The sequence below is a fragment of the Enterobacter sp. 198 genome (assembly GCF_009025585.1).
In the GTDB taxonomy this organism is placed as follows: Bacteria; Pseudomonadota; Gammaproteobacteria; order Enterobacterales; family Enterobacteriaceae; genus Enterobacter; species Enterobacter ludwigii.
In genome coordinates this window covers 801133-844297 of sequence record NZ_WCIM01000030.1, presented here as the reverse complement: position 1 = coordinate 844297, position 43165 = coordinate 801133, and the positions used below count along the sequence as shown (strand labels likewise).

Here is a 43165-nt window from a genome sequence, read left to right as displayed (position 1 = left end):
CCGGTGATAATCGGACGGTCCGGGTCACCGTTGATAAAGTCCACCACCACCTCATCGCCGACCCGCGGAATTTGCACCCCGCCGTACCCCTGACCCGCCCAGGCGCTCGACACGCGCACCCAGCAGGAGCTGGTGTCATCCCCCTTCGCCAGACGGTCCCAGTGGAATTTCACCTTCACGCGGCCATATTTGTCCGTCCAGATACTCTCCCCATTTGGCCCCACAACCTTTGCCGTCTGCGGGCCGTAGGTGCGCGGCCACGCCGTGCTCTGCGCCGGACGGTATGACACCGACGCCGGGATGACGCTGAAATCAGTGCGGTGGATGGTTTCCCCCTCGCCGCTCGCGTAGCGGTTCTCCTCGAAATGGTAACCCGCCGCCGTGACCAGATAGTCACCGTTATCACTGAAGAACGGGGCGCTGGTCAGGGTGAAGGTGTGTCCCGGTGCAATACCCGCGGCCGTGGCCGTCGCCTGAATCTGCTGGTGCTCCACCTGCCAGCGCTCCTGACGGATACGGGCGTAGAACTCCGCATGCCCGGTCTCAACAAACCGTCCCGGCCAGTCGTACACGTCGATACTGCCCGGTTTCGGTGACGCCGGGTTCTGCTGCGCCTGGAACAGCCACGCGTTCGGCTTGCGGAAGTCGTAGTCATCGAGGCTGTAAATCCCCGGGGTGACGCTGTCCTCCAGCGCCCACTGGCTGATACCCTCTTCATCCGTACTGCCGCCTGACGGCGTCTGGTGGTAAGGAATGACTTCGTAGCCGCTGAATGGCTGATGCTGCGTCGCGGCGTCGGTGAGCACCAGGGTGTGCTTGTCCGCCTCGTGGCTGAAGTGGTATGCAATCCCCTCCAGCTCCATCAGACGGCTGATGAAGTCCAGGCTCGACTCCTGATACTGCACGCAGTAGTCCCACACCCGGTAGCTCCCGGTGAGCTTATCCTCCACGTTGACCTGATGTTCAGCCAGCAGGGTTTTCACAATCTGCGGCACCGTCTGGCCCTGGAAGATACGCAGGTTACGGTCGCGCTTCATCGGCCACAGGTCCGGCTCCACCGTCAGCTGGTACACCGCATAGCGGGTGCCCGTCAGCTCGACGGCACTCACCGCCACGCGGGTGATTTTTCCATTGATATAGCGGGGCGTCAGCAGGCTCTGCGTCGGGATGGTCACCGTGACCGGCTGACCCAGCAGTTTGCTGCGGTCAATGCGCGCATCCGTGCCAAGCAAGGTCAGCGTCAGGGCGAACGACTCGGACATCGCCTCGCGACCTGTGAGTTTCCAGAACAGAAGCCCCTCCACCGGGAGCTGAACGGTAATTCGGTTGAGCATAACTTTATTCCATATGGCTTATGCGATGCAAAGACTCACGGCACTAAATGTGTCATGGTAATACTATGCAGTGTCAGATTGGTTATTTAGCGCGAACTGTTTTGATTATATATATGAGAGAGCCAATCTTTAATATTTCCGATAATATAAATAAAGCAATATTAATGGAAATAACGCTCAATCCTAAACCAGCGATCGCCATAGGGAAAAGTGTCACTGAGCAACTGAAGATGATAACGCGCAGCACTTCTTGTATAAGAGCAAAACCGACCGCATATCGATGTTTTGTGAAAAAAAACCAGGCAGAAAAAAGCAAGGAAACTGGCATGAGGAGATAAACAAGGTAAAAAGCACCTGTCACTATTCCGTTTACGCCACCTGCTATCAGCATAAAGATAATTACACCCGGATTTCCTCCGGTGGAAACCCACCATGACTCAAGTAAATGGTATGGACCAATCGAATAAAACACAATCCCGATGACATCCATAACACCCCAGAAATAGAAAATTTTATTTTTCGCGGTCATGTTCGCCCTAACCTTTACTTGACTGGTGCTGGCGGCCATTTACCACCATGTTGAATAAGCGTCTCTTTGATTTCAGTTAGTTTTTTATATTCTTCACTGCCTTCTTCTGTTCTGTTCAGATAACGTTGAAGTTGATTGCCCATCGTCCAGCCATTGATAGTCCTAATTTCAGGGTCAGTACCGCGTTTCAGCAAAAGGAGCACGTGATCGTAAGCGTGGTAATCCAGCGCGGCTACTAACAATGTACTACCCAGTGAGTCGGTAATATTAATATCCGCTCCGCCGTCAAGCATCGCCTTGAGTGTCTCGGTATTTTTCGCTTCGATACTTTCGAATATTATAGGCTCACCAAACGTTTTGTCTTTTGCATCTGGAGATAATCCGCCGTCCAGCATCGCCTTTATCCACACGTCGCTGTCCGCTTTTAATACTAATTCTGCAGGCGAACTTTTTCCCTGCGGCCTCGGCTGCAGCGGATCTGCGCCAGCCTTAATCAGAGTAGTGATAATTTTTAAATGTTCAGGCGTTTTTTTATCGTTAAGTGAATTCATCACCGCCCAAAACAACAGGGTCATGTCCTCTTTACCAGGTTTGTTTAAATCAGTTTTCGAAGCTAACTTTTTCACCTCATCGCCGTCACCATTCTCAATTGCGCGCGCTAATGTGAGCTGGTCACCATTAAAGTAATTATCTGGTTGTAAATCCATATTTTGCTTGCACCCCTGAACCATAAACATTAAACAAAGCGCTACCCAGCCAAAAATTAGTGATTTCACGCGCGGCTCCTGATAATAGAGATATCCTCATCCTTCTGTTGTTCAATACAGTTTATCGCTTGATCTATTCCATGTCGGTCAAATGCACTCCCCATTCCACCAGGAAGGTCGTGAGCTATTCCGGCAGCATTGGGCATAATGGCAGAAATCTCTTCTTTCGCTATAAGTGCTGGCACGTGCCCTTTTACCATTTTAAAATCTTCCCAAACATTTACTTCCTGAGTCCTGGTCAGCAGTTCACCCTCGACGCGGTAAGCCTGAATGTTATCCGTGCTGCCCAATATGCTTCCGCCATATTTCTCGACGGTACCGGAATTTAGGCCAGAAGCATTAAACGTCCATCCCGCCATACCACTTGCCATAGAGGTGGCTGATGCTAAACCTCCCCCAAGAGAGTGCCCCGCAATGTCTATTTTTTGACCTGATTTGGCGAGCTGCTCGCCCATACTTACGGCTCTTCGGTAATAATCCGACTCCAACCCAAGCCCCTGCGCACCGTTATTTTTCCAGTCAGTCATGTTCTTCATGGGGAAAAACTCTGGTTGCCTCGACCCTCTGAACACCAGCGTAGGGTTCATATCGCCACCAAAAACGTCAGGGTCAGGCTGATAGACGCGTGCCAGAAAATCAGGATCCTCACTCTTGTCATAAAGTGTTTTACTTTTAAGACCTAACTTCTTTAGCACCGATGCATCGTTGCTTATATCCTTCCAGCCCTCTGGCACCCCCGGCGTTGTCTCCAGCGGATTCACTGTCTTATAAACATTCTCAGCAAGCTTCGCTTTCTCCACCGCAATATTATTCGCCGCCAGTCGTTTAGCGGCGATCTGCGCATCCGGGTAAAGGCTGTTGCTGCCCTTCGCGATCAGATCCTTACGCGCCTGCCAGCGTTCCGCCTTGGTCATCTGCTGTAGCTGCGAAGCATAGGTTTTACCGTCTTTACCCGGCGTGGCCTCATCCGGCACCTGTGCCGCTTTGGATTTCACCACCTGCTTCGGCAGTACCGTCGGCGCAGGACGGGCACCGTAGGCTCGCACCATGGTTTCGTAGCGATCGACAATTGTGCTTACCGGATACCAGCCCAGACCGGTAAGCGAGGCCGCCTGCAGTCGGCCATCGGCATTGATATAAAATATCTCCGTTACCGATGACCAGTTACGGAAACTCTCGTCGATGGCAACGATCCTGCCGATATCGAGATCCTGCACGATCAACTTACGGGTATCGCGTCCTGACTGATAGGGATTCGCCCCGGTGATGGAATGCAGCAAATCGTAACGCGTAAACAGCGAGCGCAGCGAATTGTCGGGAACTGACATTATCCACTGCCCGGCTACGGACGGGCGGATAATTTTCGCGAAAAGCGCTGGCGAGACATTCTCGCTGAAAAGATAGACAAACTTGAGGTTATACATTCGCTCCGTCCTGTTACCAGTCCCTGCTTACTTTACTTACGGATTCACCAGCCAGGTGCCAGGCTTCGCAATATCCAGCGTCTGGGTACGCGTTTTCCCGTTGCCCTGCAGTTCAATTCTGGCCTCGCCCGCAGGTAGCTTGAGCGATGCATAACCGTTATTCGCCGGACGCAGTGTTTTTGGCTCACCGTTCACTTTCAGGGTCTCACCGTCAAGAATACGGATATAGACCAGTGCCACCGGGCTGGTATCCACCGGCGGGGTGGCCGGTTGCGCTGTCGCAGTCGGTGCAGTCTGTTCACTGGCTTTCGCCGTTTCCGGTTTCACTTCCGGCGCGTTCGATGCGGTTTCAACGGGGCGCGTCTCAGCGGGGGCCTGCGCCGCCTGCTCTGGCGCATCATGGTCGCCACCGCTAAACAGCATCGCTCCGGCGACGACGCCAACCAGCACGCCCGCAGCAACCATTGCCGGGATTTTATACCGGTGCCAGTCCAGTGCAGAAGCCGGTGCTTCTTCCTCTACCGGTACCAGCATCGTGCCCGGTTTTTTCGCGCTCAGTACATCGTCGATACCCGCTACCGGCATCTCAATCAGCGCCGCGAATTCATCGATGGATTGCGGTCGGTCTTCCATGTGCAACGCCAGCGCCCGGTCGATGGCCTGCAGCAGCGAGAGGGAATAGCCCTGTGGCTGCAGTTCCACCAGCGGTTTGCAGGTGTCCTGGATTGAGCGCACCACGCTGACCGGCGGCGGTGAGCCGACAATCAGGGTACGCAGTACGGCGCCGAGGGCATAAATATCCGTCCACGGGCCCTGCTCGCTTTCGTTGTCGTCAGTGTACTGCTCGATCGGCGCAAAGCCCGGGCGCAGCATGGTTTCCGTCTCATCAGAGAGATTACCAATGGTGCGGCGCGCAGAGCCGAAATCGAGCAGAACCGGCAGGCCGTTGTCCTGAATCTGGATGTTATCCAGAGAGATGTCGCGGTGCAGATAGCCTTCGTCATGGATTGTCTTAATGGCACCGAACAGCATGGGCAGCATACGACGGATCCAGGCTTCGTTAATCAGCTCCGGTTTTTGTTCGCGCAGGCGGGAAAGCGTGGTACCGCTATAGAACAGCGTTCCCATATAGGCCGTATCGTTTTGCACCCAGAAACGCAGCACGTGAAGCAGGTTCGGGTGGTTGAAGCGCGCCAGCAGGCGGGCTTCCTGAATGAAGCTGTTCAGGCCGGCGGAAAACGCTTTGCCAAAACGTTCACTGCGCAGTACCAGCGTCATATCGTCGCCGCGCACGGCGAGCGAGGCAGGCATGAATTCTTTGATAGCGATAGTGCGTTCGAGCTGATGATCCCACGCGCGATAGACGATGCCGAACCCGCCGCCGCCGATCACCTCTTTAATTTCAAACTCGTTGAAGCGATACCCGACCGGGAGCGCGTTTGGGACAGTCCGATTGTTATCATTATCCGTCATCTTTTACAGTTCTCTTGATGATTATTACGCGGCAAACTGACAGTGAAACTCGCCCTGCTCACAGGTGACGTGCAGACGTCGGTACTGCTCATCGCTGCGGCTGGCGGTAAGTAATATCTGGCTCATCTGAGGCAGCAAGGTGTTTGTCAGAATAGCGTCCACCATGCGGCCGCCAGACTCCACCTCGGTACAGCGCTGAACAATTTGTTCCACCACGCTGTCATCAAACTCGGAAATAATATTGTGATTCTCTTGCAGACGACGCTGAATGCGTTTGAGCTGCAGGCGGACAATCTGCCCCAGCATCTCGTCGCTCAGTGGATAATACGGCACCACCAGCAGACGGCCCAGCAGCGCTGGCGGGAAGACCTCCAGCAGCGGCTGACGCAACGCGCCGCTTAACGCCTCAGGCTCAGGCATCAGTTCCGGATCGGCACACATGGCGCTGATCAGATCGGTGCCGACGTTGGACGTCAGAATAATGATGGTGTTACGGAAATCAATATGGCGGCCCTCGCCATCTTCCATCCAGCCTTTATCGAAGACCTGGAAGAAGATTTCATGTACATCCGGGTGCGCTTTTTCAATTTCGTCCAGCAAGACCACGCTGTACGGGCGACGGCGAACGGCCTCGGTTAACACCCCGCCTTCACCATAACCCACGTATCCCGGAGGCGCACCTTTTAAGGTGGAAACGGTGTGGGCTTCCTGGAATTCACTCATGTTGATGGTGATAACGTTCTGCTCACCACCATAAAGCGACTCCGCCAGCGCCAGTGCAGTTTCCGTTTTCCCCACGCCGGACGGGCCACAGAGCATAAATACGCCAACAGGTTTGTTCGGATCATCGAGTTTTGCCCGCGAGGTTTTCACGCGACGGGCAATCAGATCCAGGCCGTGACGCTGGCCGATGACGCGCTGGTTGAGGGTATCAGCCAGGTTGAGCACCGCATCAATCTCGTTTTTCACCATCCGGCCCAGCGGGATACCGGTCCAGTCAGAGACCACCGCCGCCACCACATTTTCATCCACCGCCGCAAACAGCAGCGGCTCGTCGCCCTGTAAAGCGTTGAGCGCCTGCTGCTGCGCGTTAAGCGCGCTGCGCAGTTCGCCGGTCTCGTCATCACCCGCGGCAAAAAGCGCGGCACGCAGGCGGATGATTTCAGTCACAAGAGCACGTTCCTCTTCCCAGCGCTGGGTCAGGGCTTCGCGCTTTGTTTCGTATGTATCGCGCTCGGCGGTCAAGGCTGCGACGCGCTCCGGATCGCCGGCACCCACGCGCGCTTCGCGTCCGGCAATCTCGATCTCCACATCCAGGGCCGCGAGATGGCGCAGGCAATCTTCCAGCTGTGCCGGTGGCGCGCTCTGGCTGACCGCCACGCGGGCACAGGCAGTATCAAGCAGCGCAACGGCTTTATCCGGCAACTGGCGTGCCGGAATATAACGATGTGAAAGCTTGACCGCCGCGCTGACCGCTTCGTCGAGAAGCAGTACCTGGTGATGCGTCTCCAGCGGTGACACCGTGCTGCGCAGCATCAGAATGGCTTTGGCTTCGTCCGGCTCGTGAACCTGTACCGTCTGGAAACGACGGGTCAGCGCCGGGTCTTTCTCGATGTATTTTTTGTATTCCGCCCACGTGGTGGCCCCGATGGTGCGCAGTTGCCCGCGCGCCAGAGCCGGCTTTAACAGGTTAGCGGCATCACCGGTACCCTGCTGGCCGCCTGCGCCAATCAGGGTGTGGATCTCATCGATAAACAGAATGACTGGCGTAGAGCTGGACTGCACTTCATTAATCAGGGCCTGTAGACGCGCTTCGAACTCGCCTTTCATGCCTGCGCCGGCCTGCAGCATGCCGATATCCAGCAGCCAAAGCTGAATATTCTGCAGCGGTGCCGGCACGTCGCCTTCGGCGATACGCAGCGCCAGCCCTTCCACCACCGCCGTTTTGCCAACGCCAGCTTCCCCGGTCAGCAGCGGGTTATTCTGGCGACGGCGCATCAGAATATCGACCATCTGGCGGATCTCTTCATCGCGCCCGACAACCGGGTCAATCTTCCCTTCGCGGGCGCGCGCGGTCAGGTCCTGACCATACTGGGCCAGCGTCCCCTGTGCGGCAGGCACCGTACCGGCTGGCGTATCCGCGGCAGCGGCCGCCTGCTGCGTCTCTTTGCTCTGAGCGCAAATCGCATCAAACTGCTCGATCAGCACGTCGACGTTAAGGCGGGTGAACTGCGCCGAGATGCTTTTCAGCACGTTAGCCAGATTCCAGGTTTTCAGGATGCCAATCAGTAAATGTCCGCCGCGAATACGGCTGACGCCATACTTCAGCGAGCCAAACACCCACGCGCGCTCCACGGCGCTGTCGATATGTTCTGACAGATCGGAAACAGAACTCGCGCCACGTGGCAGCGCATCCAGTGCGGCCACGATATCGCGCGTCAGCTGCTGTTCATCGAGAGCAAAATGACGTATCACCTGTTGCAGATCGCCATCCTGCTGCTGCATCAGCTGATGCAGCCAGTGCACCAGCTCAACATAGGGGTTGCCGCGCAGCTTGCAGAACGCGGTGGCGCTTTCCAGTGAGGTAAATAACAGCGTATCCAGTTTGCCGAAAAGCACGGCACGGCTGATTTCTGACATGTTCGGTTCCGTTGATAACAATGCGTTAGAAAAATTATCGCTCTGCGCGATACACCAGATCGCCACGTGGGACAGGCTGAGGCTGAAGGCCCAGCCAGGTGTTGTAACCTAACCGCCCGGCGCTACCAAGCGAGGCACCCTGCACCGCGTCGGCGCGCAGAATAACCCGAGTTTCCCATTCAAATTCCACCCCTGCGTACTGGCGTACCCAGTCGCGCAGTTCAGTGACCCACGCTTCGCCTGGCAGGAAGCGGTTGTACTCTTCCGCGCTCAGTGGGCCGATTTCGATACGAAACTTGTGCTGCACGTCGCGCACCGCAACGCCGAGAAAAGCGGATTCTCCCATCCGCGGCAGTCGACGCCCTTCACCCAACTGCGCCTGCTCCCGCGGCGAAAGCGGCATCCACTGCGCCACGTTCGTGACCAGTTTTACCGGGGCGTGAAAATAGTTGCGCAGGATCTTCTCCAGCCCTTCCGGATCCCGGGCGTGACGTGTCAGGTGTCCGGCGTGAGTAAAACGGGCATGTGCGCTCAGGCTGCCTTTGGTCATCTGCCCCGGCTGGCCCATGCCGATCAAGGATGCCAGGTACCCCTCAAAGCGTTTGTTGTCCGCGCGGTCAAGAGAGACGGCGGGCTGCGCATCAGCCCAGGCACGGTAAAACAACAGCGTCAGGCGATGATGGAACAGATCGGCAAACGCGCTCAGGCTGGTGTCCTGATGATGATGTATACGCTCGCGGGCGTACTCTGTCATATGGACGGGCAGCGGGCCATTTGGACCAAACAGACCGAAGCTGAGGATAGACACCTCGTGCAGCCCGTTCTCTTCACGCTGGCGCACCTGCGCGAGGGTCGACGGCGCAAAGCTCATCGATGGCTGCTGACCGATACGTAACGGCTCAAATTTCGGCAGCGGCGCGCGCCCCAGCGGATAACGTTCACCGCCCTGGGCATCAATGCGTCTTAATAGCTGGAACAGATCGTAGCGCCACGGCGTCTCGCGAACGCCGCGCCAGAAAGCGTCCGGCAACGGCGTCAGGCGATGGACACGCAGCGACGCGGAGGCGACTTCGCTCATAGTAGTGCCCTTTTCCCCATACGCGGTGCCCAGTAGCCAATCTCACCGCGCTGCTGACTCTTCAGCGTGAATTCAGTAAAGCTGTTGATGGACACCAGGCGGGCAAACAGGCGTTCCAGCACGCTGCCGAAAAGCCAGGGGCTGGCGCCGGAAAACGCACGCTCATCCACCGTCAGAGTAATGCCGATCCCACGCGCAAAGACCACCGGACCCGGCTCCGGGACGCGACGGTGAACCGGCTCCAGCACGCAGTGGCGAACGCCCTCAACCTGACGCGCAACCGGCGTCTCCGCCAGGTTAGCATACAGCCCTAACAGCTGACGCAGGGCGGCGGCACCCTCTTCGTTTTCGCTGTCCATCAGGCTGAGATAGTTCATCTGCAGTTGGCTGATCAATCGCCAGGTGCTAAACCCTTCGGCCAGAGCCGGGCGTGGCGGCGTTGGGCCTTTTCGCAGGGTCAGGGATTTCACCGGCATGGAATCGGCCATGATGAACTGTCCGAGTTCCTGCTGAAGCATCAGCGGCAGGTCGCGGCTGGTGCACAATACTTCCGCGGAGATATAGCGCAGATTTTCCTGCCAGGGTGCATGCTGTTCATCCACCAGCGAAACAAAGACTTCGGAGCCGATATAACCGGTGCGGGTGCCGTAGCGCAGGGCATGTTCAGAGAGCACTCGCTGCTCGCGGCGCAGGGAAAAATAGGCGCCATAGTTGCCCGCATCACCGCTCCAGGTGCTCCAGAAAGGACGAAACGTCTGGTCGTCACGCTGGCCGTCGGCACTGCCGAAGATTTTGTTTACCGCATAAATTTCATAATCCAGGGGACGGATGTTATCCACCACCAGATGATATTCATGCTGGCTCTCACTCAGCTTCTGCCGCGCCGCCACTTTCGGGAAAAGGTTGATCACCGGCGTGCAATGCATCGCCAGATGGCTGGCATCAACCACCCGCTCCAGCTGCTCATCGCTTTTATCCAGCAGGATGAAAATATCGAACGCTTTTTCATTTTCACAGTGCTGGATAAGCTTGCCCAGACCGCTGAGGCTGATAAAGCGGAACCGTGCCGGAAACGCAAAGTATTCCTGCAGCAGACGATAGCCGTCAAAGTTGCGCAGGTCGTCCGGAAGCAGCGCCTGGTCCGGCTCAAACCCTTCCTGTCGCAAGGCATCCGCAGAGAGCAGCTGTCGCTGCGGGTGCTTGCTGACGGTCTGGCAGACAATCCCGGCGTGGTGCTCCATGACCAGCTCAAGCAGCTTGAGCGCTTCAATATCCAGGCCGCTAAGGAAAAACTCCAGACGGTCAAAATCCAGATGCCCAAGATGCTGCGGGCCATCGCAGGCAATGCGGATCCGTAACGCGCTGTTGATCCCCCGCTGGCTCAGGCCCAGCTGCGCCAGCGGCAGATCGGCAGGCACACCGCCCAGCTCGACCTTATCGATTTTCAGCGGCAGCAGATTAACTTCATGCGCCGTGGTGTAGCTGCAGGTGACCCCGGTCTTTTTCAGCGCCAGGCTGTCCATCATGGTGCCGCGCGGCACCTTAAAACCGTTGCTCAGATCGCCACGCGTGCTGTCGGGCTGGATTTCAGCAATTGCCATTGAGGGGGTTGGCGCGAGATAGTTTGGCGCAATCATTTCCAGCAAACGCTGGGAGAAGCGCGGGAACTCCGCATCCATTTTCATTTGCACGCGGGAGGTCAGGAACGCGAACCCCTCCATCAGGCGTTCTGTATACGGATCCGCCACTTCGATGCCGCGCATGCCCAGTCGACCCGCAACTTTGGGATAGCGCTCGGCAAATTCAGCGCCCATTTCACGCAGATAGGCCAGTTCACGGTTGTAATATTCGAGCAGTTTACTTTCCATGATCACCCCGCATCTTTCAGTTCAAAATGGCCGTTTTCCAGATCGACATCGGTGCGAAACAGAAACTCCAGCGGGTACGGCACACACCACAGACGCCCTTTTATCTCAATGGACAACACGTTGTGCAGATCCAGTGACGAGGTGTCTGACACGCAGCGGACCTGCAGTCCCTGCGGCAAAATACGCGGTTCAAAGTTAATGATGGCCTCGGTAAGCTTGCGCTGAATGTCGTGCCATTCAATGTCTGACATTCTTTTCCCGGCCAGCGGCGCGACGCCAAAATTAACCACCGAGCGGTTCACATGCGGCAACGCGCTCAGGTCGCCGGATGCGTCATGGTTGATGGTGTTAAACAACCACTGCAGATCCCGCAGCACGTTGCGGCGCAGGGCGGCGTGGGTAATCAGATTACTGTTGGCGGACTCGCGTTTTTTTTCCGGATCGTTATCGGTGAGGCGATCCAGCAGCGAGGGCTGCATTTTATCGCGCGCCCCCACCTTCTCCTGCTTGCTGCGGGCTTGCCAGCCGCTGCGCAGCAGATCGCCTTCGCCAGCGGGATTACTCATGGGCTCCATCCGCAGCAAACGTCACCAGGTTCAACGACAGCAATGGGCTTTCGCTTTGCTCGCTAAGCCAGGCTTTCTGCCCCATGCCTTCATACAGCGTGCCGTCATTGTCGAGCGGCAGCCATTCGGTGGTGCGCGCGAGCTTAACCGCGTCAGACGCATCCGCTGCGAAAGGATAGCGTGCCGGGATCTGGCAAACCTGTTCGGTACCGTCCGTCAGGCGCACCAGCGCATGACGCCACACCAGGTCAGTCACGCTGGCAGGCGCCTGGAAACGGATCTCGGCGATGGCGTTAAACGGCAGCCAGAAATAACGGCCGTTGACGATGGTTTCACACACGGGCCCCAGACGAGCATCGCCGTCCATCAGCCATGCGAATGCCTGCGTCTCGTCATTCTCAAGCGTGATTTGCCCCGCCGTTGCCTGCGCCTGCTCAAGGGCTTCCAGACGCAGCGCCTGAGCACGCTCTCCCGCGTCATTAAGTGCGGCGGCAAGCGTGGTAAGCCACGGCCACTGCGTTTCAGGCATGGCAGGACGAGCCTGCCCCGCCATCACCTGCGCGCGCTGCAGCTCGCCCTGGATGGACTGCTCCAGCAGGGTAACGGTTGGTTTAGCCTGGGGCTTAAGTGCCAGCCAGCTTTTCAGCTGAGTCAGGGCACGCGTCCAGTTACCACTGAGGGTCAAAAACTGCACAAACGCGGCGCGGAGATCGGCATCGGCCGGACGGGCTTTGATCTCAGCTTCAAGACGCACCAGCGCGTCACTCAGCGATTCACCCGCCAGGTGTTGATAGAGCGTATTCATAGCCATTCCTTAGTTTGCCGCGCGCCAGGCGCCGACTGCCGGATCGCGCAGCTGAGGGCGCAGGGTGTCAATCAGGACGATATTGAGCGTTGTGCCAGGGGTAACCCAGGCGCCCCAGATTTTTTTCACCGCGGCGATACGCGCCTGCAGTTTTGCATCGTCGCTGGCGGTCTCACGTGAAATCTCCACGGCCACCGTGCCGTTGCTTTTCCAGCCGTTGAGGCTGCTGTCGTAAGGCAGGATCATCCAGCTCTGGTCGCTGTTGGAGGTGCTGAAAACCATGCGCTCTTTGTTGACGGAGGTGATCAGCGCGTTTTCCGGGTCGGCACTTTGATTCAGTCCCATGACCGGGAAGCCGTGAATGTAGGTCACCGGTATCTCTTTTTGTCCACCACTACGGGACTGGGAGATAACCGTGTGTCCACTCAGCCAGCTCCCGTTTCCGCAGCGGGTGGTGTCTGAATCCGGAATAAAGAGCGCCGGAGCAGACGAGCCCCCTTCCCAGAAGGTACGCAGATGGCAGCCGTCCTGAAGGGTAAATTCCTGCCACGGCGTGCGATCGGCAGCAACCGTGTGGGTTTCCGCGTTCTGGTCCGGCGGCAGCAACGCACCGCTGGCCGGAGTACTCACTGGCGCAGTCTGCTGCTGTTTTACCACCAGCGCCCAGTCCTGCGCTTTGCCTGCTGTCCCCTGCGCCAGCGTCGTCCCGGACGGATCGTTCAGCGTCCAGCTCAGTTTACTGACTTTGCTGCACTGGTGTTCCAGCAGCGAGCCCAGACGCGGGACAAAGTTCTCCAGAACCGAAACGTCTTTGTTGCCGTTCGCCACGATACGCAGCGCAATCTCTGACTTACACCAGCTCTGTGGGGTGTTGTCTTTGATGTTATCAATCCAGATATCCAGCTTCTGCGCAGGAGACTGCACGATGCGGAAATTCTCAGCCTGCGCGGTGGACGCCACCGCCAGAAGTGCTAAACCCGATAGCCAAAGTTTCATATCGTTCCTTGTGTGTCTAATCAGTTCCGCAGGGAAGAAATTGTGCTGCGTCAGAAAGCGTATGCAGCAAAGTGGTGTCCTGAGGGTTGCCCATCCATACCGCCAGGGCGGTATAGTTATCCTGAGCATTCCCCTCCTGTTCGCCATTCTTTTGGATGATTTGGTTCATTAAGGTCAGCCACTCTTGCGGCGTGTTAACCATGTGCAGCGACTGTTTCATCTGTTCTTCGCTGACGCCGTGCCAGAAACCGTCTGTACAGAGTAGAAATGCATCTCCGTCTTCGACCTGCACCACATCGCTGTAGCTCGCTTCCGGCCCACCGTTTTCAATACCCAGCGCCAGATAGAGCAGATTGCTGTTGAGGTTATCGGTGTCGTGCCCTGCATCTTTCATCTGCTGAACCAGGCTGTGATCGGTGGTGACATGCCACAGCCAGCCCCGGCGAAACAGATACAGGCGGCTGTCCCCGGCATGTGCCCAGTAGGCCAGCCGGTAATCTCTGTCGATAAACAGACTGACCAGCGTGGTGCCCATCCGACGATAATCCTGAACCGCCTGCTGTTCGCTGAGAATGGTGCGATTCGCCGTTTGCACATAGTCCCGAATATGCTGCGCGTTCAGGTGCTTGTCGCCATCGAAGCGGGAGATAATACTGTTGCGGGCCAGTTCAGCGGCCACCTCACCGCCCGGCAGACCAGCGATACCATCACAGACGACAAAGCAGGCTGAACGTTCCCCTATGGTTTCTCCCGTCTGATCCTGGTTGCTGGCGCGCGTCCCCTGGCGGGAGAGAGAAGCCGTTGCGATATTCATTTTTCTTCCGATCCGCTCTGTGAGTCTTTGTACTGATTTACCTCCATGTCATAAGCATGGAGGAAGGCTTCGCCAAACAGGGTGTGGAAGTCATCCTCAATCTCGCCTGCCGTTTCACCATAGCTGCGGACAAAGTAGTCCCACAGTGCGGCTTTGCGGCTGCCCGGCAACGCCAGTCGGGAGGTCATCCCGTTCTGCTTCGCCTGCTCTTCCAGCTGTTCCGGGTTGAAGGATTGCAGCATGGCGGCAATGATGGCGCGGATACCGGAGATCATACCCAGCTGATGCGCCTGCAGATCGATCAGCGCGTCACGCACGGATTTTGTCGGCGGCATAAAACCCGGCATTGGCGTACCGAACATCTGGATCAGAACGGTTTTCCCGGTCGGCAACAGTTTGAACGGGTTGTTGGCATCATCAAGTACCATGGTCATATCGGCTTTTACGCCGCGCTTGAGGATGGAGCGCGAAGAAAGCAGCGCCACGGTGCCCTGAGAGAACATGCCCAGAATTTGCCCCAGCTGACGCATATTTTCACGGTCAAACTGCGGGACGGGCTGCATTTCGCTGAGCCCCATCCCTTCCAGCAGTGCCTCAAGTAATTCGCCCTGCAGTACTTCACCCTTTTCGCCATTATGGGCTGCTGGCGACGCCGCGTTTTTGACCGGGTCAATACGCAAACGCCCTTTAGGTGCCTGGGCATTACTGCGCGCCACGGCCTGCGGGGTTGGCATGGTGAAGCCGGCATAATCCGGTCGCGCCGGCTCTTCTTCTTCCACGCGCGGCGGCACCTGCGGCTCAGGAGCAAACAGCGGAGAAGCGGCAAGGACGTCCTCTTCCTGTTCTGCTTGCGGCTCCGGCGTCAGTTCTGGCTCAACGACGGCCTCTGGCTTATCGCCGACAATTTCATCCGGATGGGTTAACGGTGCCCCGCCCATCAACCCGAGGGGGTCATCATTTCGTGCAGCAGGTGCGCTGGCACTCCCGCCAAACAGTGCCAGCGGATCGAGTTCATCCGTCTGCTCTTCTTGTGGCTGCGCAGGTTTAGTTTCATTGGGCGGCACCAGCGTAGACGGGGTGACGTCGTCAAAAATGCTCTCTTTTTTGAACAATGCTTCGTCACTGAACAGCGTATCCGGATCCACGTTCTTACGCTCAAGCTTCGGATCGCTGTCATTGAACATCGCCAGCGGATCTTCAGCGTTACGCTCAGGTGCGACAGGCTGGGAGAACGGATCGTGCGACGCTGCCGGCTGCGGCTTCGCCCGAGAACTGGAAATGCTGTCGGAGATAGAGAACTCCTGCATCAGGCTATCCCAGATTTCCGACGGCACAGCAGTCGGTTCCGCCTTCCCGCGCGGGGCGGCGCTCGCAGGCTTCGGCTGCGGGGCTGCCGCAGGGGCCGCGGCTGGACGCGCCTGCTGCTGCATGGTCGCCGCCATGCGGCTGACTGGCTGCGTATCATGAATCAGTTCGGTCACTTCGATACGGTAATCATCAATACCGAGAATGTCCCCATCCTGCAGCTCAACCTGGCGCCCGCGCTCAAGCGGAATGTCATTCAATACCACGCGGGTGACGCTGCCACGGTTAGTGACGCGGCATTCGCCCTGGGCGTCAACGTGAACAATGGCCTGCAAACGCGAGATGGTGCGGTCATTGTCCGGCAATACCAGATTGTTATCCGTACCGCGCCCAATGGTGCCGCCCGGGGCATAAAAATCACAGCTGCTCTGCGGCGGCTGATGACCGGGTTTTGTAGAAATAATCGTGAATCGCATGGCGTATTCCTGCTGGTATGATTAGCGCTCAAACGCTGCCGCTCTCGGGGCGAGAACGGCGGCGTTTGGGGGTTAAGGCAAAGAACATTTTAAGTAATTTATAAAAAAGTAAACATCTTTGGAATGGCATGACTATTGCCCAGTAGCAACCAGCACAAATAACAATAACATTAACATCACCACAAAAATTGTTAATTTGTGAAACGTTTCAATCCATGGGGATCGAAATATTGATAATATACATCTTCCGGCTTCTGGGGTGATTTGCTTTTTATCATCTGGCTTAATCGGCTTGCACGCAATTATTCTTCTCATTAAAAAAACACGATGAGCAAAGCCAGGCAAACCAAGCTGGTTATAAAAAAGATAATCATTTATATCTAAGTACTGTTTACTACTTAGAAGGTGAAATGCTTTTGTAAGTTCTTGCGAGTACTTTCGATAAAAATAAATATACAACACCAAAGAAATAAACAACCCTAAGAATACTGATGAGAGCAAGATTAAGCGCATTAATTCAGACATTTACTTACCTCCCGAACAAGTCAATTTGCTAATCCCTTCGGCAAATCTAGCTACTCATTTTGAAGCTTTTATCCGTGCCGCGCCCAATGGTGCATAAAATCACAACCGCCCTGCAGCGACGTTTGGGTGCAAAGTTAATTAATACTCAGAATCAATTAATACCTTTCAAAATTAAAACATTAAAAAAGCCACCGTGAAAATAATCTTTTCGTTATATGAAGAGAGCCAGACTATTTCAGAACCAGACGGAGTGCCATTATACTTATGGGAATCTTCTTTTGTAGCAACCCAGTTTGCGTTAATGGCTGATAGACTCACGGAACCTCACTTGAATGGTTTAGACAATCAATATATAAAAACTCATCACCAGAACAAAAAAATTATAAAGTGGAGAACATATTCGAACTCACGTCATTCTTCACGTAATATTAAAATTATTCATTTGCCCACCAGCTTCTACATGACCACCAAATGACTCTATTTTTGGGTGTTTAGCGTTCGAATTGCGTCGCTGTTGGTGATTAAGCTGCACTTCAATACCTGATAATGGCCCGGTTCGCTACCGCCTACCTTCTCTTTAAGTAAGGAAACAATAACGTTATCCGCTTTTTCAAAATTCTCTGCAGGTAGATTGCTTGCTTCGAGCCATGCGGCAGCGCTGGCCTCTGCATCATCTTTTAAACTCTTACTGTCCGCAATCTTACTGATACAACGATTTTGTACCCAGTTTTCAAAGATTTGTTGTTGAGTAAAAGCACTGACATCAGGCAATGTTTGGGCATAAACAACGGTGGCATTTAACGCTAATGCGAGCAGTAATAAGCGTTTCATTTCAGGCTCTAGAATGTTGCATTAGTAGGAATAAACGAACCATTGCCGGGTGATCCAAGGAAATGGCAATCATCCGAGCAAATATTTCCATTCCAGAGTGTTACATGTCCGGTTGCGTCACGCCACCCATGGCCGGTAAAGATAATAATGCCTTGCTTGCCTGAAAATTGTGCTGGTGTAGGAGAGGCGACTGACATATCTGCATGACCCAGAACAGTAGGAAGAAATGCAATCATATCTTTAACGCGGAACATATAGCGTTTTTTGTCATTTCCGGTCACTGTCGCGTATTTGCTATTAGACGGAATAGGTATACCACAATAATTCAAAACATAGCTCATACGAATGGGACAGGCATTTTTAAAAATACCAGCATCGATATTATGCTGAACTTTTCCACCCAATAATTTGCCAACCTGTTCCACATTAACGTTAACTTCTCTGAATCTGTTCCAGGCAGCACCAAAAGCAGGACGCATAGCAGACATTCTTCTTTCTCCATCCTAAGAAGGTCACGTAAAAGTGAGCCCTTTCGGGCCCACTATCATTACGCTTCTTTGTTTTCTTTGATGTTCCAGCCAGCGCTGCTTTCAGCACCTTTACCACCAGCAGTGGTCTGCTCCCAGTACTGCTGTTTCACTTTCGCAGCCTGGAATGCATAGGTCACACCAACGGTGTCGCCGTTGTCTGCACCGGTGTACTGAACAGAAGTTACCAGCACATCTTCCAGCGTGATGCGGGTATATTCAACTTGCTGACCACCCGCTTTGCACACGGACAGTTCAACTTTAGTCAGGTGCTTACCGCTTGCGCAGTGTTTGAGAATTGCTGTAGTGGATTTGTCGATCAGAGCGTTAACGTGCAGATCGTTAAAGTTAACTTTACCGGCACCGCCGCCGCCACCAACACTCATATTACCTGGCTGGGAAGCGCCCCAGGAGAAGGAGGTAATATCAGTCCAGCCGGTGTGGTTAGAATCTTTAGATTCGCCCGTAACACCCTCGACCTTCAGAAACATATCAATAGCCATAATATCTACTCTTCGTGGATGAACAATATTGCTTTCGAAAAAGCACTTATATGGCAAACAGGAAAGCATGGGGCTGAATAAAACCGTCCATATTTTACCTCTGCCTCATATCAAATGACCCGTGTCATTTGACAGTCTTGACATTCCCCCTGAATGAAAGGAAAGAATGTAAAGTCTTTACTACTGCGGATTATCCTGAAGCCAGGTACGGTCAGGATTGCCTATAATTAATTGAGGTACAAGTTTATTAAGTTCGTCACTATGATAAAGACGTAGACAGTTTAACGTTACGCCTTTGACATCGGGTTTTATCTCAGAATGAAAGGCATTGGTTGCGCCTTTATATTTATCAATAAGGGCATTAATTTTGTCATTGCCATTTTCAATATCGAAAGGCACCCATTCCAGTAATGCACTACTGCTACGGGCTGCATCCAGAGAAAACTGGCTTTTATCATCTGAAACTTGTGCCAGACAGCGAGAAAAAACAACGTCTTTAACAACTTGCTTATAAGGCATTTTTTTGACAAACAACACCGGATCGTCAGTTGCATAAACAGAGGCGGAACTGGTAAGCAACAGTAGACTGGCAATTATTTTTTTCATGGCAACTCCCAAAAATTGGCTTTGGTCGTCGTGTAATTCGTCTCCGGTGCATTGAAATAACAATGATCCGAACAGGTTAAACCATTCCAGAATGTGGCATGACCTGCGGCGTCACTCCAGCCTTGTACCTCAAACAGAATTACGCCCTTTTTGTTGGCTAATTGTTGAACGGGTAAGGAAGGATAACTCACGACCATGTCAGGTTTACCCCACTGACGCGTCAACCAGGCAATAACATCCTTTACCCGATAGAAGTACCATTTATTATCAGCACCGGATACCGTGAGATTTGCAATACGCGGGACGGGATGCCCGGTATAGTTCAGAACATAACTCATGCGTACGGCACAACTATTTGACCACCCACCCTGATCTTGCGGTATTTCGAAGTTGTGCTTAACCTTGCCGCCGATAATTTGCTTAACTTTGCCGATAGAATCATTTGCATCGTAAATACGTGTTGCCGCCGCCCAGGCAGCAACAAACGAAGGTCTCGCGGTCATATTTCCTCTCACATTTCCATGCTATAAAGCAGGCGCCGGGTAAGGCCTCCCGGCGGCAATCATCATCACGCGTCTTTCGTCTTCAGTGACGGCAGTTTCGAAACCAGACGCAGAGAAACGGTCAGACCTTCCAGCTGGTAGTGTGGACGCAGGAAGAATTTCGCGGCGTAGTAGCCCGGGTTATCTTCAATTTCCTGCACCTGCACTTCGGCAGCCGCCAGCGGTTTACGGGACTTGGTCTCCTGTGAGGAGTTAGCCGGGTCACCGTCCACATAGTTCATCACCCAGTCGTTCAGCCAGCGTTCCATCTCTTCACGTTCACGGAAGGAGCCAATTTTGTCGCGCACGATGCACTTCAGGTAGTGGGCAAAGCGGCAGCAGGCGAACAGGTACGGCAGACGGGATGCCAGACGCGCGTTAGCGGTCGCATCCGGGTCGTGGTACTCAGCCGGTTTCTGCAGAGACTGCGCGCCGATGAAGGCGGCAAAGTCAGAGTTTTTGCGGTGAACCAGCGGCATAAAGCCGTTCTTCGCCAGCTCGGCTTCACGACGATCGCTGATGGCGATCTCGGTCGGGCATTTCATGTCCACGCCGCCGTCGTCGCTCGGGAAGGTGTGACATGGCAGGTTTTCAACCGCCCCGCCGGACTCCACGCCGCGGATTGAGGTACACCAGCCGTACTCTTTAAAGGAGCGGTTGATGTTGGCAGCCATGGCATACGCGGCGTTCGCCCAGGAGTAGCTGTTGTGGTTCGCGCCATCGGTCTGCTCTTCGAAATCGAAGCTGTCGACCGGGTTAGTGCGAATACCGTACGGCAGGCGCGACAGGAAGCGCGGCATCACCAGGCCAAGGTAGCGTGCATCTTCGGATTCACGCAGTGAACGCCACGCGGCATACTCGGTGTTCTGGAAGATTTTGGTCAGGTCGCGCGGGTTCGCGAGTTCCTGCCAGGACTCCATCTGCATCACGCCCGGTGCGGTACCGGTGATAAACGGACAGTGGGCCGCCGAGCCGATACGCGCCATCTCGCCCAGCAGTTCAACGTCCTGCGGACTGTGGTCGAAGTAGTAGTCGCCGACGATGCAGCCAAACGGCTCGCCACCAAACTGACCGTACTCCTGCTCGTAGATTTTCTTGAAGATTGGGCTCTGGTCCCAGCCCACGCCCTTAAAGCGTTTCAGGGTACGACCCAGCTCCTGCTTGGAGATGCTCATAAAGCGGATCTTCAGCATCTCGTCGGTTTCAGTGTTGTTCACCAGGTAGCTCAAACCGCGCCAGGCGCTCTCCAGCTTCTGGAACTCTTCATGGTGAATAATCTGGTTCACCTGCTGAGACAGCTGCTCGTCGATACCGGCAATCAGGTTCTGAATGGTGCGGTAGGTGTCACTGGAGAAGGTAACGGTATTTTCCAGCGCCTGCTGCGCCAGCGTTTTTACCGCACTTTCCACCGCGGAGCGCGCCTGATCGGTTTTCGGGCGGAACTCTTTGTTCAGCAGCGCGCTGAATTCATCCTGGCTGAACGCCTGACCACTCTGCTGCTCGTGTTGTTGAGTCTGGTTGCTCATCGATTATTCCTCGCTACCTTTCGCGCTTTCGTCATTTTTCGGCAACTGGCTCAGAGATTTGAGCAGCGTCGGATCCTGCAGAATTTTAGCGATCAGCTCTTCCGCGCCGTTTTTGCCATCCATATAGGTCAGCAGGTTGGAGAGTTGAGTACGTGCTTCCAGCAGCTTGTTCAACGGCTCAACCTTGCGGGCTACCGCGTCCGGCAGGAAGTCGTCCATGCTGTCGAAGGTCAGATCAACGTTGAGCTTACCTTCGCCGGTCAGCGTGTTATCCACCTGGAACGCCACGCGAGGTTTCAGCGCTTTCATGCGCTCGTCAAAGTTATCAATGTCGATTTCGAGGAATTTACGCTCGTCGACTGCCGGCAGGTTTTCCACCGGTTTGCCGACCAGATCGGCCATGACGCCCATCACAAACGGCAGCTGAATTTTACGTTCTGCACCGTAGATCTCTACGTCGTACTCGATCTGCACGCGGGGGGCACGGTTACGTGCGATGAATTTCTGCCCACTGTTACTCATTGCCATGATGTTCTCCATCAAAGATGCGCGGTGAAGGTGAAACGGCAGGCTCCATGCCTGTCGTCATAATGCCAGGACGCGTTATTCGCGGCGTCCAAAGATGTTTTCCAGTTGGTTAACGCCGTCTGGCGCCAGGTCGCGAATAATGTCCATAAAGTTAAGTTCTGACAGCCGCTGCACCCGTTCAATCATCAATGGTGCGGGGTGGCTCGGTTCGTACTGCGCAAAATACTGTTTGGCTTTCTCCAGCATCAGCTGTGCATCGGCGCGGCTGGTGACCTGCACGCTGCGCCAGTCTGTAACCTGCTGAACGGGTTGTGCGACCGCCGGTTGAGGTTCAGCGCTGAGCTCAGCCTGTGCCTCCCGGTTGGGCAGCAGCTTGCTGATGTCGGTCACCTGACAGGCGCTGGCGACCAGCCCGACGGTTTTCAGCAGCTGTTCCATCTCCGGAACGCCGCTTTCACCAAGATGGCCGGTGAGCAACTCACGAATGGCCAGCAGCCGTTCGTTAATCACTATCACCGCCGACGTGCCCGGCTGATCGCCGCGGGCCAGCTCGTCAATCAGTCTTGGACGGCCACCGGGGTAATCCGGACATTCGGTTTTACTGCCATCCAGCAGTGCCTGAGCGTCGCGAAGTGAAATTTCATCGCCATTTGATCGCAGCAGCGAGGCGTTACGCACGGCGACGGTCAGGTCAGACTTATCACTCAGCCCGGCCAGGGCGTTAATGCGGTAAAACGGGTCGGTTTCGCCATACTCTTCCAGCAGCGGATAGAGCGGCTCCCAGTAACGCGTGATCGCCTCCTGCACCAGTAACAGCCCGTCGGCGTAGCCCGCAAGGCCGCGGCGACGTGTCCATGCATGCGTTAACGCCAGCATGACGCGCAGATCTTTGGTGCGGCTCAGCAGGCTGGTGGCGAATTTTTCCACCGTATTCCAGTCAGCAGGTTCTGCCGGAATGATGGTGTCGCCAAACTGCTGCTCTGCTTTGCCCTGGCTGGCCTGATTCATGAGCTGGAAATCAGCGTCATACTCCAGGTTTTCGCCACAGGGCTTGTCGGGGCTTATTGGCGCGAGAAATTCTTCGATATTCATAAGATCCCTGCTTATTCAAACATGGGCGGATAGAGACCGTGACGGCCCGGGCGGGCGCCACCTGCCGGGTCGAACAGCAGCGTAAAGAGCTGCCCGGTGAAGTTCCCGCTGTGAACATGGGTGTAGAGCGGGTAGCCGTCGCAGCGGTTGGTCCACCAGTAGCTGGTCTGGCGAAGCGGGTCAAAGCACTCTGCTGCCTGAGGCCAGCCCAGCGTGCTCTGGCCGTCTTCGTCATAACCAATCACGTCGAGAATATCTGAGCGCTTTTGCGGCTCGACGGGCTGCGGTGCCGGAATGGACATCAGCATGTCATCGAGCTGTGAGGCAGAAAAACTGTTACGTACCGCATGCAGGCCCAGTCGGCCAATCTGCTGATACCAGCTTTCAGCCTGACTGAGCAGACGTGATGACCAGTCCGCGGGGGCAAAGCTGAGCTGAATGCAGACCGGATATTGTCGACCAACGCTGTCACGTCCCGGCAGCAGGCAGCCCATCTGAATCATCTGGCTGCCCAGCATCGGCGGTACGACAAAATTCCAGACCGGCGCTTTGTTAAACGGGCGCTCACCGCTGCGCTGCTCTTCCTGCTGCCAGGCCAGCAGGCCGACCTGAAACCAGTGTGACCACTGGCGTTGCAGGGTGTCAGGAAAGCGACGCTGCAAAAAATCTCCGGCGCTGGGCAGTTTGCCATACCAGCTGTAGCGGTTCATCGCAGGGGTATTCGTCATACGGCTGTCCTTGCGGTTATGGGCATGAGAAACGGGGAAGCTGGAACGGGTTACGAATACTGTTTGGCGCAAATTCCAGCGTAACCTGATGTCCGTCTACGTTGAAGGTCGCCTGGCGACTCAGACTTCCCGCCCCCGGGCTGGTACGCGCTTTATCGAAAAAGCGGTTCAGCGCCCAGGAACCGTTCGTCACCAGCGTAGCCGTGCTGCCGTTAGCCAGACCCAGCTGCATACGCACCTGGTTGGTCCCGCCCGGCCCCGGCCAGTTCATGATCTGCACAGCCTGTGGACCGTGGCTGTAGCGCAGCAGTTGACCGTCAACATCCAGCGTCAGGTTAAGGATCGTGTTATCCATTCTGACGGTGCGCACCGTCACTTTGTAAGATGGCGTGGTGGCACCGTTAGCAAAGAAAGCATCGCGAATGGACTGGGCCTGCTGGAACGGTCTCAGGAGACCTTCACTTCCCGGCAGCGTTTTTCCATCAATGCCCGGCATAAAGCGCCAGTTCGCCTGTGTGGTATCAACTTTATTGGTCAGGTTGTCACGAAAGAAGGTGTCCATCAGCCCGGTGCCTGGCGCAAACATGCGCGCGAGATCGTCCGGCGTGACCTCCGTACTGGCGCTGCGCACCAGCGGGTAACGGCCAGCGATTGCCTGACGGCAGAAACCACCGACTTCGACGTTAATCCGCTTACGCACGTTTTCGAGGTCGCGACGCTGGGTATCACTGCTGGCCCCCACCGCCATATTGCTGAACATGGTTTGCAGACCGCCCGGCAGACGACCGGCACTGGCCTGCAGACGGCTAATCGCCTCGCCTCCCGGAGCAGGCATGCCGCTATTGGCCGCGTCCTGAACGGCAGTCAGGTAGCGGTAAAGTTCATCGACCTGCTTGAGAAAATCATCAAAGACGATGGTCTTCCCGCCCTTCTCCAGCGGCTGCGCCAGCTCAATCATTGGAGCATAGTGATCGGTTACCAGCTGTTCAGGTGCCTGAGTGACCACCGCGGCCTGCGTCGGGGCATTGTCATTATTACTGAATAACGCTTCGAGCGTGCGGGTGGCACGGTTGCTTTGCGCTTGCGCTTTACCGGCATCGTCCGGGGCTGGCGCATTACGTGAAAGCGTCAGGACCTGGCTCAGGTTCAGCACCAGACGTCGCAGCGGCGAGTTTGCCCCGGAGAGCAGACGCGCGGTATTGATGCGCTGGGAGAGATCGGCGCTGTTATTAAGCTGAATGTCGGCGAGGAAGCGATCCCAGTTGGCGATAAAGTCGCGCATGTAGAGCTGGCGCACGGCGTTATCGATCTGCTGTTTATCTTCCTGGGCTGAGGTCGCCCCCAGCACCCACGCATCGTCTTCATGCAGGGCAGTGGTGACGCTGTCAATCTGGCCGTTGAAGCTTTTCCAGTAACCGTCCGGGGTATAAAGACCCGGTACGCCTTCACTCACCGGCTTGCCGCTTTTGCGTGAAAACACCAGCTCGCTCTGCGGACCGCCCAGGTCGGAGAGCGACACCGGTTTCAGGTTTTCATCATGCTCCAGCAGACGCTTCAGACGACCATACACCCGGGTGGAAAGTGGCTGCTGGTTGATTAGCGCCCTTTCACGCGCGACCAGGGATTCATCCTGCGCGTACGGCGAGGCCTGAATTTTCGGTTCAAGCAGCTGTGTCAGGTGCCACTCAAGCTGCTGAAGCTGCGCCTGAGTCACGTTCTGCGGCAGGTTGCGCTGCAGATTGAGCATTACCCAGGAGTGCAGGAATTTGCCGTCATAGTGCTTCGGCTGATAGAGCATCTGGTAGGCCTTCAGCGCTTCATAGCTGTATTCCACATCGCTGCCGTTATCGTTGCGCAGCCAGGTGGTGATATGCATCGCCACGGCAGGGAGCAGCATCTGGTCCAGCGCTTTCTGGTACAGAGACTGCGATGCATCGCTGACGTCATCCCCACGATAGAGCCCCATACGGCGTGAGACTGGCGGATCGTTAACATCAAACGCGTCACTTTTCGGCAGATCGACCAGGCCATTCAGCAAGGGCAGAAGGTCAAACAGATCGCGCTGAGGCTGATTCTGCAGCGCCTTGCTCTGCTGATCCAGCAGCGGCACCTTTGCGTCCACCTCTTCCAGATAAGCCTTGTTCCTGGCATAGCTGGTCAGCCACAGTCCACCGAGGATCACCAGCAGGGCCAGCAGCGCCGCATAGCCGGACCAAATGACGGCGCGGTTACGCAGTTCCCACCAGCGGTTTTCCCCGGCGATGCCGGCTTCCTGGAAAATGACGTTTTGCAGCAGGTTCTTGATGAAGAAGCTCTGCCCTTTCGCCCCTGGAATCGGGGCCTCTTTGCTGACGGAATCCCAGCGATTTCCCTCTTCACCTTCCGGCAAGGAGAGCGCACGGTTAAGTTCGCCCATCACCCGGTCAAACGGCATACCTTCCTGGGTACCACTGGCGAAATAGATCCCGCGCGGGGAGAATTCGGTTTCAAAGTTAGACCGGGCAAAGACCGTGCTCAGGTAGTCAGCCAGCAGCGGACGCAGTGCGGCAAACTCCTGCGGAAAGAGATACGCTTCCGCGCGCGCTTTTGCGTCATGCTCCTGCAGCAGGGTTTCCGGCAGTCCAGCATCCAGGCGCTGCTGTAAGAGGGAAAATTCCTGCTGGAAGTTACCCATCAGGTCGTAATCAGCGTGTTTGGTTTGCTCCCACGGCAGCGTGAAGCCCCAGATCTGGTCGCGCTGCGCTTTGTCGTAATCGGCAAACCAGGCACGGAAGCCTTTAAGCAGGTCAGCTTTGGTCACCATGACATACACCGGGAAGCGAATACCCAGCTGCTCATGCAGCTCAGAGAGACGCTGGCGCAGGTTGACCGCCTGCTGGCGTGACGCTTCAGGCGAGAGCGTCAGCAGATCAGAAATGCTGATGGTAATAATCACACCGTTGATCGGCTGGCGACGGCGATACTTACGCAGTAACCCCATAAACTCAAGCCATTCACCGGCGTCCTGAACCTGTTCGCTCTCCTGGGTGGTATAGCGACCCGCGGTGTCCAGCAGTACGGCCTCGTTGGTGAACCACCAGTCGCAGTTACGCGTGCCGCCGATCCCGCGCAGCGCGGTCTTACCGAAGCGGTCGGCCAGCGGGAATTGCAGTCCGGAGTTGACCAGCGCCGTGGTTTTACCGCTGCCCGGCGCGCCGATGATGACGTACCACGGCAGTTGATACAGATATTGCGTGCTAAAGCGCTGCGTCCACTGGGCACCCTGTCCCGCTTTGCTGAAGTGCGCTTTTTTCAGCATCTGTGCGGCTTCGTCAAAACGGCTGGCGAGGATCTGCTCCTCGTTGTTCAGTCGCTTCTGCGGATCCGCTGCTTCCGGGCTGGTGGTGTTCTCATTGAGTTTGTCCATCAGCTTGCGGTTCAGCCAGGCATTGTACAGCCGTGGCAGAATGTGGCCCTGCGCCCAGAGCAGATAAACCACCGCAATACTGATGATGCGGTTCTGTTCAGATTCGAGCGGTCGGGTGTCAACGATGGACAACAATGGGCCAATCATCCAGATAACCGCCGCAAGCGCAGTAACGCCCAGGAAGCTCCACAGAATGCGATTGGTCAAAATGGAAAGAAGAGTAGTCAGCATCCTTAGTTTCCTTGCGGCAATCCGTTCAGCTCAGCCTGGGTATTTTCAGGCGACACCAGCAGAGTAATTTCCACCCGGCGGTTACGGGCACGGTTTTCCGGCGTATTGTTGGGTGCCACTGGATTAATCTCGCCGCGGCCTTCCGCTTTCACACGTTCAGGTTGAGAGAGGCTTCCCTGCAGCATTTTCTGAACTGACCGGGCACGTTCCAGCGACAGTTCATAGTTAGAGGCAAAGCGCGCGCTGCGAATTGGCACGTTGTCGCTGTAGCCCACCACCAGAATTTTACCGCTGACGTTATTCATGGCCTGTGCAATACGGTTTATCACCGGCTCATAACGGTCACGCACCACGGTTGAGGCAGAAGCAAACAGGCCGTCCCCTTTCAGGATCACCACGCTACGGTCCGCTTCATCTTTTACCGCAACCAGACCGGCTTCAATTTCCGGCTTCAGGAAACCACGCAGGTTCAGCACCGCAGGCAGCTGGCGGGCAGGTTGCTGGATAGTCGTTTCGGGAAGCTGTGACTGATAAATTTTTGCTAATACCGGGTTGGTGCTATCGCCAAGCCGCCAGTTAAGCACGATATAGAACAGGCAGGCGATAAACCCGGCCAGCGCCACGCAGGCCCACAGAGGTACCATGGGTCGCCATAGCTTGCGCAGTACCGGACGATCTTCCGGATGCGGAGAGAGCTGTGGCGGGTAACTGCCACGCACGCCGCGAATCATCTGCCACAGCCGTTGCTTGATGGTTTCAAGCTGGGTGCGGCCATTATCCAGCACCCGATAGCGCCCCTCGAAGCCGAGCAACAGGCAGTAGTTGATCATCTCCAGCAGCAGAATATGTTCGCGCGGGTTTTGCGACAGACGCGCCAGCAGCTGGAAGAACTTTTCGCCGCCCCAGGTTTCGTTATGAAACGTCACCAGCAGACCATTGCTGGACCAGACGCCGCTGCTGCCCCAGGGGGTGAGCGCGGCGGCCTCATCAAGTGCCGTACACAGGCAGTAACGTGCCCCGACGATCACCTCATAGGCCAGACCGGCCTGCTGACAGCGCACTTCGAACCGGCGGATCTCATCGATCAGGCGCTGGCGCAACGCCACCTGATCGTCATGTGATACCGAATGACGGATTTGCGGAATCGCATTGAGCAGCGGATTGGCGGCCGCCACCAGCTGATTGTTGCTACTGGCTCCGGTAAACGCGGCATCACTGCCGGTATCCTGTCGTTCCTGCATATTAAGCGCTCGCTTTATTATTCAGTCGGGCTACGGATGGCCCAAAACTCCATATCAAGTCCCGGGAACTCGCCTGCGAGATGCAGGGCGAAAGCGCCGGACTTATCCATCTCGTGCCACAGCTCGCTCCCCTTCTCCAGTTCGAAGTAGCTGTAGCCTGCATGCCAGGGGATCTGCGGAGGTGCGACCGGCATGGCGCGCAGCATAATGCCAGGCAGTTGCAGCTGAACCAGATCGCGAATTTTCGAGACTGGCGCCACTTTCATCTGGGCAGGGAAATGGGTTTGCAGGTGTTCGCCCGGCACGTTGGCTTTGACCGCCAGCACGAAACCGAACTCACGCACCATGCTGGTTTCCGGCACGGTCGCGATGTTCAGACCGTGGGAACGCTCGTTAAGCGGCAGCTGAATGGCATGGTCTTCCATCACCAGAGACAGCCCCTGACGCAGCAGCATCATCAGTTTGCTGAAGCAACCCGCGAGGTCGTCGTGATCGTAAATTGGCAGCACGCTTTCAGCGGTACGCTGAGACGCCCAGGTGGCGAGCTCGGTCGCAAACGGCAGCCAGCTGCGCCAGAGCGTTTCTGGATGCAGCAGCGGAAGCGTTTTTAAATGCGAAACCTCGCCCAGATGGCGGTTCACCAGTGAGAGCAGCGTAAATTCAATCAGTTCCGAGGTATTAAAGCGGCCAGGCTGGCGCAGACGACCGCCAATTTGCTGGCTGCGCTGCACCAGTAAGCCGTGCAGATCGTTAATCATGCTGTAGATCTGCGGGCTGTTATTGGCGTTCAGCATCGGCGGAATGTAGCTGCTATCGAGACGCACGTGGTTATCGTTGCGTTTCTCGGTCACAAACGCCACACCGATAGCGGTCCACTCTGCCGTTACATCTTTTTCCAGCATCAGGGTCAGACGCAGGCGGCCAAACTGTACGGTGGCATCGCCTACCGACATGGCGTTGTCGTCTTCCACCTCTTGCTCAAAGGCGATGAAGCGCGCCAGCGAGGCCGGCTCTTCACTGAAGATCACCTCTTCTCTCTCTCCACGGCGAACCGGCAGCGCGAGCACCACCTTTTCATTGGTGAGATTGTCAGGGATTTTCAGCGGCACCGGACCATTGCGGCCGTTGCGCACCTGGAAAAAGGTTCCGTCAGGCAGCAGTCCGCTGCAGTAGCTCAGGGCAATGCATCCCTGGCGCAGCATCGCTTCGTCCAGCTCAACGTCGAGAAAGCCCCAAAGGTATGAACGCTGCAGCGCACCCCATTCACGAACGTGGTTGAGCAGATAGCTTTCAGTCCGCTGAAAATGGTGTGGGCGCAGGAACATGCCTTCGGTCCAGACGACCTTTTCTGCTTTCGTCATGATGATGTAATTCCTGTTATGAAGCGCGTTACTGGCTGATGACCCGGATGCCATTCACGTCGAGAAAAACGTTGGCCTGGAGTTCATCCGCTGACCATTTCCAGAACTGGTAGATATGGTTTTCGCCTGGCACAGGCAGAGGGAGTGAAACGCGCCATTTTTTGCCATCCAGCATCTGATATTCCGCCATCACACCAATGTAGCGGGCGTCGGGAGAGCTCTGTCCACTCAGGGTTTTCGAGAGCTGACCCGGCATCAGGAAGAAAACATCGCTGTTCAGCAGATTCGCGCCAAGCGTGGCTGACGCGTTGTTCTGCAGGGAATAGAAGTCGCTGGACATGAAATCAGCATCGGATTTCAGCAACAGCACTCTGACTTTTAGCGGCGCAGATTCATTGATTTGTGGATGAGCCTGAAACTGCAGATTGTAGCGGGAAGGGTCGCTGTGTGAAGACGACGTACAACCACTGACAAGGGCGAAAATCGCCGCGTAAAAGACGGACCACAACCAATGAAAATTTTTATTATTCATAAAAATACGCTCAGGGACGCGGTTTAGTTCAGGATCCAGGTACCGTTAGCGCTGTCTTTGCAGGCTTTGCTGTTACCGTCCACATCAACACAGGTTGCCTTCTTACGCACTTTCGCACGCTGGGCCTGCTTACGGACGGTCGCTTCGTACTGATCGGCTTTGATCACTGCGCGCATCGGGACGTAGCCAATCAGCTGGTCATTTCCCTCATCGGCAAGCGCCATCCAGTAGTGCTCAACCTGACCCAGGACCACATACGTTTTACCGGTTTCCAGGGTACGAATAACCTTTCCGCCGAAGTCAGGACGGCTCATCAGCGAGGCCGGATACATGGCACGATACGGCTCATTGAGCTGAGTAAACTCTGCTGGAGGTAAAACAGCATGACGGTGGGTTAACGTGACGCCATTGACCTGGCTGGTCACGATCGTGTCGTCGTTGATCACAGGTTTCTGCGGCGCTTTACAGCCCGCCACCGCCATTACAAACAGAAGTGAAAACAGTACGCGCATTTTCATATGCTTTTCCGTAGCGATATTTCGATGATGGAGATAAAGGGGATGAAGTTTGACTTAGGTGCTATTGTTAAAATAGTCAGTATATTTTCGGGGCGTTACTATTTAAGGGCATAGCTACCGCACGAGCCCTTCAGAATAAGGCCCAGCGTCTTCCTGACATATTTTGACAAACGGTAAGCAAGTTTACATGAGCTTGCCACCAATTCAATATTTACCGCTTCATAACTGATGGTTAATGAAGCACTCGAGACATTATAGGATTAATCTGAGAAAAAAATACGATTTAGCTAAAATCGTCTATTCCCCTCAAGACAAAATCACATATCCATCTGATTTAAAATGATATTCCACAAAAGAGAATCACTTTCATTAACGCAATAACCCTATTACTGCTACTACCATAATTAGTAGAATCTGGCTTTATGGGGGGCGAAGAAAATATATCCAATATGAATTATTTGTTGCATTATCGAGGTAACTTTCAATTTCAGCCAGACCTGTCTCAATATATGAAATTGTTTCGGGGAAACTGAGAAAAGTTAATTTTACACCTCAAAATAAGTTTGTCTTTTAATCTCCTTTTCGGATTTAATCTGGTAATTTTCCGATATTAACAATTAAGCACAGCTACATATTCCTGGTTAAAGCGACGATTAATTTGCACCGATTCCTCCTGTCTGCAGGGGTCTTCGTCGCCCTGCCCTTCAGCCACCTTCATCTGAAATTTAACGCTGACTTCATCATCGCTTCGCTTTCGCCATAGCGCAGAGTGAACAGGTGATAGATAAGATTTATTATAAAAATGATAAAATTTCGTTATAATTTCTTTAAATGTTTACGCCGATTAGCTTATAAGTCACTGTAAAATATAGCCATTCAATTCAATGCATTTAACTTTGCTCTGGCCTCTGGTAACAGACGCCATCATTGTTTTCGCTTATTGGCAAACCCGGTGGTTTATGGGCGCAGGTGATGTTATGACCGCACAAGTCAGGAGTTGGTATGAATAAGAAAAGACGCTCAGTTCCCGGTATCAGGCACTATGACGGCCCAGCCGGTGGCTGGGGGGCGTTAAAGGCGACGGCCATTGCGGTACGTACCCAAATGGATACGCTGGATGCCCCCACAACTCTGCTGCGCACAAACCAGCCTGACGGTTTTGACTGCCCTGGCTGTGCGTGGCCCGATAAAGAACACAAATCCACGTTCCAGTTCTGTGAGAACGGGGCGAAAGCCGTCACCTGGGAAGCCACCAATAAACGCGTCACCACGGATTTTCTCGCCAAAAACAGCGTGTCCTCGCTGCTGGCTAAATCTGACTTTGAGCTGGAAGGTTATGGTCGTCTGACCCATCCCCTGCGCTATGACCGTGCAAGTGATACCTTCCAGCCAGTTGAATGGGACGACGCTTTCCAGCGTATCGGTGAGGTGCTGCGCGGGCTTGAGCCTGACCAGGTCGAATTTTATACCTCCGGCAGAGCCTCGAACGAAGCCGCGTATCTGTTCCAGCTGTTCGCCCGCGAGTACGGTACCAATAACTTCCCCGACTGCTCGAATATGTGCCATGAAGCCACCAGCGTCGGTTTACCCCGTTCCATTGGTATCGGGAAAGGGACCGTCTCACTTGATGACTTCGATAAAACGGAGCTGGTTATCTCCATTGGTCATAACCCTGGGACCAACCATCCGCGGATGATGGGCACGCTACATGAGCTGGCTCGCCGCAACGTACCGATTATCGTTTTTAATCCCCTGCGCGAGCGCGCGCTGGAACGTTTCGCGGATCCGCAAAGCGTTATTGAGATGGCAACCTACAGCTCTACCGATATCGCCTCCACCTATTTCCAGGTGAAAGCCGGGGGCGATGCCGCTGCGTTAAAAGGGATCGCAAAACACCTGCTGGAGATGGAGAACGAACGCGGAAACGTGCTCGATCGCGCCTTTATTGCTGAACACACCCTGGGCGTTGAGGCGTTTGCTGCAGATATTGCGCAAACCGACTGGGAAGCCATTGAGCGTGAATCCGGGTTGAGCCGGGCAGCGCTCAAATCCGTGGCCGAGGCCTACGCAAAATCGAATGCCACCATCATCACCTACGGGATGGGCATCACCCAGCATAATAAAGGCACCGCGAATGTCCGCCTGATCGCTGATCTGTTGCTGCTGCGCGGTAACATTGGCAAACCCGGCGCGGGGATATGCCCACTGCGCGGCCACTCGAACGTTCAGGGTAACCGCACCGTGGGCATAAGCGAGAAACCGACACCGGCATTTCTCAACCGCCTGAAGGAGGTATTCGGTTTTGAGCCCCCTGCTCACCACGGCCATGATGCGGTGCAGGCAACGCAGGCCATGATCGACGGACGTGCAAAAGCGCTGATCTGTCTGGGGGGAAATTTTGCGGTAGCGATGCCCGATCACGAGAACGGTTTTCCGGCAATGAATACGCTGGATTTGAGCGTGCACATCGGTACCAAGCTCAACCGCACCCATTTGCTGGTGGGGAAAGAGACCTTTATTTTGCCGTGCCTCGGTCGTACCGAGCTGGATGTCCAGGCCACCGGACGCCAGTCCATTACCGTGGAGGACTCTATGTCGATGGTGCATGCCTCTTCCGGTAAGCTGAAACCCGCCTCTCCGCGCCTGCGCGCTGAGCCGGCCATTGTCGCCGGAATGGCGCAAGCCACCCTGCGGGAGACCCGCGTGGACTGGATGACGCTGGTTGAGGATTATGACCGTATCCGCAACCTGATTGAGCAGACCATTCCGGGCTTCGAGAATTACAATGAACGGATCCGCATTCCTGGTGGTTTTCGCATGCCGCTGCCGCCCACAGAACGTATCTGGCCAACGGCGACGGGCAAAGCGATGTTTTCGGTTTTCGACGGCGTCAATGAGAACGCCAGTGGTGAAGGCGATAATGTGCTGCGCCTGATCACGCTGCGCAGCCACGACCAGTACAACACCACCATTTACGCCCTTGATGACCGCTACCGCGGCGTCTTTGGCCGTCGCGATGTGCTGTTTATGAATGAAGACGATATGGCGCAGTCAGGCCTGGAGCATGGCGATCGCGTGGATATCGAAACCGCCCTGCCGGGGAGCGTTCAGCGTCTGGAAGACATTACCGTTGTGGCCTACAGCATTGCGCCGGGTTCCGTCGGAGCTTACTACCCGGAGGCCAACGTACTGGTTCCGCTTGATTATCTGGATAAGGACAGCGGTACGCCGTCTTATAAATCGGTTCCGGTCCGCCTCATCCTGCGTTCGAAAGAGATCCGCATGCTGTAAGGCTTTCAACGCAGAGAAATACGATGGATATAAAACAGCTAAAGTACTTAATCGCACTCGATCAGACCCGGCATTTTGGTAAAGCAGCCTCGCAGTGCAACATCACCCAGCCGACCCTCTCCATGCGTATTCGCAGCCTGGAAGAGGAGCTGGGGCTGGTGCTGATTACTCGCGGGCAACGTTTTGAAGGCTTTACGCCCGAAGGCGAACGCATTCTGGCATGGGCGCGCGCGGTACTGGCCGCTCACGACGGCCTGCAGGCCGAAGCCTCGCTGTGCAAAGGGCAAGTGGTGGGTGAATTGCGTCTGGGAATGGTGCCGCTGGCCAGCGTGGATCCGATGATCTTTATCCGCCAGCTGACGCAAAAATACCCGGAGCTGACCTACAGCCTCTACTCAATGTCCTCACAACAAATTGCCGACGGCGTCAGCCGGAATCAGCTTGAACTGGGGATTTGCTACCTGAACAGCATCGACACCCGTCCGTTTGACATTATCCAGCTGCCAAAAACCGAAATGGGATTGCTGCACGATATCCGCCATTTCCAGCTGGATCAGGAGACGCTGACCTGGCAGGAACTGATGGCATTTCCGCTGGGGTTTCTGACCAAGGGAATGCATTATCGCGAGCATATGGAGGTGAGCTTTAAATCTGCCGGCATTAATCCCGAGTCTGTCTTCGAAAGCGATTCCACTTTCCAGATCATTCAGGCGGTACAAAGCGGCGTCTGCTGTGCCGTGATGCCGCTGAACAACGGGCTGGAGAACCTGAACAACCACTTCCGGATAACCCCCATAACCGACTCGAACATCGAAGCCCCGATCGGCCTGATCATGCGTCGACAAGCCCCCGTCTCCTCACTGGCACTGCGCTGTTTCACCGACGCGCAGGCGCTTTATCTTGCAGAGAACAACGGCATTGAGTGAGGTCATGTGATAACGCGTCAGTCGAGCAATACCGAATAAGACTGACGCGTCACCACACTGAACCCGCCGATCAGCACCGCCTTGCAAACGTCCCGGTATTGCGGGGCATTCACCAGCGTGTTCAGCGCATCACGGAGAGCGTTAAGCGTTTCAGGGGATGTGTTGTGCGCGGTAATCAGCGGTAACCCGGGTGTCAGGGGAGTACTGTCGATCGCCGCCAGCCCGTCGAGCAACGCCGGTTCATGACGCTGCAGTAACGCGTACGTCACGCAGTCGATAGCGGCGATATCGCCCTTACCCTCTTTTAGATCAATCAGCGACTGACGATGGCTGCCGCTAAAGGTCGTCCGGGCAAAATAATGGCCATCGGGTGCAAGTGGCGCCACTTTTTTTCGCAGCGCGTGATAACCGGACTGCGAATCCGCAGAATTGCATACCGCCCATCGGCCGCGAAAATCAGCCAGTGTCCGGGAGCGCTTCTGGGCGCGCGTCACCAGAAGGCTACGGTAATAAAACGCTTCGCAGCCCGGCGCCTGGTAGTGAAAACAGCCCACGACCTGTACGTCCGGCAATTGCGTCATCAGCGGGTAGCCGCAGGTCTGGCTGAGGACAAGCCCGGGCTGCTGCCAGTGGGCCAGCAGAGAATCATCGGGTACGCCTTCGCTCACCGGCACGCCGCGTTCGGCAAGCAGGTGCTGTACCGCTCGCCAGAGGGCATCCGTGTCGGCGCGATTGATGGCATACATCGGAAACGCCAGCGGGTTACTCATGACTTCCCTCGTGTTGACGCCCTGGGTGAGCGGTGACGTTGACCGCCCGCCCCCAAAACTGTCGCATCCATTCACTATAACCCCTGACCACAAAACCATGGTTACGCTTCTGGTACGCCGCCCGGTTTTGCAGATAGACGCTTTTTAGCCCATACCACGGAACACCCGGTAAATCGTGATGGACTGAATGGTAGTTAAGATTTAAAAACAGCACCCGCCAGAACAGCCCTGCTTCGTTGATGACAGAACGCGCCAGCGGATCATCCGCCGCGCGATGTTCATAAAAGGAGCGCACTTTAGTCAGCGCCAGCGCCGGATAACTTACCGCCAGCACAAACCAGACGGGCGAGAAACCGTTGTGCATCATCCAGGCAAACAGCGCTACCAGCAGCGACGCGTGGACGAGCCACATTGCCATTGCGCGCAGGTGAAGATGGCGAAACGCCGTCACGGCGCTGGCCAGCGTCTGCAGGATATCCAGCAGCGGTGCCAGCAACAGCCGGCCGCAGAAGGTATTCCGTGCATGGATCACGCGCTTGTGCCAGGGCGAAAAGCGTGCCCAGCTCTCCTCGGTAAAATAGTACGACTCCGGGTCATCCACCGGGATCGTCAGGCTATCGTGGCGATGATGGGCAAGATGAGAGTCCCGGTACAGACCATACGGATACCACACCGCCAGCGGAAGCGTGCCAAACAGCGCGTTAAGCCAGGCAAAGCGCGTGGGATGGCCGTGGATCAGTTCATGCTGGAGTGACATATACCAGGTGGTAAATCCGATGAGCAGCAGCGTAGCGGGCAGCAATCCCAGCGTTTTCCAGTACGCCAGCGTGGCAAACCAGCCACTGTAAAGGGTGATGATGACGATCCACGTGGGCAGTTCGCTTCGCCACAAAAACCCCGAGGCGAGGTGGTGAATTTGATCGCGTTGTTGCGGATGTAAATAGAGGGAGCTTCGTTTACCCATGCCTTCAGACGCCGTTTCGCCAGAGAGAATGCCCTGACGATCGGGGAAAACGCCTGAAATAACAAAGAACTTATATCGCTTTGCTTTGCCAGAAACGCGGGCAGCGCGAGATCTCCCTCTCGTTCGCAACTTGACTTATTTTGCAATAAAGGTACTTTTCAGGACATGAAGAAGATCCTGATTATCGTCCCTGACGGCGGCATGCTGTTTGAAGCCGCCGGTATCGCAGACATTCTGATGCAGGCGAACCGGCTGCATCCGGAAGGCCTAGCCCATCCCTGTTACCGCATAATCATCGCCACCACCCAGCCTCACCAGGTGATCCACGGCCAGTCCGGCCTGAATCTGCTGGCGGATTATCGCCTGCCGGAGCTGGATCCGCGTGAACCGCTTGATACGATTATTATCACCGGACGCGGAATGAACGAGCAGGAGAGCACGGCGGTGGTGGACTGGCTGCACCTGGCTGCGCCACACGCGCGGCGGATAGCCTCCATTTGCGGCGGCGCGATGCTGCTGGCCCAGACCGGCCTGCTTGATGGACGCCGGGCGACCACCCACTGGCGGCTGCTGGAGACCCTGCAAACCCAGTACCCGGCCATCCATGTGGAAGGTGGCCCGCTGTATATTCAGGACGGTCCCATCTGGACCTCCGGTGGGGTTAGCTCCGGGTTTGATTTGACCCTGGCGCTGGTGGAAGACGATTACGGTTTTACCCTCGCTCGCGAGGTGGCGCAGGATATGGTGATGTATCTGCGCCGCCCCGGCGGGCAGCTGCAGTTCAGTCGCTATAATCTTCAGCAGCCCGGCACCTCCGGCCCGATAAGCGACCTGCAAACCTGGATCCTGGAGAACCTGACCGCTGACCTGTGCGTGGAAAATCTGGCGCAAAAAGCGGCGATGAGCCCGCGCAATTTCACCCGCGTGTTCACCCGTGAAACGGGCGCCTCTCCGGCGCGTTATGTCACCGAAGCACGCCTTGCCGCCGCCCGGCAACTGCTTGAACAGACCAGCTACCCTCTCGAACGCATTGCTGAGCAGAGCGGGTTTGGCAGCAGCATCAATTTGCGTCGCGTCTTTGAGAAACAACTCCACCTCACGCCTGGCGAGTATCGTCAGCGCTTCCACTGTCGCAAAATGGCATAATGTGATCCTTTTTTGTCGTTTACGCCATCCGGCCTGACGCCTACAGTGACTCCAGACAACAGAGATAAGGAGTGCACTATGGTTAAGGTCGGCATTAACGGTTTCGGCCGTATCGGACGTAATTTCCTGCGCGCGGCGCTGGGTAACCCGGATGTGCAGATTGTGGCAATTAACGATCTGACGGACAGCAAAACCCTCGCCCATCTGCTCAAACATGATTCCCTTCTCGGCATGCTGCCGGCTCCCGTTGAAGCCGCGGACGGGGCACTGCAGGTCGATGGCCAGCGGATCGTCGTCTTTAGCGAACGCGATCCGGCGAATATCGCGTGGCGTGACGCCGGCGTTGACGTGGTTATTGAAGCCACTGGCTTCTTTACGGAGCGGGAAAAAGCAGCCGTGCATATCACGCACGGTGGGGCTAAGCGCGTCATCATCTCCGCCCCCGGCAAAAACGATGACCTGACGGTGGTCATGGGCGTCAACCATGAACAGTACGATCCGGCTCAGCATTACGTAGTGAGTAATGGCAGTTGTACGACCAATGGTCTGGCCCCCGCCGCTCAGGTTTTGCATCAGCAGTACGGGATTGAACATGGCCTGATGAACACCACGCACGCCTATACCAACAGTCAGGCACTGCACGATCAGCCAGAGAAGGATCTGCGCGGTGCACGTGCGGCAGCGCTGTCGATTGTGCCTTACTCCAGCGGTGCGGCGAAAGCGCTGGGGAAAGTGATCCCCTCACTTGACGGTAAACTGACCGGGTATTCCCTGCGCGTGCCGGTTCCGGTGGTGTCGATTGTGGATTTGACGGTAACCCTGAGCCGTGACGTTACCGCCGAGGAGGTGAATGACGCCTTCCGGAAAGCCGCTGCCAGTGGCCCCCTGAAAGGCATTCTGGGTTACAGCGATGAACCGCTGGTTTCCAGTGATTATCAGGGCGACCCGCGCTCGTCAATTATCGACGGGCTCTCCACCCTCGTGATTGGCGGCAAAATGGTGAAGATCCTGGCGTGGTATGACAACGAGTGGGGATTCTCAAACCGTCTGGTGGATCTGGCGGTGCTGATGGATAAGAAAGGGTTGTAACCTTCCCCCCGTTCCCACTCTGAGTGGGTGTCGCTGCCCGGTAGCCTTTCGCTGACCGGGCACGCGTTCGTCACTCTGCTTTGACTTTCACGCCCATAAACACAATTACCATGGCCGTCACCAGCAGGAAACCGCTGCCCGCGAAGACGCCGCTGGCACCGTTGAGGTCGAATACAGCACCACCCACTGCCGCACCGGCGCTTATCGCCAGCTGGATAGAGGCCACCAGCAAACCACCCGCACTTTCGGCTTCATCCGGCACGGTGGTGGCAAGCCACGTTGACCAGCCCACCGGTACCAGACCAAACGCAAAGCCCCACAGCGCGACCAGTAACCCGTCCAGCATCGCCAGATGACCAAACGCCACCATGGTGAGAGCAAGCACGCCCATCGCGAACGGTACCAGTGCCAGCGTCAGGCGCAGATTACGCGCCAGCAGATGCCCGGCGACGGAGGTGCCGATGAAGTTGGCAATCCCAAAGCCCAGCAGGATCAGCGAGATGCTCTCCACGCTCGCCTGCCCCACCGTTTCAAGGAACGGACGCAGGTAGGTAAAGAAGGCAAAGTGGCCGCTGAAGATAAGAATGGTCGCCAGCATGCCGCCAATCATCCCCGGACGACGCAGCACGCGGAACAGCGTACTCAGGCTGCCGCTGCTTTCCGGCTTCATGGACGGCAGTACCCAGAGCTGCCACAGCAGCGCCAGCATGCTCGGCAGAATGCAGAGAATAAAGACGTTACGCCAGCCAATCAGGCTACCCAGATAGCTTCCCAGCGGCGCCGCCACCACCGTCGCAATCGAGACGCTGGAGAAGATCACCGCCAGCGCTTTCGGCACTTTATCGGCGGGCACCAGGCGCATCGCCGTGGCGGTCGACATCGCCCAGAATCCCCCGATCGCCACACCCAGCAACAGCCGGCCCATCAGCAGGACGTGCAGCGTGGGCGCAAAAGCCACCAGCAGGCTGGAGATGATCTGCAGCACCGAGAAGAACATCAATACCCAGCGACGGTCGATATTTTTGGTGGCCGACGTGATGAGCAACCCGGTGACCAGCGCCACCAGCGCCGTGGCCGTCACCGCTTGTCCGGCCATCCCCTCGGACACCCCCAGGCTCGCGGCCATCGGCGTCAGCAAACTGGCGGGCAGGAATTCTGCTGTGATCAGGCCGAATACGCCGAGCCCCAGTGAGTAGACGGCTCGCCAGGCGGGTTTTGCAGGCGTGACCGCCTCTCTCGCCACGACACATGAATTCATCTGTTGTTCTCCCGTTATAAAAATGTGACAACTGTCGCAAAAGCATAGTGGGTTCACCCTGGACGATCTATGACATATAATCTCCACTTATTGATTATTCGTCCGGAGTTGCGACATGACCGCTCAGTCACCCGATTTGATCAGCGAACTTTTGCGCGGCATGCGCCTGTCGGGCGTGAAATACCGTCGGATTGAGGCCAGCGCGCCGTTTGGCGTGGCGTTTCACCAGGCGCCCGGCAAAGCCCAGTTCCATTTTGTCAGCCACGGTAGCGCCCTGTTGCGTATGGAGAGTGGCGCCACCTTCACGCTGAATGGCGGCGACGCCCTTTTTATCCCAAACGGCAACGCCCATGCCCTGCTCTCTGACGAGCACGCCAGCATTACCCCGGTCAGTGCATTCCCCAGCGAGCCTATCTGCGGTTCGGTCTGTGCGATCACCTGTGAGCCGTGTCCGGAAAGCGAGAACACCATCATCTTCAGTGGATGCATGGATTTTGAACTGGGCGGGATGCAGCCGCTGATCAAGGCGATGCCGGAAGTGATGATGGTGAGCCGGCTGATGTCCACATGGCCGGAAATTCATCCGCTGCTGGCAGCGATGGAGCGGGAATCAATGACCCGCCAGGCCGGATTCGCCGGGATCCTCGCGCGACTTGCCGACGTGGTGGCCGCGTTGATCGTGCGTGGCTGGGTTGAAGGAGGCTGCGGCAAAGCTACCGGCTGGGTGCAGGTATTGCGCGACCCGCGTTTGAGCCGGGCCATTTACGCCATGCATCAGCAGCCAGGCCTGAACTGGAGCGTGGCGGATCTGGCGAAAGAAGCGGGCACTTCCCGCTCCGTGTTTGCTGAACGTTTTCTGGCGGCCACGGGAACCACACCGGCAAAATATCTCAGCGAACTGAGGATGCGGCTGGCCATTCAGTACATCCGCCACGAAAATCAGCCCATTGAAACCGTCGCGTTGCGTCTGGGGTACGGTTCACTGGCCGCGTTCAGTCGGGCATTTAAGCGCATTATTGGGCATGCACCAGGCACATTGCGCGAGACCAGCCAGACCCCGGAAGAGGTCTGAGCCAGGCGTTAGCGATACGTATTTTTTGCCAGTCGCCTTTCGCGATTTAATTATGGGGCGTGCTAAGGGAGCACCTTGCGCTATTACGGAATAAAAGAGCATTCCGCGCATATTATTATCGCGCCATGATTTACGCCCATTGATTAAATAAAAAGCAATATAATTATTTATCATAAAAAAGAATTATCTTTCATCGAGATAGCAAATTCTCCCAATCCCTTCCGGCGCATAACCAGACGGTAAATTGTCTGGTTATGCGCAAAATGGGATATTCGACACGCGAAGCGGCCAATATTCGTCTAAGGTTTTCAGGTGATTGATAACAGCGGCAACGCTGCTCAGCGAATACAGGAGATGAACCGATGATAAGACCTCGTACACTACGCCCTGCTCTTTTGCACCTGGCTTTGGGCGGCGCGTTACTCGGTGTGACAACATGGGGTTATGCGGAAGAACAACTCACCACCCAGACAAGCTCCCCCGATATTTTACTTGGTCCTCTCTTTAATGATGTGCAAAGTGCCAAACTGTTTCCCGATCAAAAGACCTTTGCTGACGCCGTGCCAAAAAGCGATCCGCTGATGATTCTGGCGGATTATCGTATGCAGCGCACCCAGTCTGGCTTCGATCTGAAGCACTTTGTGGAAATGAACTTTACGCTGCCAGCGGAGGGTGAAAAATACGTCCCGCCTGCCGGGCAAACTTTACGTGCACACATTGATGACCTGTGGCCCGTACTGACCCGCACCACCGATAAAGCGAGTAATAAGTGGGATTCCCTTCTGCCGCTGCCTAAACCCTATGTCGTGCCTGGCGGACGTTTTCGCGAGGTCTACTACTGGGACAGTTATTTCACCATGTTAGGGCTGGCTGAGAGTGGCCACTGGGACAAAATCAGCGATATGGTGGACAACTTCGCTTACGAGCTGGACAGCTGGGGACATATCCCGAACGGCAACCGCAGCTACTACCTGAGCCGCTCCCAGCCTCCGTTCTTCGCGCTGATGGTCGAGTTACTGGCGACCCATGACAGCGATGCGCTGAAGAAATACCGTCCGCAAATGGAGAAAGAGTACGCCTACTGGATGGAGGGGGCCGACACGCTGCAGGCCGGACAAGCCAACAAACGTGTGGTGAAGCTGGACGATGGCTCAGTGCTCAACCGCTACTGGGATGACCGCGATACGCCGCGTCCTGAATCCTGGCTCGACGATATGACCACCGCTAAAAGCAATCCTAACCGACCGGCCACGGAGATCTACCGCGATTTACGCTCAGCGGCCGCCTCGGGCTGGGACTTTAGCTCCCGCTGGATGGACGATCCGCAAAAACTGGGCACGATCCGCACCACCAGCATTGTGCCTGTCGATCTTAACGCCCTGATGTTTAAGATGGAAAAATTGCTGGCCAGGGCAAGCCAGGCATCCGGCGATACCTCCGCTGCCAGCAAGTATGACGCGCTGGCGACCGCGCGTCAGAAAGCGATCGAGAGCCATCTGTGGAATGATAAAGAGGGCTGGTACGCGGATTACGATCTTAAGAGTAAAAAGGTGCGTAATCAGCTTACGGCAGCCGCACTTTATCCGCTCTATGTGAAGGCGGCTTCGCAGGATCGCGCTGATAAGGTCGCTGCAGCGGCATCGTCACGCCTGCTCAAACCGGGCGGCATTTCCACCACCACCATCAACAGCGGCCAGCAGTGGGATGCACCTAACGGCTGGGCACCGCTGCAGTGGGTGGCGACGGAAGGGTTGCAGAATTACGGGCAGGATAAGGTGGCAATGGATGTGACCTGGCGCTTCCTGAAAAATGTTCAGCATACCTATGACCGCGAACAGAAGCTGGTAGAGAAGTACGACGTTTCGAGTACCGGTACA

General features: G+C 55.7%; 37 protein-coding genes (1 of these 37 cut by a window edge). 6 read left to right on the top strand and 31 right to left on the bottom strand.

Annotated features, from left to right (window positions below; all coding sequences use genetic code 11):
- The 28 genes from F8561_RS22290 to F8561_RS22155 form a co-directional block, all read right to left on the bottom strand.
- The coding region (locus F8561_RS22290; protein WP_151887523.1) for a type VI secretion system Vgr family protein at nt 1-1334 on the bottom strand (1334 nt) is incomplete at its 3' end.
- Between the two features lie 82 nt (nt 1335-1416).
- Nucleotides 1417-1863 (bottom strand): hypothetical protein, encoded by a 447-nt coding sequence (locus F8561_RS22285; protein WP_032679707.1) that lies wholly within the window; start codon nt 1861-1863, stop codon nt 1417-1419.
- Between the two features lie 14 nt (nt 1864-1877).
- The gene (locus F8561_RS22280; RefSeq protein WP_198921950.1) at nt 1878-2600 is read right to left on the bottom strand and encodes an ankyrin repeat domain-containing protein; all 723 of its coding nucleotides are present in this window, start codon (nt 2598-2600) and stop codon (nt 1878-1880) included.
- Between the two features lie 35 nt (nt 2601-2635).
- Nucleotides 2636-4054, bottom strand: coding sequence for a phospholipase (locus tag F8561_RS22275; RefSeq protein WP_151887954.1), 1419 nt, complete (start codon nt 4052-4054; stop codon nt 2636-2638).
- Nucleotides 4055-4090: 36 nt separating this feature from the next.
- The gene (locus tag F8561_RS22270; protein ID WP_032680807.1) at nt 4091-5527 is read right to left on the bottom strand and encodes a serine/threonine protein kinase; all 1437 of its coding nucleotides are present in this window, start codon (nt 5525-5527) and stop codon (nt 4091-4093) included.
- Nucleotides 5528-5551: 24 nt separating this feature from the next.
- A complete protein-coding gene (gene tssH, locus F8561_RS22265) occupies nt 5552-8167 on the bottom strand; it encodes a type VI secretion system ATPase TssH (RefSeq protein ID WP_032678394.1) in 2616 nt (871 codons plus the stop codon).
- Nucleotides 8168-8201: 34 nt separating this feature from the next.
- Complete coding sequence (tssG, locus tag F8561_RS22260; protein ID WP_151887953.1) at nt 8202-9245, bottom strand: type VI secretion system baseplate subunit TssG; 1044 nt, start codon at nt 9243-9245, stop codon at nt 8202-8204.
- Nucleotides 9242-11113 (bottom strand): type VI secretion system baseplate subunit TssF, encoded by a 1872-nt coding sequence (gene tssF, locus F8561_RS22255; protein ID WP_151887952.1) that lies wholly within the window; start codon nt 11111-11113, stop codon nt 9242-9244. Before tssF ends, tssG begins: the two co-directional genes overlap by 4 nt.
- Before the next feature lie 2 nt (nt 11114-11115).
- Nucleotides 11116-11679: a type VI secretion system baseplate subunit TssE gene (gene tssE / locus F8561_RS22250; RefSeq protein ID WP_010432861.1), complete on the bottom strand. Its 564-nt coding sequence runs from the start codon at nt 11677-11679 to the stop codon at nt 11116-11118.
- The gene (locus F8561_RS22245; RefSeq protein WP_041162721.1) at nt 11672-12484 is read right to left on the bottom strand and encodes a type VI secretion system accessory protein TagJ; all 813 of its coding nucleotides are present in this window, start codon (nt 12482-12484) and stop codon (nt 11672-11674) included. The genes tssE and F8561_RS22245 overlap by 8 nt, the downstream gene beginning before the upstream one ends.
- A gap of 9 nt (nt 12485-12493) precedes the next feature.
- A complete protein-coding gene (locus tag F8561_RS22240) occupies nt 12494-13480 on the bottom strand; it encodes a hypothetical protein (protein WP_113655980.1) in 987 nt (328 codons plus the stop codon).
- Between the two features lie 16 nt (nt 13481-13496).
- Nucleotides 13497-14294 carry a PP2C family protein-serine/threonine phosphatase gene (locus F8561_RS22235; protein ID WP_014170545.1) on the bottom strand — a complete coding sequence of 266 codons (798 nt, stop codon included), beginning with the start codon at nt 14292-14294 and terminating at the stop codon, nt 13497-13499.
- Entirely contained in the window at nt 14291-16075 is a 1785-nt protein-coding gene (tagH, locus tag F8561_RS22230) for a type VI secretion system-associated FHA domain protein TagH (protein WP_148576299.1), read from the bottom strand. The genes F8561_RS22235 and tagH overlap by 4 nt, the downstream gene beginning before the upstream one ends.
- Nucleotides 16076-16207: 132 nt before the next feature.
- Nucleotides 16208-16600 (bottom strand): hypothetical protein, encoded by a 393-nt coding sequence (locus tag F8561_RS22225; RefSeq protein ID WP_151887951.1) that lies wholly within the window; start codon nt 16598-16600, stop codon nt 16208-16210.
- A 477-nt stretch (nt 16601-17077) separates the two neighbouring features.
- Entirely contained in the window at nt 17078-17431 is a 354-nt protein-coding gene (locus F8561_RS22220) for a T6SS amidase immunity protein Tai4 family protein (protein ID WP_049022653.1), read from the bottom strand.
- 8 nt (nt 17432-17439) lie between these two features.
- The gene (locus F8561_RS22215; protein WP_151887950.1) at nt 17440-17919 is read right to left on the bottom strand and encodes a type VI secretion system amidase effector protein Tae4; all 480 of its coding nucleotides are present in this window, start codon (nt 17917-17919) and stop codon (nt 17440-17442) included.
- Between the two features lie 59 nt (nt 17920-17978).
- On the bottom strand, nt 17979-18461 hold the full coding sequence (locus F8561_RS22210) for an Hcp family type VI secretion system effector (protein ID WP_014884229.1): 483 nt from the start codon (nt 18459-18461) through the stop codon (nt 17979-17981).
- A gap of 180 nt (nt 18462-18641) precedes the next feature.
- On the bottom strand, nt 18642-19067 hold the full coding sequence (locus F8561_RS22205; RefSeq protein WP_032678401.1) for a T6SS amidase immunity protein Tai4 family protein: 426 nt from the start codon (nt 19065-19067) through the stop codon (nt 18642-18644).
- Nucleotides 19064-19570 (bottom strand): type VI secretion system amidase effector protein Tae4, encoded by a 507-nt coding sequence (locus tag F8561_RS22200; protein ID WP_020883459.1) that lies wholly within the window; start codon nt 19568-19570, stop codon nt 19064-19066. The genes F8561_RS22205 and F8561_RS22200 overlap by 4 nt, the downstream gene beginning before the upstream one ends.
- A gap of 65 nt (nt 19571-19635) precedes the next feature.
- The gene (gene tssC, locus F8561_RS22195; RefSeq protein WP_014170549.1) at nt 19636-21135 is read right to left on the bottom strand and encodes a type VI secretion system contractile sheath large subunit; all 1500 of its coding nucleotides are present in this window, start codon (nt 21133-21135) and stop codon (nt 19636-19638) included.
- Between the two features lie 3 nt (nt 21136-21138).
- Entirely contained in the window at nt 21139-21663 is a 525-nt protein-coding gene (tssB, locus tag F8561_RS22190) for a type VI secretion system contractile sheath small subunit (protein ID WP_008502644.1), read from the bottom strand.
- 75 nt (nt 21664-21738) lie between these two features.
- Nucleotides 21739-22755, bottom strand: coding sequence for a type VI secretion system protein TssA (gene tssA / locus F8561_RS22185; protein WP_020883458.1), 1017 nt, complete (start codon nt 22753-22755; stop codon nt 21739-21741).
- An 11-nt stretch (nt 22756-22766) separates the two neighbouring features.
- Nucleotides 22767-23483, bottom strand: a complete 717-nt coding sequence (tagF, locus tag F8561_RS22180) for a type VI secretion system-associated protein TagF (RefSeq protein WP_020883457.1) — start codon at nt 23481-23483, stop codon at nt 22767-22769.
- A gap of 16 nt (nt 23484-23499) precedes the next feature.
- Nucleotides 23500-27120, bottom strand: a complete 3621-nt coding sequence (gene tssM / locus F8561_RS22175) for a type VI secretion system membrane subunit TssM (protein ID WP_014170553.1) — start codon at nt 27118-27120, stop codon at nt 23500-23502.
- Nucleotides 27121-27122: 2 nt separating this feature from the next.
- Nucleotides 27123-28361, bottom strand: coding sequence for a DotU family type VI secretion system protein (locus F8561_RS22170; protein WP_014170554.1), 1239 nt, complete (start codon nt 28359-28361; stop codon nt 27123-27125).
- Between the two features lie 17 nt (nt 28362-28378).
- Nucleotides 28379-29722: a type VI secretion system baseplate subunit TssK gene (tssK, locus tag F8561_RS22165; RefSeq protein WP_020883454.1), complete on the bottom strand. Its 1344-nt coding sequence runs from the start codon at nt 29720-29722 to the stop codon at nt 28379-28381.
- 28 nt (nt 29723-29750) lie between these two features.
- On the bottom strand, nt 29751-30254 hold the full coding sequence (gene tssJ, locus F8561_RS22160) for a type VI secretion system lipoprotein TssJ (protein WP_014170556.1): 504 nt from the start codon (nt 30252-30254) through the stop codon (nt 29751-29753).
- Between the two features lie 23 nt (nt 30255-30277).
- Entirely contained in the window at nt 30278-30772 is a 495-nt protein-coding gene (locus F8561_RS22155) for a hypothetical protein (protein ID WP_014170557.1), read from the bottom strand.
- Between the two features lie 1002 nt (nt 30773-31774).
- Between F8561_RS22155 and F8561_RS22150 the strand changes: the two genes are divergently transcribed.
- Both F8561_RS22150 and F8561_RS22145 read left to right on the top strand, forming a co-directional pair.
- Nucleotides 31775-34063, top strand: a complete 2289-nt coding sequence (locus F8561_RS22150; RefSeq protein WP_151887949.1) for an FdhF/YdeP family oxidoreductase — start codon at nt 31775-31777, stop codon at nt 34061-34063.
- A gap of 23 nt (nt 34064-34086) precedes the next feature.
- The gene (locus F8561_RS22145) at nt 34087-34989 is read left to right on the top strand and encodes a LysR family transcriptional regulator (RefSeq protein ID WP_044857110.1); all 903 of its coding nucleotides are present in this window, start codon (nt 34087-34089) and stop codon (nt 34987-34989) included.
- Between the two features lie 17 nt (nt 34990-35006).
- On the opposite strand, the gene F8561_RS22140 is transcribed toward F8561_RS22145, so the two are convergent.
- The gene (locus F8561_RS22140; RefSeq protein ID WP_151887948.1) at nt 35007-35759 is read right to left on the bottom strand and encodes a phosphate/phosphite/phosphonate ABC transporter substrate-binding protein; all 753 of its coding nucleotides are present in this window, start codon (nt 35757-35759) and stop codon (nt 35007-35009) included.
- Nucleotides 35752-36723, bottom strand: a complete 972-nt coding sequence (locus tag F8561_RS22135; RefSeq protein ID WP_151887947.1) for a fatty acid desaturase — start codon at nt 36721-36723, stop codon at nt 35752-35754. The genes F8561_RS22140 and F8561_RS22135 overlap by 8 nt, the downstream gene beginning before the upstream one ends.
- Nucleotides 36724-36888: 165 nt before the next feature.
- Here F8561_RS22135 and F8561_RS22130 point away from each other — a divergent pair, with 165 nt between their 5' ends.
- Nucleotides 36889-37869, top strand: a complete 981-nt coding sequence (locus tag F8561_RS22130) for a GlxA family transcriptional regulator (RefSeq protein WP_059305786.1) — start codon at nt 36889-36891, stop codon at nt 37867-37869.
- A 78-nt stretch (nt 37870-37947) separates the two neighbouring features.
- Complete coding sequence (gap, locus tag F8561_RS22125; protein ID WP_151887946.1) at nt 37948-38958, top strand: type I glyceraldehyde-3-phosphate dehydrogenase; 1011 nt, start codon at nt 37948-37950, stop codon at nt 38956-38958.
- 70 nt (nt 38959-39028) lie between these two features.
- On the opposite strand, the gene F8561_RS22120 is transcribed toward gap, so the two are convergent.
- The gene (locus F8561_RS22120; protein ID WP_151887945.1) at nt 39029-40216 is read right to left on the bottom strand and encodes an MFS transporter; all 1188 of its coding nucleotides are present in this window, start codon (nt 40214-40216) and stop codon (nt 39029-39031) included.
- 115 nt (nt 40217-40331) lie between these two features.
- Between F8561_RS22120 and F8561_RS22115 the strand changes: the two genes are divergently transcribed.
- On the top strand, nt 40332-41288 hold the full coding sequence (locus tag F8561_RS22115; protein ID WP_063156550.1) for an AraC family transcriptional regulator: 957 nt from the start codon (nt 40332-40334) through the stop codon (nt 41286-41288).
- Nucleotides 41289-41650: 362 nt separating this feature from the next.
- On the top strand, nt 41651-43165 hold the 5' portion of the coding sequence (locus F8561_RS22110) for an alpha,alpha-trehalase (RefSeq protein WP_151887944.1). It continues 171 nt past the right edge of the window; 1515 of the gene's 1686 nt are visible here — the first part of the coding sequence; its start codon is at nt 41651-41653; its stop codon lies beyond the right edge, outside the window.

Bases quoted from the DNA above. Each gene is read 5' to 3' on its own strand.
- F8561_RS22285 (WP_032679707.1), bottom strand. From the start codon at position 1,863: ATGACCGCGAAAAATAAAATTTTCTATTTCTGGGGTGTTATGGATGTC.
- F8561_RS22280 (WP_198921950.1), bottom strand. From the start codon at position 2,600: ATGTTTATGGTTCAGGGGTGCAAGCAAAATATGGATTTACAACCAGAT.
- F8561_RS22275 (WP_151887954.1), bottom strand. From the start codon at position 4,054: ATGTATAACCTCAAGTTTGTCTATCTTTTCAGCGAGAATGTCTCGCCA.
- F8561_RS22270 (WP_032680807.1), bottom strand. From the start codon at position 5,527: ATGACGGATAATGATAACAATCGGACTGTCCCAAACGCGCTCCCGGTC.
- tssH (WP_032678394.1), bottom strand. From the start codon at position 8,167: ATGTCAGAAATCAGCCGTGCCGTGCTTTTCGGCAAACTGGATACGCTG.
- tssG (WP_151887953.1), bottom strand. From the start codon at position 9,245: ATGAGCGAAGTCGCCTCCGCGTCGCTGCGTGTCCATCGCCTGACGCCG.
- tssF (WP_151887952.1), bottom strand. From the start codon at position 11,113: ATGGAAAGTAAACTGCTCGAATATTACAACCGTGAACTGGCCTATCTG.
- tssE (WP_010432861.1), bottom strand. From the start codon at position 11,679: ATGAGTAATCCCGCTGGCGAAGGCGATCTGCTGCGCAGCGGCTGGCAA.
- F8561_RS22245 (WP_041162721.1), bottom strand. From the start codon at position 12,484: ATGAATACGCTCTATCAACACCTGGCGGGTGAATCGCTGAGTGACGCG.
- F8561_RS22240 (WP_113655980.1), bottom strand. From the start codon at position 13,480: ATGAAACTTTGGCTATCGGGTTTAGCACTTCTGGCGGTGGCGTCCACC.
- F8561_RS22235 (WP_014170545.1), bottom strand. From the start codon at position 14,294: ATGAATATCGCAACGGCTTCTCTCTCCCGCCAGGGGACGCGCGCCAGC.
- tagH (WP_148576299.1), bottom strand. From the start codon at position 16,075: ATGCGATTCACGATTATTTCTACAAAACCCGGTCATCAGCCGCCGCAG.
- F8561_RS22225 (WP_151887951.1), bottom strand. From the start codon at position 16,600: ATGTCTGAATTAATGCGCTTAATCTTGCTCTCATCAGTATTCTTAGGG.
- F8561_RS22220 (WP_049022653.1), bottom strand. From the start codon at position 17,431: ATGAAACGCTTATTACTGCTCGCATTAGCGTTAAATGCCACCGTTGTT.
- F8561_RS22215 (WP_151887950.1), bottom strand. From the start codon at position 17,919: ATGTCTGCTATGCGTCCTGCTTTTGGTGCTGCCTGGAACAGATTCAGA.
- F8561_RS22210 (WP_014884229.1), bottom strand. From the start codon at position 18,461: ATGGCTATTGATATGTTTCTGAAGGTCGAGGGTGTTACGGGCGAATCT.
- F8561_RS22205 (WP_032678401.1), bottom strand. From the start codon at position 19,067: ATGAAAAAAATAATTGCCAGTCTACTGTTGCTTACCAGTTCCGCCTCT.
- F8561_RS22200 (WP_020883459.1), bottom strand. From the start codon at position 19,570: ATGACCGCGAGACCTTCGTTTGTTGCTGCCTGGGCGGCGGCAACACGT.
- tssC (WP_014170549.1), bottom strand. From the start codon at position 21,135: ATGAGCAACCAGACTCAACAACACGAGCAGCAGAGTGGTCAGGCGTTC.
- tssB (WP_008502644.1), bottom strand. From the start codon at position 21,663: ATGGCAATGAGTAACAGTGGGCAGAAATTCATCGCACGTAACCGTGCC.
- tssA (WP_020883458.1), bottom strand. From the start codon at position 22,755: ATGAATATCGAAGAATTTCTCGCGCCAATAAGCCCCGACAAGCCCTGT.
- tagF (WP_020883457.1), bottom strand. From the start codon at position 23,483: ATGACGAATACCCCTGCGATGAACCGCTACAGCTGGTATGGCAAACTG.
- tssM (WP_014170553.1), bottom strand. From the start codon at position 27,120: ATGCTGACTACTCTTCTTTCCATTTTGACCAATCGCATTCTGTGGAGC.
- F8561_RS22170 (WP_014170554.1), bottom strand. From the start codon at position 28,361: ATGCAGGAACGACAGGATACCGGCAGTGATGCCGCGTTTACCGGAGCC.
- tssK (WP_020883454.1), bottom strand. From the start codon at position 29,722: ATGACGAAAGCAGAAAAGGTCGTCTGGACCGAAGGCATGTTCCTGCGC.
- tssJ (WP_014170556.1), bottom strand. From the start codon at position 30,254: ATGAATAATAAAAATTTTCATTGGTTGTGGTCCGTCTTTTACGCGGCG.
- F8561_RS22155 (WP_014170557.1), bottom strand. From the start codon at position 30,772: ATGAAAATGCGCGTACTGTTTTCACTTCTGTTTGTAATGGCGGTGGCG.
- F8561_RS22150 (WP_151887949.1), top strand. From the start codon at position 31,775: ATGAATAAGAAAAGACGCTCAGTTCCCGGTATCAGGCACTATGACGGC.
- F8561_RS22145 (WP_044857110.1), top strand. From the start codon at position 34,087: ATGGATATAAAACAGCTAAAGTACTTAATCGCACTCGATCAGACCCGG.
- F8561_RS22140 (WP_151887948.1), bottom strand. From the start codon at position 35,759: ATGAGTAACCCGCTGGCGTTTCCGATGTATGCCATCAATCGCGCCGAC.
- F8561_RS22135 (WP_151887947.1), bottom strand. From the start codon at position 36,723: ATGGGTAAACGAAGCTCCCTCTATTTACATCCGCAACAACGCGATCAA.
- F8561_RS22130 (WP_059305786.1), top strand. From the start codon at position 36,889: ATGAAGAAGATCCTGATTATCGTCCCTGACGGCGGCATGCTGTTTGAA.
- gap (WP_151887946.1), top strand. From the start codon at position 37,948: ATGGTTAAGGTCGGCATTAACGGTTTCGGCCGTATCGGACGTAATTTC.
- F8561_RS22120 (WP_151887945.1), bottom strand. From the start codon at position 40,216: ATGAATTCATGTGTCGTGGCGAGAGAGGCGGTCACGCCTGCAAAACCC.
- F8561_RS22115 (WP_063156550.1), top strand. From the start codon at position 40,332: ATGACCGCTCAGTCACCCGATTTGATCAGCGAACTTTTGCGCGGCATG.